Source organism: Aurantimonas marianensis (genome assembly GCF_024195285.1).
GTDB lineage: Bacteria > Pseudomonadota > Alphaproteobacteria > Rhizobiales > Rhizobiaceae > Aurantimonas > Aurantimonas marianensis.
Window position 1 is genome coordinate 1 of the sequence record NZ_JALHBS010000058.1, and the last position, 41,208, is coordinate 41,208.

General features: G+C 63.8%; 40 protein-coding genes and 1 pseudogene. 15 read left to right on the forward strand and 26 right to left on the reverse strand.

Features of this window, described 5'->3' with window-relative positions; genetic code table 11:
* The 4 genes and pseudogenes from MJ956_RS10375 to dusB all read right to left on the reverse strand — a co-directional run.
* Window positions 1-725: pseudogene (locus MJ956_RS10375) on the reverse strand (PAS domain-containing sensor histidine kinase); the annotation flags it as partial.
* A 143-nt stretch (window positions 726-868) separates the two neighbouring features.
* Window positions 869-2,317 carry a nitrogen regulation protein NR(I) gene (gene ntrC / locus MJ956_RS10380; protein ID WP_253964394.1) on the reverse strand — a complete coding sequence of 483 codons (1,449 nt, stop codon included), beginning with the start codon at window positions 2,315-2,317 and terminating at the stop codon, window positions 869-871.
* Between the two features lie 10 nt (window positions 2,318-2,327).
* Window positions 2,328-3,470 (reverse strand): two-component system sensor histidine kinase NtrB, encoded by a 1,143-nt coding sequence (locus MJ956_RS10385; protein WP_253964395.1) that lies wholly within the window; start codon window positions 3,468-3,470, stop codon window positions 2,328-2,330.
* A 3-nt stretch (window positions 3,471-3,473) separates the two neighbouring features.
* Window positions 3,474-4,742, reverse strand: coding sequence for a tRNA dihydrouridine synthase DusB (dusB, locus tag MJ956_RS10390; protein ID WP_341482716.1), 1,269 nt, complete (start codon window positions 4,740-4,742; stop codon window positions 3,474-3,476).
* Here dusB and MJ956_RS10395 point away from each other — a divergent pair.
* On the forward strand, window positions 4,683-5,876 hold the full coding sequence (locus MJ956_RS10395) for a bifunctional 2-C-methyl-D-erythritol 4-phosphate cytidylyltransferase/2-C-methyl-D-erythritol 2,4-cyclodiphosphate synthase (RefSeq protein ID WP_253964396.1): 1,194 nt from the start codon (window positions 4,683-4,685) through the stop codon (window positions 5,874-5,876). The two genes, dusB and MJ956_RS10395, sit on opposite strands and share 60 nt — an antisense overlap.
* Complete coding sequence (locus MJ956_RS10400; protein WP_253964397.1) at window positions 5,873-6,382, forward strand: CinA family protein; 510 nt, start codon at window positions 5,873-5,875, stop codon at window positions 6,380-6,382. The genes MJ956_RS10395 and MJ956_RS10400 overlap by 4 nt, the downstream gene beginning before the upstream one ends.
* Here MJ956_RS10400 and MJ956_RS10405 read toward each other — a convergent pair.
* The 10 genes from MJ956_RS10405 to MJ956_RS10450 form a co-directional block, all read right to left on the reverse strand.
* Window positions 6,367-6,849, reverse strand: coding sequence for a type II toxin-antitoxin system RatA family toxin (locus tag MJ956_RS10405; RefSeq protein WP_253964398.1), 483 nt, complete (start codon window positions 6,847-6,849; stop codon window positions 6,367-6,369). The two genes, MJ956_RS10400 and MJ956_RS10405, sit on opposite strands and share 16 nt — an antisense overlap.
* Window positions 6,850-6,861: 12 nt before the next feature.
* On the reverse strand, window positions 6,862-7,836 hold the full coding sequence (gene lipA / locus MJ956_RS10410; RefSeq protein WP_253964399.1) for a lipoyl synthase: 975 nt from the start codon (window positions 7,834-7,836) through the stop codon (window positions 6,862-6,864).
* Between the two features lie 42 nt (window positions 7,837-7,878).
* Window positions 7,879-8,139 (reverse strand): GlsB/YeaQ/YmgE family stress response membrane protein, encoded by a 261-nt coding sequence (locus MJ956_RS10415; RefSeq protein ID WP_253964400.1) that lies wholly within the window; start codon window positions 8,137-8,139, stop codon window positions 7,879-7,881.
* A 124-nt stretch (window positions 8,140-8,263) separates the two neighbouring features.
* Entirely contained in the window at window positions 8,264-9,718 is a 1,455-nt protein-coding gene (gene lpdA, locus MJ956_RS10420; RefSeq protein ID WP_253964401.1) for a dihydrolipoyl dehydrogenase, read from the reverse strand.
* The gene (locus MJ956_RS10425; protein WP_253964402.1) at window positions 9,711-10,406 is read right to left on the reverse strand and encodes an SGNH/GDSL hydrolase family protein; all 696 of its coding nucleotides are present in this window, start codon (window positions 10,404-10,406) and stop codon (window positions 9,711-9,713) included. The genes lpdA and MJ956_RS10425 overlap by 8 nt, the downstream gene beginning before the upstream one ends.
* 9 nt (window positions 10,407-10,415) lie before the next feature.
* A complete protein-coding gene (locus MJ956_RS10430) occupies window positions 10,416-11,819 on the reverse strand; it encodes a pyruvate dehydrogenase complex dihydrolipoamide acetyltransferase (protein WP_253964403.1) in 1,404 nt (467 codons plus the stop codon).
* A gap of 13 nt (window positions 11,820-11,832) precedes the next feature.
* Complete coding sequence (locus tag MJ956_RS10435) at window positions 11,833-12,315, reverse strand: SRPBCC family protein (protein ID WP_253964404.1); 483 nt, start codon at window positions 12,313-12,315, stop codon at window positions 11,833-11,835.
* A gap of 4 nt (window positions 12,316-12,319) precedes the next feature.
* Window positions 12,320-13,762, reverse strand: coding sequence for a pyruvate dehydrogenase complex E1 component subunit beta (locus MJ956_RS10440; RefSeq protein ID WP_253964405.1), 1,443 nt, complete (start codon window positions 13,760-13,762; stop codon window positions 12,320-12,322).
* A gap of 11 nt (window positions 13,763-13,773) precedes the next feature.
* Window positions 13,774-14,892, reverse strand: a complete 1,119-nt coding sequence (gene pdhA / locus MJ956_RS10445; RefSeq protein WP_253964406.1) for a pyruvate dehydrogenase (acetyl-transferring) E1 component subunit alpha — start codon at window positions 14,890-14,892, stop codon at window positions 13,774-13,776.
* Window positions 14,893-15,146: 254 nt separating this feature from the next.
* Window positions 15,147-15,455: an FtsB family cell division protein gene (locus tag MJ956_RS10450; protein ID WP_253964407.1), complete on the reverse strand. Its 309-nt coding sequence runs from the start codon at window positions 15,453-15,455 to the stop codon at window positions 15,147-15,149.
* Window positions 15,456-15,609: 154 nt separating this feature from the next.
* On the opposite strand from MJ956_RS10450, the gene MJ956_RS10455 reads away from it, so the two are divergent.
* Window positions 15,610-16,530 carry a formate/nitrite transporter family protein gene (locus MJ956_RS10455; protein ID WP_253964408.1) on the forward strand — a complete coding sequence of 307 codons (921 nt, stop codon included), beginning with the start codon at window positions 15,610-15,612 and terminating at the stop codon, window positions 16,528-16,530.
* A gap of 64 nt (window positions 16,531-16,594) precedes the next feature.
* Here MJ956_RS10455 and eno read toward each other — a convergent pair whose 3' ends face one another.
* The 6 genes from eno to tpiA form a co-directional block, all read right to left on the reverse strand.
* Window positions 16,595-17,875 (reverse strand): phosphopyruvate hydratase, encoded by a 1,281-nt coding sequence (gene eno / locus MJ956_RS10460; RefSeq protein WP_253964409.1) that lies wholly within the window; start codon window positions 17,873-17,875, stop codon window positions 16,595-16,597.
* 80 nt (window positions 17,876-17,955) lie between these two features.
* Window positions 17,956-18,792, reverse strand: a complete 837-nt coding sequence (gene kdsA, locus MJ956_RS10465; RefSeq protein WP_253964410.1) for a 3-deoxy-8-phosphooctulonate synthase — start codon at window positions 18,790-18,792, stop codon at window positions 17,956-17,958.
* Window positions 18,789-19,688 (reverse strand): VOC family protein, encoded by a 900-nt coding sequence (locus tag MJ956_RS10470; protein ID WP_253964411.1) that lies wholly within the window; start codon window positions 19,686-19,688, stop codon window positions 18,789-18,791. Before MJ956_RS10470 ends, kdsA begins: the two co-directional genes overlap by 4 nt.
* Complete coding sequence (locus tag MJ956_RS10475; protein WP_253964412.1) at window positions 19,688-21,316, reverse strand: CTP synthase; 1,629 nt, start codon at window positions 21,314-21,316, stop codon at window positions 19,688-19,690. Before MJ956_RS10475 ends, MJ956_RS10470 begins: the two co-directional genes overlap by 1 nt.
* Window positions 21,317-21,433: 117 nt before the next feature.
* Window positions 21,434-22,072, reverse strand: coding sequence for a preprotein translocase subunit SecG (secG, locus tag MJ956_RS10480; protein ID WP_253964413.1), 639 nt, complete (start codon window positions 22,070-22,072; stop codon window positions 21,434-21,436).
* A 96-nt stretch (window positions 22,073-22,168) separates the two neighbouring features.
* Window positions 22,169-22,927 carry a triose-phosphate isomerase gene (tpiA, locus tag MJ956_RS10485; protein ID WP_253964414.1) on the reverse strand — a complete coding sequence of 253 codons (759 nt, stop codon included), beginning with the start codon at window positions 22,925-22,927 and terminating at the stop codon, window positions 22,169-22,171.
* 214 nt (window positions 22,928-23,141) lie between these two features.
* Between tpiA and MJ956_RS10490 the strand changes: the two genes are divergently transcribed.
* The 9 genes from MJ956_RS10490 (at window position 23,142) to MJ956_RS10530 (ending at window position 34,415) form a co-directional block, all read left to right on the forward strand.
* The gene (locus tag MJ956_RS10490; protein WP_253964415.1) at window positions 23,142-25,031 is read left to right on the forward strand and encodes a peptidyl-prolyl cis-trans isomerase; all 1,890 of its coding nucleotides are present in this window, start codon (window positions 23,142-23,144) and stop codon (window positions 25,029-25,031) included.
* On the forward strand, window positions 25,028-26,059 hold the full coding sequence (trpD, locus tag MJ956_RS10495) for an anthranilate phosphoribosyltransferase (RefSeq protein ID WP_253964416.1): 1,032 nt from the start codon (window positions 25,028-25,030) through the stop codon (window positions 26,057-26,059). The genes MJ956_RS10490 and trpD overlap by 4 nt, the downstream gene beginning before the upstream one ends.
* Entirely contained in the window at window positions 26,056-26,871 is an 816-nt protein-coding gene (gene trpC / locus MJ956_RS10500; RefSeq protein ID WP_253964417.1) for an indole-3-glycerol phosphate synthase TrpC, read from the forward strand. The genes trpD and trpC overlap by 4 nt, the downstream gene beginning before the upstream one ends.
* Window positions 26,868-27,365: a cyclic pyranopterin monophosphate synthase MoaC gene (gene moaC, locus MJ956_RS10505; RefSeq protein ID WP_253964418.1), complete on the forward strand. Its 498-nt coding sequence runs from the start codon at window positions 26,868-26,870 to the stop codon at window positions 27,363-27,365. The genes trpC and moaC overlap by 4 nt, the downstream gene beginning before the upstream one ends.
* Entirely contained in the window at window positions 27,362-28,600 is a 1,239-nt protein-coding gene (locus MJ956_RS10510) for a molybdopterin molybdotransferase MoeA (RefSeq protein ID WP_253964419.1), read from the forward strand. Before moaC ends, MJ956_RS10510 begins: the two co-directional genes overlap by 4 nt.
* A 43-nt stretch (window positions 28,601-28,643) precedes the next feature.
* Entirely contained in the window at window positions 28,644-29,375 is a 732-nt protein-coding gene (lexA, locus tag MJ956_RS10515) for a transcriptional repressor LexA (RefSeq protein WP_253964420.1), read from the forward strand.
* Window positions 29,376-29,894: 519 nt separating this feature from the next.
* Complete coding sequence (locus tag MJ956_RS10520; protein WP_253964421.1) at window positions 29,895-32,651, forward strand: cation-transporting P-type ATPase; 2,757 nt, start codon at window positions 29,895-29,897, stop codon at window positions 32,649-32,651.
* 286 nt (window positions 32,652-32,937) lie between these two features.
* The gene (locus MJ956_RS10525; protein ID WP_253964422.1) at window positions 32,938-33,357 is read left to right on the forward strand and encodes a c-type cytochrome; all 420 of its coding nucleotides are present in this window, start codon (window positions 32,938-32,940) and stop codon (window positions 33,355-33,357) included.
* 494 nt (window positions 33,358-33,851) lie between these two features.
* Window positions 33,852-34,415 (forward strand): L,D-transpeptidase, encoded by a 564-nt coding sequence (locus tag MJ956_RS10530; protein WP_423724833.1) that lies wholly within the window; start codon window positions 33,852-33,854, stop codon window positions 34,413-34,415.
* Window positions 34,416-34,569: 154 nt separating this feature from the next.
* Here the strand turns inward: MJ956_RS10530 and MJ956_RS10535 are convergent, their stop codons facing one another.
* The 5 genes from MJ956_RS10535 to MJ956_RS10555 all read right to left on the reverse strand — a co-directional run bounded on the left by MJ956_RS10535 (window position 34,570) and on the right by MJ956_RS10555 (window position 38,936).
* Window positions 34,570-34,935 (reverse strand): hypothetical protein, encoded by a 366-nt coding sequence (locus tag MJ956_RS10535; protein ID WP_253964424.1) that lies wholly within the window; start codon window positions 34,933-34,935, stop codon window positions 34,570-34,572.
* Window positions 34,935-36,128, reverse strand: a complete 1,194-nt coding sequence (locus MJ956_RS10540; RefSeq protein ID WP_253964425.1) for a molybdopterin-dependent oxidoreductase — start codon at window positions 36,126-36,128, stop codon at window positions 34,935-34,937. Before MJ956_RS10540 ends, MJ956_RS10535 begins: the two co-directional genes overlap by 1 nt.
* A 317-nt stretch (window positions 36,129-36,445) precedes the next feature.
* Complete coding sequence (locus tag MJ956_RS10545) at window positions 36,446-36,943, reverse strand: hypothetical protein (protein WP_253964426.1); 498 nt, start codon at window positions 36,941-36,943, stop codon at window positions 36,446-36,448.
* Between the two features lie 57 nt (window positions 36,944-37,000).
* Entirely contained in the window at window positions 37,001-38,479 is a 1,479-nt protein-coding gene (locus MJ956_RS10550; protein WP_253964427.1) for a multicopper oxidase family protein, read from the reverse strand.
* Between the two features lie 121 nt (window positions 38,480-38,600).
* Complete coding sequence (locus MJ956_RS10555) at window positions 38,601-38,936, reverse strand: ArsR/SmtB family transcription factor (RefSeq protein ID WP_253964428.1); 336 nt, start codon at window positions 38,934-38,936, stop codon at window positions 38,601-38,603.
* A 62-nt stretch (window positions 38,937-38,998) separates the two neighbouring features.
* On the opposite strand from MJ956_RS10555, the gene MJ956_RS10560 reads away from it, so the two are divergent.
* Window positions 38,999-39,436 carry a YeeE/YedE family protein gene (locus MJ956_RS10560; RefSeq protein ID WP_253964429.1) on the forward strand — a complete coding sequence of 146 codons (438 nt, stop codon included), beginning with the start codon at window positions 38,999-39,001 and terminating at the stop codon, window positions 39,434-39,436.
* Between the two features lie 5 nt (window positions 39,437-39,441).
* Complete coding sequence (locus tag MJ956_RS10565) at window positions 39,442-39,879, forward strand: DUF6691 family protein (protein ID WP_253964430.1); 438 nt, start codon at window positions 39,442-39,444, stop codon at window positions 39,877-39,879.
* Window positions 39,880-39,994: 115 nt separating this feature from the next.
* On the opposite strand, the gene MJ956_RS10570 is transcribed toward MJ956_RS10565, so the two are convergent.
* On the reverse strand, window positions 39,995-40,555 hold the full coding sequence (locus MJ956_RS10570; protein WP_253964431.1) for a c-type cytochrome: 561 nt from the start codon (window positions 40,553-40,555) through the stop codon (window positions 39,995-39,997).
* 251 nt (window positions 40,556-40,806) lie between these two features.
* Between MJ956_RS10570 and MJ956_RS10575 the strand changes: the two genes are divergently transcribed.
* Window positions 40,807-41,208: ABC transporter substrate-binding protein (locus tag MJ956_RS10575; protein ID WP_253964432.1), on the forward strand; the 402-nt coding region annotated here is incomplete at its 3' end.

Consider the following 41,208-nt stretch of genomic DNA (forward strand, 5'->3'; position numbering starts at 1 on the left):
CGCACGGTATAGAGGTAAACGTTCGCAATCTGCCGCAGCTTGATGATCGCGCCGACAAGGTTGGTGACGCCGGGGGGAATGAAGACGAGATTGCCTTCCGCGGCCTGTTTCAGTGCATCGGCCGGGGGAACAGGAAGCGGCCGCTCGACCGGGATATCGGCCTCCAGAAAGGGTGTGCCGTCCGGCCGCAACAGCTGTGCTCCCAGCAGCGAACGTCCCCTGGCCTGATCCGTCATCAGATTCTGGAAGCCGGTCGGGTCGAGGCCGAACAACCGCCGCTGCTGATCCAGATCGTAGGCCATTGAAAGGGTCGAACCCTGAAGGTTGCGGGCATTCTCATTGACATAGGCACGCGCCACGCTGATCGAGGATTCGACGATCGTGCGGGTGCGGATCTCGAACCAGCGATCAAGGCCGAGATCGAGCGTGATACCAGCCACGATCGCCACCAGCAGGGCCGGCAGCGCGGCGACGATGGAAAACAGCAGGACGATGCGAACGTGCAGGCGCGACGCGGCCTTTCCCTGCCGCCGCGCCCGGACCATGCGCATGACTTCCCTGCCTATCAAAAGGCAGAGGATCAAAACGAAGGCGCCGTTCACCACCGTCGCAATCGTCACGATCGTGTCCGTCGGGGCGATCGGCGTCAGTCCCATGAGGACGACGAAGGAAATCCCGCCCGTCACCAACGCGCCAACAACCGCCAGAAGGCCGGGAACGAGCATAAATCGCCGCCGTTCCAACAGGAACGGAACCTCGCTTTCTGTTTGCACCGGGTGAGACGTCATGATTCGCCGCAAATGATGATCACGTTGCTCCGCCGCAACGGATTGTGTCTAATCTGCAACGAAACACAGCAGATATCCAGTTATCTGATCGAGCGGACGACCGAAATATCGAGATCGCGAATTTTCTTTCGCAGGGTATTTCGATTGACGCCCAGAAGTTCGGCCGCTCGCACCTGGTTTCCGCGCGTCGCCGCGAGAGCTGCCGCGATCAGCGGGTATTCCACATCGCGCAAGATCCGGTCATGCAGGCCCGGCGGGGGCAGCCCTTCTCCGAAAGAGGCGAAGTAGTCGGCGAGATAACGTTCCACCGCCGCGCTGAGATCAATTGGCCTGCCGCGATCGTTCTCCATTGCCGGGGAGCTGGCGGCATCATTGGATAATTCGTGCTCGACCAATTCGGCCGTTATCTCATCTTGCGGATAGAGCGCCGAAAGGCGCCGAACCAGGTTCTCGAGCTCACGGACGTTGCCTGGCCAAGAGTAGCGTCGCATGACGTCGAGCGCGCCTTGGTTCAGCGTTTTTCGCGGCAGCCCCTCCTTCTCCGCCCGGGCGAAGAAATGCCGCGCGAGATCGGCCAGATCCTCGACGCGCTCGCGCATCGGCGGCAGCCGCAGAGGCACGACATTGAGGCGATAAAAAAGGTCCTCGCGAAACAGCCCACGGCTGATCAACTGGCGCAGATCCTTGTTGGTGGCGGCGACGATGCGCACATCGGTGGCAATCGGTGTGCGCCCTCCCACGACAGTGTATTCGCCCTGTTGGAGCACCCGTAGAAGTCGGGTCTGCGCTTCCATCGGCATGTCGCCGATCTCGTCGAGAAACAGCGTCCCGCCCTCGGCTTGCTCGAAACGGCCGCTGGTGCGCGCCTGCGCACCCGTAAAAGCACCCTTCTCATGGCCGAAAAGCTCGGATTCGATCAGCTCGCGCGGGATGGCCGCCATGTTGATGGCGACGAACGGTCCTTTGCGCCGCCGTCCATAATCGTGCAGCGCACGGGCTACGAGTTCCTTGCCTGTGCCCGATTCGCCCGTGATCGTCACCGTGAGATCGGTCTGCATCATCCGGGCGAGCGCGCGGTAGATGTCCTGCATCGCCGGCGAACGCCCCACCAGCGGCATCGAATCCTGGAGTTCTTCCGGCGGCGCGCCCGCCTGGGCACCGGGCCTCGGCTCGGACAGCGCCCGGCGGACGATCGCGACGAGTTCAATCAGATCGAAGGGCTTGGGAATATAGTCATAGGCGCCTTTCTCCGATGCCTTGATCGCCGTCATGAAGGTATTCTGAGCGCTCATGACAATCACCGGAAGGTCAGGTCGTGAGTTCTTGATCCGCGGCAGCGTGTCGAAGGCGTTGCCGTCCGGCATGAGAACATCGGTGATGACGAGATCGCCCTCGCCCGCCGAAATCCATCGCCACAGCGTTGCGATGTTCGAAGTGACGCGCACCTCGAATCCGGCGCGCATCAGGGCCTGCGAGACCACCGTGCGGATCGCGGAGTCATCGTCGGCGACGAGGATCTGCATACTCATTCACGTGTCCTCAGATTTCCGTTCCGACAGGCAGATCGTGCTCGCCGGGCGTTCGCGCTTCCCGCCACGCGGGCATCAGAACGCGGAAGATCGTGTGCCCGGGCTGCGACTCGCATTCGATGACCCCGCCATGGTCGCCGACGATCTTCGCGACAAGGGCAAGTCCGAGACCGGAGCCACTCGGCTTGGTCGTCACGAAGGGATCGAAGATGTGTTGACGGATGTCGTCCGGAACTCCGGCGCCGTTGTCCTCGACAGCGAATTCCAACGGCAGGGTGACGCGGCTCTTGGTTCCGGGAACCGAAAGGCGAACGCCGGGCTTGAAGGCCGTCGAAAGGCGAATTTCGCCCCCGTCACGATCACCAACGGCTTCCGTCGCATTTTTCAGCAGATTGAGGAAGATCTGTACAAGTTGATCCCGATTGGCCAGGACCGCCGGCAGCGACGGGTCATAATGTTCGGCAATCTTGATATTGCGGGCAAAGCCGCTTTTGCCGAGTCTCTTTACATGCTCCAGGACAGAGTGAATGTTCACTGCCGATCGTTCGACCGGGCGCTGGTCGGAGAACACCTCCATTCGGTCAACAAGCTTGACGATGCGATCGCTCTCCTCCTGGATCAGCCGGGTCAGTCCCCGGTCATCGTCGCTGGCCGAGGTAGCCAGAAGTTGCGCCGCGCCCTTGATGCCGGACAGAGGATTGCGGATTTCATGCGCCAGCATGGCCGCGAGGCCGGTGACCGAACGGGCGGCGGATCGGTGCGTCAATTGGCGGTCCATCTTTTCCGCGATGGAACGCAATTGGATCATCACCACGACCAAGTCGGGTTCGTCCGGCAGGTTCGAGACGTAGAGGTCGACCAACCGTTCGCCGCCGAGGCGCGGCGACGAGTGGTCGACCCGATACTCGCTGATCCGCCCCTGCTGCTGCCGGACCTGCTCGATCAAGGCGAAGAGCGGGCTGTCCTCCGGCACGAAGTGCTGAATCCGCCGCTTGGCGAGATAGGTCATTCCGGCTGAAAAAAATTGTTCGGCATCGGAGTTGGCGAAGCGGAAATAGCCGTCGCGATCAAGCACGACGATGGGGTGCGGCAAGGCATTGAGGATGCGCGTGTGTTCCGGTGCCACGGCGGGGAAATCGAGTGGGGTCGTCACAGGTCACGCCGCATCGCTAAAGAGATCGTGCTGGAAGGTCGGCTCCACATCGCAGAGGCGTGCGTCGCCAAATAGGCGCCGCAGGCGCGCAACGATGACGGCCGGCTCACGACCCGCCATAACCGCCGCCCTATCCGCCGCCGTGATAGGCCCGACGCCAACGCCGAAACGGTCGAGGTACCAGCCCAGATGCTTGCGCGCATGGCGGATGCCGACATTCAAGCCGTAATGGGCCAGCATCATATCGTAATGCTCCTCGACGAGATCGGACAGTTGAATGGCGGACAACTCCCTCAAGCCGACACCGCCGGCGAGAAGCCCGGGCAACCATGGCCGTCCCTGCGCCCCGCGACCGACCATGACGGCATCGGCACGACTCGATGACAGCATCGGTTCCAACTGAGCGAAATGAGCGAGGTCGCCATTGGCGACCACCGGAACCCCGACGGCGTCCCGCACCGCCGCGATCGCGGGCCAGTCGGCGTTTCCCTCATAGAAATCGGCCCGGGTTCGGCCGTGTACGGTGATCATCCGGACGCCCGCCGCCTCGGCCCTCGCCGCCAATTCGGGAGCGTTCATCGAGGCGCGATCCCAACCGAGCCGCATCTTCAGCGTCACCGGAATGTCGCCGGCGCCGGCGACGGTCGCCTCGACGATCCGCAGGGCGAGATCAGGCTCCCGCATCAGGGCCGAGCCGGACAATCCGCCGACGACCTTTTTCGCCGGACAGCCCATGTTGATGTCGATGATGTCGGCGCCGAGCTCCGCCAGCCGTTCCGCCGCCAGGCGCATCCACCGCGGATCGCGGCCAGCGAGCTGGACGGCATGAAGGCCGGCCCCGTCCCGCATTGCACGCATCGCGCTCGCGTCGCATCCTTTGACGAATTCGCCGCTGGCCACCATTTCGGATACAACAAGCCCCGCGCCGAATCGGCGCGCGAGACGACGAAACGCCACGTCGGAAATGCCTGACAAAGGTGCGAGGAAGACGCGGTTGTCTAGGTGGTTCGACCCGATCGACAGCGGTTGATCGATGCCGAGCGGGGGAACCCACGAGGCGAGGATTTCCGAGCTCTTTCCAGGATGTGCCGATTTTCGCATCATTAAACTGCACTTTATAGAGGCGTGCTCAAATGACAAGCATTTTGCAGTTGCGAAGTCATCTGCACCTGTGATCAGGACTGGGACAACAACACAAGGGGGATTGCCGGAATGAGCTCCACAGTCGCGGCGATCGTCGTCGCCGCGGGACGCGGCGAGCGGGCCGGCCAATCTCACGAAGGGCCCAAACAATATCGCTGCATCGCGGGACGATCCATTCTCGCTCGCACCGTCGAGCGACTTCGTTCGCACCCAGCCATTGCCCGCCTCGTTCTGGTCATCCACCCCGACGATAGAGACCTGCTGCGCAAAGCTCTCGGAACCGAGGGCGACGACGACCTGCAAATCGTCACCGGCGGCCCCACGCGCCAGGAATCAGTCCGTCTTGGACTGGCTGCGCTGGCCGAAACGCCGCCGGATCGCGTCCTGATCCACGATGGCGTCAGGCCCTTTGCCAACGCGGCGCTGATCGACCGGACGCTCGCGGCTGTCTCCGATATGGCCGGCGCCATCCCGGCGCTGCCCGTCGCGGAAACACTGAAACGTGTCGCGGACACGGAATGGATCGTCGCGACGGTCGACCGGCGGCGGCTCTATGCCGCCCAGACGCCGCAGGGCTTCCCCTTTGGCCCGATCCGCGACGCGCACGACCAAGCCGCCCGGTCCGGCCGCACCGATTTCACCGATGACGCATCGATTGCCGAATGGGCCGGATTGGCCGTGCGGCTCGTCGACGGCTCGCCCGACAATGTAAAACTCACGACCGCGCGTGATATCGCCTTGGCGGACGAACGATTGAGGAGTGCCCCGGGCATGATCGATGTCAGAACCGGCAATGGCTACGACGTCCATCGGCTGGTCGAAGGCGACCATGTGACCCTGTGCGGCGTGCGGATAGCCCATGATCGCGCGCTGTCCGGACATTCCGATGCCGATGTCGGGCTGCACGCGCTGACCGACGCCTTGCTCGCCACTTGCGCGGCGGGCGACATCGGCGACCATTTCCCGCCCAGCGATCCGCAGTGGCGGGGCGCGCCCTCGCATATCTTCGTCGCGAAGGCTGTGGAGATCGTGCGCGGCAAAGGCGGACGAATCATGAATGCCGATGTGTCGTTAATCTGCGAGGCGCCGAAAATCGCGCCCTATCGCGAGACGATGCGAAGGGCGATCGCGGAGATGACAGGGATCGGCCTCGACCGCGTCTCGGTCAAGGCAACGACAAACGAAACGATCGGCTTCGTCGGACGGCAAGAAGGCATCGCGGCGATCGCGACGGCGAGCGTGGCTTACGGAGAAAGCGTGTGACGGAACACGCGGGCGAGATCGTCGGCAAGGCCCGTCGGGTCATCGAGGCCTACGCCGCGCTCGGTCTGAAGATCGCCACCGCCGAGTCCTGCACGGGCGGGATGATCGCGGCGGCGTTGACGGATATCGCGGGGTCGTCGGCCGTTTTCGAGCGCGGGTTCGTGACCTACTCGAACGAAGCCAAGATCGCGATGATCGGTGTCGATCCGGCAAGTCTGAGGGCTGACGGCGCCGTCTCGGAAGCCGTGGCGCGGCAGATGGCTGAAGGCGCCCTGCGGGCCGCGGACGCGGATGTCACCGTATCGGTCACCGGCATCGCCGGCCCGGCTGGCGGTTCCGCGGCAAAACCCGTGGGTCTCGTGCATTTCGCTTGCGCGCGTGGCGGTGTGACGCGACACCTTGAAAAACGCTTCGGCGACCTCGGCCGTTCGGCCATCCGGGGCGCCAGCGTCAGCGTCGCGCTCGATCTGTTGCTGGAAGCGGTGAGAGATCAGCCGGCCTGCTGAGAACCGGCCGCGCGAGTGTCGAGACCATAGATCGCATCGGCGCGCTCCTCGAACGCCTGGGCGAAGCGGCGAAAGGCATAATCGAACATCGACCCCATCAGCAGGCCAAGCGTCCGGCTCTTGAACTCGTAATCGATGAAGAAATTCACGTCGCAGCCACCGTCGCTGGCCGACTCGAAAGTCCAGCGGTTGTCGAGATAGCGGAACGGGCCGTCGATATATTTCACGTCGATCCGGCGTTCGGCGGGCTTGAGCAAGACCTGGGTCGAGAAGGTTTCCCGAACCATCTTGTAGGCGACGGTCATGTCCGCGACGAGCAACGTCCTGCCATCTTTTTCGCGCCGCGAGCGCACAACCAATTGCTGGCAAAGCGGCAGGAATTCGGGATATTTTTCGACATCCGCGACGAGCGCGAACATTTCGTCTGGGCTATGGCGCACATGGCGCGTCGTCTCGAACTTTGCCATGGTTCCGCAATATTAGGCTGCGGCTTCGCGGGCAAGGCGCGCCGCTTTGAGTCGGTCGAAATCTTCGCCGGCGTGATGCGACGAACGGGTCAGCGGGCTGGACGCAACGACAAGGAAGCCTTTCGCCAGCGCCACGGTCTCAAACGAAGCGAACTCTTCCGGTGTCACGTAGCGCATCACCGCGTGATGCTTCCTGGTCGGCTGCAGATATTGCCCGATGGTGAGGAAATCGACGTCGGCCGTCCTCAGATCGTCCATCAATTGCAACACTTCGTTCCGCTCCTCGCCGAGGCCGACCATGATGCCGGATTTGGTGAACATCGTCGGATCGAGTTCCTTCACCCGCTGCAAGAGCCGGATCGAATGGAAGTAGCGGGCACCGGGCCTGACCGTCAGATAGTTCGACGGCACCGTTTCCAGATTATGGTTGAAGACATCGGGCTTGGCGGCGACCACCGCTTCGAGCGCGCCCGGCTTGCGCAGAAAATCCGGTGTCAGGATCTCGATCGTCGTTCCGGGCGCGATGGCGCGGATCGCGCGAATCGTCTTGACGAAGTGTTCCGCGCCGCCGTCGGCCAGATCGTCGCGATCAACCGAGGTGATAACCACATGGGCAAGCCCCATCGCCGCAACGGCGCGGCCGACGCTCTCCGGTTCGCTTTCGTCGAGCGCCTTCGGCAGACCCGTGGCGACATTGCAAAAGGCGCAGGCACGGGTGCAAATCCCGCCCATGATCATGAAGCTCGCGTGCTTCTTTTCCCAGCACCCGCCGATATTGGGACAGCCAGCCTCCTCGCAGACCGTCACGAGATTATTGGAGCGGGTGATCTCGCGGGTTTCGTAATAACCCTTGGACACCGGCGCCTTGACGCGAATCCAGTCCGGTTTCGCCAAACCTGCCGCCTGGTCGGGACGATGGGCTTTTTCGGGATGCCGCGGCCGGGGAGCCCCCCCGGCCGACCGGCGATTATCGAGTACAGTTACCATAGGGCCAATCTAGGTCCCGCTGCCGTTGCGTGCAAACGGTTCCTAGGCCCTGCGACCGCGAAACATCCGGAAAATCGCGATCAACAAGCTGGCGCCAATGAAGCCAATAACAAGGTAGGCGAACCATCCGGTGAAGCCGAGATTGAATAACGCCAGAATGGCGTTCAGCACAACGGCGCCCACAATTCCGAGGATAATGTTCATGAGGAGCCCCATGTCGCTCTTCATGAATTTCTCGGCAAGCCACCCCGCCAAGCCACCGATAATGATCGCCGCGATCCAGCCAACACCATTTATTTCCATGTCACGCTCCTATCAATGAGACTACTGAACTGAGAAATTGGGCCGCGAATCCTTGCGGCAAGATACGATAGAAACAAAAATTTCGGCTGAAACTATCGCGCTGGAACGACGTTATAGAGAGTTGTCACATGTGGATCACGCGGCCATAAGCGTCGAGTACGCTTTCGTGCATCATCTCCGAAAGGGTCGGATGCGGGAAGACGGAGTGCATCAGCTCTTCCTCGGTGGTCTCGAGGCCCATGGCGATGACGAAGCCCTGGATGAGTTCGGTCACTTCCGCGCCAACCATATGCGCGCCGAGCAGCTCGCCGGTCTTGGCGTCGAACACGGTCTTCACCAGCCCCTCGGGCTCGCCCAGCGCGATCGCCTTGCCATTGCCCTTGAAATTGAAGCGACCGATCTTGACCTCGCGGCCGGCCTCCTTGGCCTTGGCCTCCGTCAGGCCCACCGAGGCGACCTGCGGCTGGCAATAGGTGCAGCCGGGGATCTGCGTCGTCTTCATGGGGTGGACGTCCATCCCCTTGATCTTTTCGACGCAGATCGTGCCCTCATGCTCTGCCTTGTGGGCCAGCATCGGCGGTCCGGCTACGTCGCCGATCGCATAGATCCTCTCGACATTGGTCCGGCCGAAACCGTCGATCCCGACGATGCCGCGCTCGATCGCCACGCCGGCTTCCTCAAGCCCCAGGCCCTCGATATTGCCCTGAACGCCAACGGCCGAGATCAGTCGCTCGGCCTTCAGTGTCTCGGTCTTGCCTCCCTTGGCCTCGACGGTCACCTCGACGCCCTGCCCGGATTTCGTCACCTTCGACACCTTGGCGTCGGTGAGGATCTTGAGGCCCTGCTTCTCCAGCTGCTTGCGGGCGACCCCGGCAATCTCGGCGTCCTCGACCGGCATGATCTGCGGCAGGAGCTCGACGACGGTCACCTCGGCCCCCATCGTGCGGTAGAAGGAGGCAAATTCGATGCCGATGGCGCCCGAGCCCATGACGATGAGCGATTTGGGCATCGCCGCAGGCTTCATCGCCTCGAAATAGGTCCAGATGCGATCGCCGTCCGGCTCGATGCCCGGCAGAACGCGCGGCCGCGCGCCGGTGGCGACAATGACGTGCTTGGCCTTGTAGGAGCCCTCCCCGAGCACGCCCTTGGGCACCGGGTTCTGCGGCTCCACAATAGGCTTCGTCATCTTGCCGACCGACACTTCGACCGGCCCGCCCTCCCCGGCCTTGGCGATCTTCGCCTCGCCCCAGATCACGTCGATCTTGTTCTTCTTCATCAGATAACCGACGCCACCGTTCAGCTGCGCCGAAACGCCGCGCGAGCGCTTGACCACGGCGGCGATGTCGAAACCGGGCTTGGCGATCGTCAACCCGTAGTCCTTGGCGTTCTCGGCATAGTGGAAGATCTCCGCCGAGCGCAGGAGCGCCTTGGTCGGGATGCAGCCCCAGTTAAGGCAGATGCCGCCGAGATGCTCACGTTCGACGACGGCCGTCTTGAACCCGAGTTGCGCTGCCCGGATCGCCGCGACATAGCCGCCGGGACCGCCGCCGATGATCAGGATGTCGTAGGTGTCAGCCATGTTTCGTCTCCTCACTCGGATGAGATTGGGCAGGCGAGCCGTCGGCGGCTCCGCGCAAAATCGCTGTCACCGGCTCGACCAAGGCCTCGCCCAGAGCGCGCGTGTGTGTCGCGTCCAAATGGACGCCGTCGAGTGAGACGGTTTCGCAGACCTCCGCCGCATCAAAGACCGCGCAGCCATATTCCTCGCCGACCTTGGTGATGGCCGACCGGAAATGCTGGGATTCCTCGACGCCGTCGCCGAACAGCAGTGCGAAATCCGGCTCCATGGTTTCCGAAAAGGTCGGGGGCGCGACAAGCAAGATCTTCGGTGCTTCATAGCCGCGCTGATAGGAAAAGGTCTGGATGATCTCGACGATGCGTTCCAAGCCCTGTCGCGATTCGAACACACGACCTCCGCCGGTGTGACGCTTGAGATCGTTGGTTCCCAGAAGCACAATGACGAGATCGAGCGGCTGATGCGCGCCGAGCGCCGTCGGCAGCGTCTTCACGCCGTTGCGCTCGACCGCGACGGTATGATCGTCGAAGGCCGTCGTACGGCCGTTCAGTGCGTCGGTGATGACGACAAAATCATCGCCGAGCGCCTTGGCGAGCACGTTCGGCCAGCGGTCGTCGAAGGCGTGGCGCAGGCCGGTTTCGGAGTCGTAGCCCCAGGTCAGCGAGTCGCCGTAGCAGAGGACGGTCTTCATCGCCCCCGCCTAGACCAGCATCGACATCGGGTTCTCGATCAGTTGCTTGAATGCCGCCATGAGCTCGGCGCCGAGAGCGCCGTCGACCGCCCGGTGATCGGTGGATAGCGTCGCGCTCATCACCGTCGCCACGGCGACCGCGCCGTTCTTCACCACCGCCCGTTGCTCACCGGCTCCCACGGCCAGGATCGTCGCATGCGGCGGATTGATCACGGCGGAAAAATCCTTGATGCCGAACATGCCGAGATTGGACACCGCCGTGGTGCCGCCTTGATACTCTTCCGGCTTCAGTTTGCGCGCACGGGCGCGCTTGGCCAGATCCTTCATCTCGTTGGAAATCGCCGAGAGGGTCTTTTCCTCCGCCCGCCTGATAATCGGTGTGATCAGCCCGCCCTCGATCGAAACCGCCACGCCGACATCGGCATGCTTGTGCTTGAGCATCGCCGCCTCGGTCCATGAAACGTTGGCGGTCGGCACCGCCTTCAGCGCCAACGCCATCGCCTTGATGATCATGTCGTTGACCGACAGCTTATAGGCGGGACGGTCGCCGGCCTCGCCCGTGGCCATCGGCGCGGCATCGTTGAGCTGTTTGCGCAACGCCAGCAGCGCGTCGAGTTCGCAGTCGATCGTCAGATAGAAATGCGGGATCGTCGTCTTCGCCTCGACGAGGCGCTTAGCGATGGTCTTGCGCATGCCGTCGTGCGGCACCTTGTCGTAGGAGCCTTCTTCGAAGAGCTTGAGGATGGACTCGTCGCTGGCGGCCTTGGCCATCGGCGCCGCCGCGGTTTCGACCGGCGCCGCTCCTTTTTCGGCCGGGGCTACTGTCCTGGCGCCCCCCTTTGCCACGGCTTCCACGTCGGCCTTCACCACCCTGCCGTGCGGACCGGAGCCTTTGACGGTGCCGATGTCGATCCCGGCGTCCTTTGCCAGCCGGCGCGCCAGCGGCGAGGCGAAGACGCGCTCGCCCTTCGCGCCATCCGCCGCCGCCTTGCCTCCACCTGAAGCCCGGCTGCCGGCACGCATTGCGGCGTCCTTCGCATCAGCCTCAGAACCTGTCTTCGCCGCGTCGGCTCGCGGATCGGCTTTGATCGCGCCGGCCTGCCCGTTGCCCTGCGGCGCCTTAGCCCCACCCGAGGCGCCCCCGCCAGCCGCGGCGTCCTCGGCGCTCTCGCCGTCGGCGGCGAGGATGGCGATGATCTCGTTGACCTTGACGCCCTCGGTACCGGCCGCGACGACGATCTTGGCGAGGGTGCCCTCGTCGACGGCTTCGACCTCCATTGTCGCCTTGTCGGTCTCGATCTCGGCGATGATGTCGCCGGAGGACACCTGATCGCCTTCCTTGACCAGCCATTTGGCGAGGTTGCCCTCCTCCATGGTCGGCGACAGCGCGGGCATCGTCACATTGATCGGCATCCGGAACGTCTCCTCAATGGCCCTTACGCCGGGCGTCGTGTTCTTTTGCGTAGGCCGCCAGCTTGGCGGCATGCGCCGACCAGCCGTCGCGATGGTCCAGCAGCAGCGAGGCCCGCACGGCGTCCGGCGCCGCGTGCCAGCCCTGATGCTCGATCGTAACGCGCGTGCCACTGCCCCGCTGTTCAAGCGTCACCGAAACCACCGTGTCGAAGTCCCAGTCCTCGTCCGCCCAGACCATGACGAAGCCACGCGGCGGATGATAGGCGGTGACCTCGGCGTACGTCGTCCGCTGTCGGCCTGACGGGTCCTTCCAGGGCTCAACGAAGCGACCGCCGAGCCTCGGCTCAAATTCTATCTCGTCACGCCACCAACTCTTGAAGCATTCGGGCTCGGTCAGGCACTCCCACACCGAGGCCGGCGAGACGTCGACATCCTGGACGATCACGAGGCTGTCGCCAGCCTCGTTCGATCCGATCGTCGCGGTCTCGCCGGGCATCGCGTCAATCCCGATAAGTCACGGACTTGACCGCGTCGATCACTTCCTTGACCGACGGCAGCGCCAGTTTTTCCAGGTTGGCCGCATAGGGCATCGGCACATCCTTGCCGCAAATCTTCAAGACCGGCGCGTCGAGGTGATCGAAGGCACGGACCATCAGTTCGGACGCGATGTGCGAGCCGATAGAGCCCTGCGGCCAGCCCTCTTCCACCGTGACGCAGCGATTGGTCTTCTTCACGGAGCGCACGATCGTATCGATATCCATCGGACGAATGGTGCGCAGATCGATGATCTCGGCGTCGATGTCCTCCTTGGCAAGTTCCTCGGCCGCCTTGATCGCATAGGTCATGCCGATGCCGAAAGACACGATGGTGACGTCGGCGCCCTTCCTGTGGATGCGCGCCTTGCCGATCGGCACGGTCCAGTCGTCGATCTTCGGAATGTCGAAGGACTGACCATAGAGGATTTCGTTCTCGAGGAAGATCACCGGGTTGGGGTCGCGGATCGCCGATTTCAGAAGTCCCTTGGCGTCCGCCGCCGTGTAGGGCTGCACCACCTTGAGGCCCGGTATATGGCCATACCAGGCGGCGTAATCCTGGCTATGCTGGGCGGCAACGCGGGCAGCCGCGCCGTTCGGACCGCGAAAAACGATGGGGCAGCCCATCTGACCGCCGGCCATGTAAAGCGTCTTGGCGGCCGAATTGATGATCTGGTCGATCGCCTGCATAGCGAAGTTGAAAGTCATGAACTCGACGATCGGCCGCAACCCCGCGAAGGCAGCACCGACGCCGAGACCGGCGAAACCGTGCTCGGTGATCGGCGTATCGACGACCCGCCGCGCGCCGAATTCGTCGAGCAACCCTTGCGTGATCTTGTAGGCGCCCTGATACTCCGCCACTTCCTCGCCCATAACGAAGACCGTCTCGTCGCGGCGCAGTTCCTCGGCCATGGCGTCGCGCAGCGCTTCGCGCACCGTCGTCGCCACCATTTCGGTGCCTTCGGGCATCTCCTGGCCGAACGCGCCGGTATCGTCTTCCGGCTCGGGATGGACCTTGCCCTCGGCCGGCACGCGCCGCCCCGCCGCGCCTTCGGCCTCGGATGTCGAGCCTGTCGCTTCGGTTTCGCCCGCTCCGGCGTCGGCGCCCTGCGCGGCGCTTTCGGCGGCACCGCCGGACGGCGCGCCTTCTAGCGCACTCGAATCCTCGCCGTCGACCAGCAACAGCGCGATCGGCGTATTGACCTTCACGCCCTCGGTCCCGGCTTCGATCAAAATCTTGCCGAGCTTGCCCTCATCGACAGCCTCCACCTCCATGGTCGCCTTGTCGGTTTCGATTTCGGCGATCACATCGCCCGGCGCGACGTCGTCACCCTCCTGCTTGATCCACTTGGCCAGATTGCCCTCTTCCATGGTCGGGGACAGGGCGGGCATCAAAATTTCGGTCGGCATCGTCGGTCCCCTTACTCGGCCGCCTGCGGAATCTCGTCCGCGTAAATGTCGGTCCAAAGCTCGGAAACATCCGGCTCCGGATCGTTCTGGGCAAAGTCAGCCGCATCGGCGACGATTTCGCGGACATCCTTGTCGATGGCCTTCACGTCGTCCTCGGACAAGGCGTGGTCTTCCATGAGCCGGCGCTTGACCTGCTCGATCGGGTCGGACTCCGACCGCATCTTCTGAACCTCGTCGCGGCTGCGATATTTCGCCGGATCGGACATGGAGTGACCGCGATAACGGTAAGTCATCATCTCCAGGATGATCGGCCCGTCGCCCTTGCGGCAATGTTCGGCGGCCAGATCGCCCGCCGCCTTGACGGCCCGCACGTCCATGCCGTCGACCTGAATTCCCGGGATCTTGAAGGACAGGCCGCGGTGGGAAAAATCCGTCTCCGCCGAGGCGCGGTTGACCGAGGTGCCCATCGCGTAGCGATTGTTCTCGATCACGTAGATTACCGGGAGCTTCCAGAGCGAGGCCATATTGAAGCTCTCATAGACCTGGCCCTGATTTGCCGCGCCATCTCCGAAATAGGTCACCGCGACCGAATCCGTGCCATTGTAGCGGTTCGCGAAGCCGAGCCCGGTGCCGATCGAGACCTGAGCGCCGACGATGCCGTGTCCGCCGAAGAATTTCTTCTCCTTCGAGAACATGTGCATCGAACCGCCCTTGCCCTTGGAATAGCCACTGCGGCGTCCGGTCAATTCTGCCATCACGCCGCGCGCTTCCATGCCGGTCGCCAGCATGTGGCCATGATCGCGGTAGCCGGTGACGACCTGATCGCCATCCTTCAGGGCCATCTGCATACCCACGACCACAGCCTCCTGGCCGATGTAGAGATGGCAGAAGCCCCCGATGAAGCCCATGCCGTAGAGCTGCCCGGCCTTTTCCTCGAAGCGACGAATGAGCAGCATGTCGCGATAAGCCTGCAGTTCGTCATCCTTGGAAAAGGAGGCCGGCTTGGGCGGGTCGAAATGCTCGAGCGTCTTGACGATTTCGGCGGACGAGTCCGCCAGCTTACCCTTTGGTTGTGCGCTCGCTCCGCCCGCATCCTTCGTCGCGGGGGTTTTCTTCTGCCTGGCCGCCATAGTGCCTCCCGGTCTTGACCTGCCGACGTGCGGCCACAAATCCTCCGGTGAGTATAGACGGCGCGCAGCTGTCATCAAGCAACCCAAAACCGTTTAACTCGTTTTACGTTTAATTGCCGCTATGCAGCAAATTAACGTATCAAAAGTTAAATCGCTTCACCGTCGCGCATGTGGACTTGTGCCGGCGCCGAACGGGCTGGAGAGCCCCTTGCCGCGCATCGGCGGCGGTCCTGTAGCGAACGCATTCGCCGATGTCACCGAAGAATGACGATCTCGTCGTCGGTCGTCACATTGAGTGCCCGACGCGCGCGCTCGTCGATCATGTCGCGCTCCAGCGTTCCGTCGTGCAGAAGTTGCACACGCTGCTCTAGCCTCTCGCGAAGTCGCGTCACCTCATCGAGCTTGGCACCGCGCTCGGCCAGTTCCCGGCTCAATGCGGCCTTGGCCTCGAGGCTATAGCGTCCACTTTGGGCATGGATCGCGAAATAGGCCAGAAAGCTGACGGTGATCGCCGGCACGATCAACCGGCCAATATGGCTCTGCCGCTTTTGAATGGTGCGCATCTTAGCTCCTCGCGACCGCACCATCGCAGCCCGCGCTTAAGAGAGCGTAAACCAAGCGCGAAGCATGTCTTTTCCGGGCATATATCGCAGCCGGTATTTCCGCCGTATCGACCGTGCCCTAGGTTCCACGGTCCGAGCAACAGGCGGCTGGACAATGGATCGAGCGGATCATGAAGGCGTCGAAGGCGAACACGCGGATTCCGGCAAGCCCAGGCATTCGAACGACGCGACCGAGGAGCGGTTGGAACAAGAGGGCTCGCCGCTGAGCCATAGTGAGCGGCATCAAATCGAAGACCGGCTGAAATTGCGGCCGGTCGCCGTCTACGAGGGTGTTCGCCAGGAAGGCGAGGACGAACTTTCGCGTCCGATGAACAGCCTGTGGTGGTCAGGGCTGGCGGCAGGCCTGTCGATCGGCTTTTCGGTCTTCGCCCAAGCGGCGATCCGATCGAACCTGCCGGATACCGATTGGCGGCCGCTGATCGATTCCTGGGGCTACTCGGTCGGCTTTCTCATCGTCATACTCGGACGCCAGCAACTGTTCACGGAGATCACGCTGACGGCGACGCTGCCGGTCCTGGCCCGGCCGAGCTGGCGCGGACATTTGGCGCTGCTGCGTCTGTGGGCGATTGTTTTCACCGCAAACATGATCGGAACAAGCGTCTTTGGCGCGGCGATCGCTTTCGATATTCTCGGTCTGCCCGAGATATCCGAGGCGGCGATCGAAATTTCGCAGGAAGCCATCATGGAACCCGGCTTCGCTCATACGCTGCTGCGGGGCATCGCCGCGGGCTGGCTGATGGCGACGGTCGTCTGGCTCTTGCCATCCGCCGGCCGCTCCGGATTCCTGGTGATCGCGCTCCTGACCTATCTCATCGCCCTGTTTCATCTGGCCCATGTCGTTGCCGGCTCGGTCGAGGCGATGGCCCTGGTCTTTTCCGGTCACCTGTCGTTCGTCGATGCGGTCGCCGGCTTTTATGTCCCGGCCCTCATCGGCAACATTCTCGGCGGCGCGACGCTCTTCGCCCTGATCAGCTACGGCCAGGTCGCCGACGAACTGGACGAGAAGAAGAAATGAATGACGCGCCGGCGGATTTCTCCCGCCGGCGCCGAGAGTTGCCGATGTCGATGCGGCAGGCGGTTCAGCCGCGCCGGCGCAGGATCGAGCGGCCGGCATAGACGCCCTGGTCGCCCAGCTCTTCCTCGATCCGCAGCAGCTGGTTGTACTTGGCAAGCCGATCCGAACGCGCCAGCGACCCGGTCTTGATCTGGCCGCAATTCGTCGCCACCGCGAGGTCGGCGATGGTCGAATCCTCGGTCTCGCCGGAGCGGTGCGACATCACCGCGCTGTACCCGGCGCGATGGGCGACGTCGACGGCGTCGAGCGTCTCCGACAGGGTGCCGATCTGGTTGACCTTGACGAGGATCGAATTGGCGACGCCCTTGTCGATGCCCTCGCGCAAGCGCTCGGAATTGGTGACGAAGAGATCGTCGCCGACGAGCTGGACCGTCCGGCCGATCTGGTCGGTCAACGCCTTCCAGCCGCTCCAGTCGTCCTCCCCCATGCCATCCTCGATCGAGATGATCGGATAGGCGCCCGCGAGTTCCGCGAGATAGGCCGCCATATCCGTGGGAGACAGCTTCCGCCCCTCGCCTTCCAGATCGTAGACATCGTCCTTGAAGAATTCGGTCGCGGCGCAATCGAGCGCCAGGAACATGTCCTCGCCCGGCTTGTAGCCGGCCTTCTCGATCGCCCGCATGACGAAGTCGAGTCCGTCCGTGGCCGAGGCCAGCCCCGGCGCGAAGCCGCCCTCGTCGCCGACATTGGTGTTGTGGCCAACGTCCTTGAGCATCTTCTTGAGCGTGTGGAAGACTTCCGCGCCCATCCGCAGCGCCTCGCCGAACCGCTCCGCGCCGACCGGCATGATCATGAATTCCTGGAAGTCGATCGGGTTGTCGGCATGGGCGCCGCCATTGATGATGTTCATCATCGGTACCGGCAGGACATGGGCTGAGGCGCCGCCGACATAACGATAGAGCGACAGCCCGGAGGCATCCGCCGCGGCCTTGGCGACGGCGAGCGAGACGCCGAGGATGGCGTTGGCGCCGAGGCGGCTCTTGTTTTTGGTCCCGTCGAGCGAGCGAAGGGTCGCGTCGATGCGCATCTGGTCCTCGGCCTCCAGGCCGCCGATCGCCTCCAGGATCTCGCCGTTCACGGCGGCGACGGCCTTCTCGACGCCCTTGCCGAGATAGCGCGAACCGCCGTCGCGCAGCTCCACCGCCTCATGCGCGCCGGTCGAGGCGCCCGAGGGGACGGCCGCCCGTCCCATCGACCCGTCTTCGAGAATCACGTCGACCTCGACAGTCGGGTTGCCGCGGCTGTCGAGAACTTCACGTCCGATGATGTCGATAATGGCGGTCACGGGCCCACTCCGGTTGCACGTTTGCTCAGGAGGGCTCTTAGACGATGGCAGCGCGGGCGTGAACCGTTTTCCCGCGCCGGTCAGTCGAAGGACTTCGCCACCGCGTCGAGCGCCTGCAACCGCTTCAGCAATTCCGGCATCCGGTCGAGCGGCACCATGTTCGGCCCGTCCGACGGCGCGTTGTCCGGGTCGTCATGGGTCTCGATGAACAGGCCGGCGACGCCGACGGCGACCGCGGCGCGCGCCAGTGTCTCGACAAAGCGGCGGTCGCCTCCCGACGAACCGCCCTGCCCGCCAGGCTGTTGCACGGAGTGAGTGGCGTCGAAGACGACCGGAGCGCCCATCTCGGCCATGATCGGCAGCGCCCGGAAATCGGACACCAATGTGTTGTAGCCGAAGGACGCGCCGCGCTCGGTCAGGAGCACATTGGGATTGCCGCTGTCGGTCACCTTGGCGAGAACGTTCTTCATGTCCCAGGGCGCCAGGAACTGCCCCTTCTTGATGTTGACGATGCGGCCGGTCTTCGCGGCGGCGATCAACAGATCGGTCTGGCGGCAGAGAAAGGCCGGTATCTGCAGGATGTCGCAGACCGCGCCGACTTCGCGACACTGCTCCTCGGTGTGGACGTCGGTCAGCACCGGCAGGTCAAAGGTTCGAGCGATCTCCTCGAACACCGGCAAGGCCTCGGCGAACCCGATACCGCGCTTCCCGGAAAGGCTGGTGCGGTTCGCCTTGTCGAAGCTCGCCTTGAACACGTAGCCGATGCCGAGATCGCCGGTGATTTTTTTCATCTTCTCCGCGATCATCATCGCGTGGTCGCGGCTTTCCATCTGACACGGGCCGGCAATCAACGCGAAGGGTGCCGTTTGAGAAAAGTCGACGCCCTTTGCGGAGACAGTGCTGTTGGGTGCGGTCATGCGGGCGATTCCTCGAATGCGATAAAGGTGCCATCGGCACCGAACGGGACGACGAGGCGTCCGCCGGTCATCTTGGCCGAACAGCCGCTGGCGGCAAGAAAGGCACGGCTCGCGGCCATGTCAGAGACGGTCAGCACGATGCCGCGAATACAGAGCCCGCCGGACGACTTCGACTCCGCCCCAAACTCTTCGAACAACGACGCCTCGGAAATGACATGGAGCGCGGTGCCGGCGAGCTCGAAACACAGCCGCCCGTCAATGCCCTTGTCCGCGCGGGCATCCGCCACGGTCGCCAGCAATTCGCGTGATTTGTCCGGCGGACAATCCGACAGGACGATGCGCGCGAGACCCGACACGCCATTGGCATGGCGCGTCAGCGCGGACCGATCGGGCGCTTTCGCGTGCAATGGCTGGCAAAAGAAGAAGGAAACGTGCGAGTCGGGTTCAGCGCGGGCGAAGGCCAAGCGGAACGACACCGACGCATCCTTGCCGTCAGGAGTTCTGAAATTCCGCGAGAACTCGACCAGTTCGGCTTCGCCTAACCCCTTTTGCGCCAACGATGCACGATCGCCCGTTGCGTCGGCCGAGCGAAAGGCGAGTGCCGAAATCGACGGCAAGCGGTGGCTGGACCGAAAGCCGGCGTACCGCACCACGAAAAGGTTTTCCCCGGTCTTCGCGGCGTCGTAGACTGCCGGATCCGCGATCGCCAGCGGTTCGAGATAGGTGCCATCGGCAAAGAACACGCAGGCGTTGCCGGTTCCGAAGGGATGGACGGCATCCGGCGCGACCGTGAAGCCGAGCCCGCTGAATAGCTCGCGGGCCTCGTCGAGCGAGGCGAAGGGCAGGACGACATGATCAAGCGACCGCTTCGCGCACCCGTCATGTTGGCCGCCCATCACACAAGCCGGCTCTGCTCGACCGCCGCGGCGATGAAGCTGGCGAACAGCGGATGTGGCTCGAACGGCCGGGATTTCAGTTCCGGGTGATACTGGACGCCGATGAACCAGGGATGGTCGGCGAGCTCCACCGTTTCCGGCAGGAGGCCGTCCGGCGACATGCCGGCGAAGCTCATGCCCGCCGTTTCCAGCGCTTCGCGATAGGCGCGATTGACCTCATAGCGGTGGCGGTGCCGCTCCTCGATCTCGGTGTCACCGTAGATCGCGGCGATCCGGGAGCCGCTCTTGAGGCTCGCCTTGTATGACCCGAGACGCATGGTGCCGCCAAGATCGCCCTGCGACGCGCGCTGTTCCAGTTCGTTTCCTTTCAGCCATTCGGTCATCAGGCCGACGACCGGCTCGCTGGTCTCGCCGAATTCGGTGGAATCCGCCTTCTCGATCCCGGCGAGCGCCCGTGCCGCCTCGATCACCGCCATCTGCATGCCGAAGCAGATGCCGAAATACGGCACGCCCCGTTCCCGCGCGAAGCGAGCGGCGGCAATCTTGCCCTCCGCGCCGCGCTCGCCGAACCCGCCCGGTACCAGGATGCCGTTGACCCATTCCAGATATGGCGCCGGATCTTCCTCTTCGAACACTTCCGCCTCGATCCAGTCGAGCTTGACGCGGACCCGGTTGGCGATGCCGCCGTGCTGCAGCGCCTCGATCAGCGATTTGTAGGCGTCCTTCAAGCCGGTGTATTTGCCCACGACGGCGATCGTCACCTCGCCTTCGGGATTGCGAATCCCGTCGACGACCTGATGCCAGCGCTGCAATTGCGGCTTCGGCGCCGGATCGATGCCGAAGGCGGCGAGAACCTCGGTGTCGAGGCCCTCGTGATGATAGGCGATCGGCACGTCGTAGATCGTGGCGACATCGAGCGCCTGGATGACCGCCGTTTCCCGAACGTTGCAGAAAAGGCTCATCTTGCGCCGTTCCTCGGCCGGGATGGGCCGGTCGGCGCGCACCAGCAGGATGTCGGGCTGGATGCCGATGGCGCGCAATTCGCGTACCGAATGCTGCGTCGGTTTGGTCTTCAGCTCCCCGGCGGTCGGGATGTACGGCATCAATGTCAGGTGGACATAGACCGCCCCGCCCCGCGGCAGATCGTTGCCAAGCTGTCGGATCGCCTCGAAGAAAGGCAGCGCCTCGATGTCGCCGACCGTGCCGCCAATCTCGCACAGAACGAAATCGAACTCCTCGTTGCCGTCGAGTACGAATTCCTTGATCGCGTCGGTCACGTGAGGAATGACCTGGACGGTGGCGCCGAGATAGTCGCCGCGCCGTTCCTTGGCGATGATCTCCTGATAGATCCGCCCGGTGGTGATGTTGTCCATCCGGTTGGCGGAACGCCCGGTGAAGCGCTCGTAATGGCCGAGATCGAGATCGGTCTCGGCGCCGTCGTCGGTGACGAACACCTCGCCGTGCTGGGTCGGGCTCATCGTGCCGGGATCGACGTTCAGATAGGGATCGAGCTTGCGCAGCCGCACCCGGTAGCCGCGTGCCTGCAACAGCGCGCCGAGCGCCGCCGATGCAATGCCTTTGCCAAGTGAAGAGACCACGCCGCCGGTGATGAAGATATATCGCGCCATGGGCTTTCCCGATATCTCGACCGGTCTGATTCTGCCAGTCACTTTTCGGCCATGCCGAAACCGGACGAGGCGCCCGAAGGCGCCCCGACGATGACGACCGCAAACGGTGCGTGAATGCTACTGGGCGGTTCCGGACCGCGACGTGGCGCCATCCACCGGCCGTTCGACGCCGGCCGGTGGCGCCTCCACCGGCGGGACTGTCGGAGTCTCGACGACATCCGGCGCGGTCGGCGCCGGATCGGCCGGAATCTGCGGTGCCGGAGTGACAACCGACGTTGAAGCATCTTCCGCCGGAACCGACTGCGGTACGCCCGTTCCGATGGCGTTCTCCGGCATCGACGGCGCGGCGCTCGGCGCGTTCGGATCCGACGGCGTCACATCGGTCGTGGCGGCGTCAGCCTGCGGCGCCTGTTCGGCATTGCCGGACGCCCCTTCCTGCTCCGGCAGAGCACCCAGCTGATCCAGGAGGCTGCCGCCTTGTTCGCCGCCGCCCTGGGTGGTCGGCAGACGATCGAGAATGTCGGTCGGCTGAGCGCCATAGCGGGCGAGAATCCCAAGCGACAGGGAGGTGACGAAGAAGGCCGCCGCCAGAATGCCGGTGGTGCGAGTCAGCGCGTTGGCCGCGCCGCGGGCCGACATCAGGCCACCGCCGCCGCCGCCAATGCCCAAGGCGCCGCCCTCGGAGCGTTGCAACAGCACCACGATGACGAGCGCGATGACGATCATCAAGTGGATGACGATAAGAATGGTTTCCATTGAACTTTCGCAGCGCGTCGATTTTAGGAATTGCGCGCCTTCTACAGAAGCGCGAGCGGCTTTCCAACCGGTTTCGGCGTTTCAACGCCATTTTGGTCAGGAAACGGCGACGGCCTCGCATATCGCGATGAAGTCCGATGCCTTCAAGCTCGCGCCGCCGACGAGCGCCCCATCGACATTGTCGACGGCCAGAAGCTCGGCCGCGTTCGCCGGCTTGACCGATCCCCCATAAAGGATTCGCACCGCCGAGGCGACAGCATCGCCAAAACGATCGGAAAGGGTTTCGCGAATGAAATCGTGAACCTGTTTCACGTCAGCGACCGTCGGCGTGCGTCCGGTTCCGATGGCCCAGACGGGCTCGTAGGCGACGACCGCCGTCTCGCCAGACAAGCCGTCCGGTAGCGAGCCGGCGAGTTGCACCCCGAGGACCTCCAGCGTCTCGCCGGCCTCGCGCGCCGCCTCGGTCTCGCCGACGCAGATCATCGCGACAAGCCCCGCTTTCATGGCCGCTTCCGCCTTCGCGCGAACCAGCGCGTCGGACTCGCCGTGATCGGCGCGGCGCTCCGAGTGGCCCACGATGACGTAGCGAGCGCCGACATCCTTCAGCATCGCGGCGGAGATATCCCCGGTGTGGGCGCCGCTTTCCGCCTGATGGCAATCCTGCCCCCCGACGGCGACGTGGTCGCCGAGAACGCCGCGACTGGCGGACAGGATCGTCGCCGGCGGACAGATCAGCAGATCGCGGCGATCGGCGAGCCCGCTGCCGGCAGCGGCGGCGATGTTCTTGAGTTCCGTCAGCGCCGACAACTGGCCGTTCATCTTCCAGTTGCCTGCGATCAGTGGTCTTGGCTTCATGTCGACATTGACTCCCTGGGGCGGTGTGCGAAAGGTGCGAACCCGATGGCGCATACCTATCACCGTCGCTCGGCAATATGCGAGAGAGGCCAGAAATCAATCACTCAGCCTGCTTGCGCCCGCCCCGCGCGGTTTCCTATTAAGGCCTGAGAACGACAGCCGCCCCTGCTTCGCCTCGCCGCCGCGAAGGTCGGGCGGGCGATGGGAGACGACGATGCTCAACACGCTCCGAGGCAGCATTTCAGGCTGGACCGCGAAGATCCTTTTAGGTCTTCTCGTGATAAGCTTCGCGGTTTGGGGCATCGGCGATGCGTTCCGCGGTGGATCGGCGACGACGGTGCTGACGGCCGGCAAGACCGAGGTGTCGCTGGAGGACTACGCCTTGGCCTACAACCGCGCCCAGGCCCGCCTCGCCCAACAGATCGGCCGCCGCCCCACCGCGGAAGAATCGGAATTGTTCGGTATCGACCAAGGCGTCCTCAGCCAGCTCGTCGCCGGCGCCATGCTCGACGAACAGGGTCGTCGCATCGGCCTTGGCCTCTCGGAAGATCGTCTGGCCCGTTTGATCGCGGACGATCCCTCGTTTCAGGACGCATCGGGAAATTTCTCGCGCAATGCGTTTCAGGCAGTCCTTTCCAACGCCCGCATCCAGGAGCGGGACTATATCCGCAGTCAGGAAGACGCCGCAATCCGCAGCCAGATCGTCGAAGCGATTTCGCAAGGCGGCAACACGCCGGTGACGTTTGAAACGGCGCTGGGTCTGTACAATGGCGAGCGCCGAACCGTCGATTACATCAGTCTGGCGCCGTCGACGGTGCCTCCGGTCGCCGATCCGGCCGACGATGTGCTGAGCGCCTATTTCGAGCAGAACAAGGACAGATATGCCGCGCCGGAGTATCGCTCGATCAGCTACGCTCTCCTGACCCCCGAAACGCTCAGCGATCCGTCGACGATCACCGACGAGCAGGTGAAGGCGGACTACGAGCAGAGCAAGGAACGCTATACCACACCGGAGCGGCGGCGGGTCCAGCAGATCGTCTTCGCGGACCAGGCGGCGGCCGATGCCGCCAAGGCGAAGCTCGAGGGCGGTGCCAGCTTTGAAGACGTCGCCAGGGAAGCCGGACGGACCGTGGCAGACACTGACCTCGGCCTCGTATCCAAGTCTGAAATTCCGGACGCGACGATTTCCGACGCGGCCTTCTCGCTTTCGGATGGTGCCATATCGGACGTCGTGGCGGGCGCCTTCGGTCCGGTCATCCTGCGCGTTACGGAAATCCAGCCGGTGGGGGTGAGTCCGCTCGCCGATGTCTCGGACGAGATTCGCAAGGATCTGGCGCTCGTCGCGGCGAACGACACCGCGGCAACCGCGTACAACGCTTTCGAGGATGCGCGCGCCGGTGGCGCCAGCTTCGCCGAGGCGGCCAAGGCCGCCGGCATTTCGGCCGAAACCGTGCCGGCGATCGATAGCCAGGGCAACGGTCCCGACGGCGCACCGGTGGCGGAACTTCCGGCGGCGGAGGAGCTTCTGGCCGGCGCTTTCGAAACCGAGCCAGGATTCGACAATGTGCCGATCAACTTCGAATCGAACAGCTATCTCTTCTACGACGTCGTCAGCATCGACCCCGCCCGCGAGCGCACATTCGACGAGGCACGCGACCGCGTGCTCGCCGACTGGAAAAACGATGAGACCCAGCGACTCCTGGGCGAAAAAGCCAACGCGTTGAAGGCCGAACTCGAGGCCGGCAAGAGCATGGACGAGCTGGCGGCGGAATCAGGCCTGCGCAAGCAGACGGCGGCGTCGATCACGCGCCAGTCCGGCGCGGCCGTTCTCGGTCAGGACGGCGTCGCGGCGGCGTTCTCCGGCGGAGATGGGACGATCGCCACCGCGCGTGGTCGCGAGCCGGGCTCCCAGATTGTCCTGAAGGTCACTGAAGTCGCTCCGCCCGCCGATCCGGCTGCGAATGTCGCGGCGGAGGAGCGTCAGCAGTTAAGAAGCATTTTCGAGAACGATCTCCTGCAGAGCTACGTGACGCTCCTGCAAAACGACACGCCGCTCAGCGTCAGTCCGGCCGCCATCGAGAACGCCAAGGCGATCGTGCGGTGAGCCAAAGTCTGAAACCCTTCATCGCCAAGGTCGCCGATGGTCAGTCGCTGACGCGATCCGAGGCGGAGGCCGCCTTCGCGGTGATGATGTCCGGCGAAGCGACCCCCTCGCAGATCGGCGGCTTCCTGATGGCGCTGCGGGTGCGCGGCGAGACCGTCGAAGAAATGGCTGGCGCCGTCTCGGTGATGCGCGCCAACATGTCGCGGGTCGCGGCGCCGCCGGACGCCATCGACATCGTCGGCACAGGCGGCGATCACGCCGGCACGCTGAACGTTTCGACCTGCTCGGCCTTCGTCCTTGCCGGGTGCGGCCTCGTCATCGCCAAGCACGGCAACCGGGCCCTGTCCTCGAAATCGGGTGCGGCGGACGTGCTGGCCGCGCTCGGGGTCGACGTCGATCTGAAGCCTGATGCGATCTCGCGGGTGCTCGCCGATGCCGGGCTGTGCTTCATGTTCGCGCCGACGCATCACGCCGCGATGCGCTTCGTCGGTCCCAGCCGGGTCGAACTCGGCACCCGCACGATCTTCAACCTGCTCGGGCCGATGTCGAACCCGGCCGGCGTGAAGAAGCTGTTGGTCGGCGTCTTCTCACCACAATGGTTGCGGCCGCTGGCCGAGACGCTGCGCGAATTGGGCGCCGAATCCGCCTGGGTCGTGCATGGTGACGGGCTCGACGAAATGACCGTTTCGGGGACGACCGCGGTCGCGGCGCTCGAGGGAAACGGAATTCGCGAGTTTACCGTCGAACCGGAAGATGTCGGGCTCCAGCGCTCTCCGCTGGCCGCGATCAAGGGCGGCGATGCGGCGGTCAACGCCGCGGCCCTCGAAGCCGTTCTCGGTGGCGCCAAGAATGCCTATCGCGACATCGTTCTTCTCAATAGCGCCGGGGCCTTGGTGATGGCGGGCAAGGCGGAGGATCTGCGTGGTGGCGTGGCGATGGCAGCCGACGCGATCGACAACGGCCGGGCGCGAGCCGCGCTCGACCGTCTCGCGGCGGCGACGAAGACAACCGGCGCGGTGTCCGCATGAGCGACATCCTCCAGCGAATCGAAGCTTACAAGCGCGACGAGATCGCCGCGGCCAAGCAGCGCCTGCCGCTTGCCGATCTGGAATCGGCGATCGATCCCTCGGATGCGCCGCGAGGATTTGCGGCGGCGATCCGCGGACACCACGCCAAGGGCGGTCTGGCGCTGATCGCGGAAATCAAGAAGGCCAGCCCTTCCAAGGGCGTGATCCGGGAGAATTTCGATCCGCCGGCTCTCGCCGCCGCGTATGAGCGCGGCGGCGCTACCTGTCTCAGCGTCCTTACCGACACCCCTTCGTTTCAGGGTGCCCCCGCCTATCTGACGGCAGCGCGCGCGGCGACGACGCTGCCTGCGCTGCGCAAGGATTTCCTGTTCGACGCGTACCAGGTCGCCGAAGCGCGTGCATGGGGTGCGGACGCGATCCTGATCATCATGGCGGCCGTCGACGACACGCTGGCGCGCGAGCTGGAATCCGCCGCCGAACATTACGGTCTCGACGTTCTGGTCGAGGTCCATGATGCGGAAGAGACCGAGCGGGCGCTGAAACTGCGCACGCCGCTGATCGGGATCAACAATCGCAATCTTCGGACCTTCGAGACCAGCCTTGCGACGGCCGAGAGGCTGGCGGCGCTGGTGCCGGACGACCGAATTCTCGTCGGCGAGAGCGGCATCTTCACCCACGCCGACTGCCTGCGCCTTGCCGATCGGGGCATCCGCACGGTTCTGGTCGGGGAGAGCCTGATGCGCCAGGCCGACGTGGAGGCGGCTACGCGTGTGTTGCTCGGCGCCACCCGCCAGTCGGGAACATCGTCATGACCGCCACGAAGCAATCCGGCCTAACCCATCTCGACGCGACCGGCGCAGCCTCGATGGTCGATGTCGGCGACAAGGACGACACCGTCAGGGTCGCGGAGGCCGAGGGCTTCGTCGCCATGCAACCGGCCACACTGGACCTGATCCTCGCCGGCGAAGCCAAAAAGGGCGACGTCATCGGCATTGCGCGGATCGCCGGCATCATGGCGGCCAAGCGCACGCACGAGCTGATTCCCCTTTGCCATCCGCTGATGCTCGAGAAGATCGGCGTCGAAATAACGCCGGTTTCCACCCTGCCCGGTCTGCGCGTCACGGCGCTGGCCAAGGTCAGCGGCAAGACCGGCGTGGAAATGGAGGCGCTCACGGCGGTCTCTGTGGCCTGCCTGACGATCTACGACATGGCCAAGGCCGTGGACCGCTCGATGCGCGTTTCCGGCATCCGGCTGCTGTCGAAGTCCGGCGGCCGTTCCGGCGACTTCACGGCGGACGCGTCGTGAGTCTGCTTCCCGTCGAGGAGGCCTATAGACGATTGGTGGAGAGCGCGTCGCCGCTTGCCTGCACCGAAACTCTGCCACTGCTGCGGCTGGCCAGACGCGTCCTCGCGCAGGATGTTCTGGCCCGCCGCACCCAACCTTCCTTCGATGCCTCGGCCATGGATGGCTACGCCGTCCGCTCGGCCGACGCGACAGCGCCGTTCCGAGCCCTGCGGGTCGTCGGCGAGTCCGCCGCTGGGTGCGCGTTCACGGGGACCGTGGAACCCGGCGAGGCGGTGCGTATTTTCACCGGAGCACCAGTGCCGAAAGGCGCCGACGCGGTTCTGATCCAGGAACAGGCCCAGGTGGAAACCGACGGCACGGTACGTCCCACCGCCTCCGTCGATTTCCGCCAATATATCAGGGACGCCGGCATCGATTTCATCGAAGGCGAGACCCTGCTGGCGAACGGGACCTGGCTGACGCCCGGCGCGATCGCACTGATCGCGAGCGCCGGTCATACGTCTCTGAAGGTTCTGGCAAGGCCGAAAGTGGCGATTCTCGCCACCGGCGACGAACTCGTGCAGCCGGGCGAGCCGGTGGGCGACTGGCAGATCGTCGCTTCCAATTCCTTCGGGGTCGCGGCAATGGTTGCGGAAGCCGGCGGTGAGATCATCGACTGCGGCATCGCACGCGACCGCGCGCCCGACATCGATGCGGGCCTCACGCGCGCCATCGACGAAAAGGCCGACATTTTCGTCACGATCGGCGGCGCATCCGTCGGCGATCACGACCTGGTTGGCAAGGTGTTCGCCGCCCGCGGCGTCGCGCTCGATTTCTGGAAGGTCGCGATGCGTCCCGGCAAGCCATTGATGGCCGGGCGGCTCGACGAACTGACCATTGTCGGGCTGCCCGGCAATCCGGCCTCTTCCATGGTCGCCGCGACGCTGTTCCTGGCGCCCCTGGTGCGCCGCTTGGCGGGACTCCCCGATCGCCCGCTCTACCGGCAGGGGTTGCTCGGCGCGCCGATGCCTGAAAACGGCATGCGGACCGACTTCGTCCGCACGCGGCTTCAGACCGGGGAGGATGGCGCCGTCCGGGTTATCCCGCTACCACGCCAGGATTCCTCCCTCCTGTCGACCTACGCGCGGGCCGACGCGCTTCTCGTGCGGCCGCCGTCGGCACCTCCTGCGCGCGCCGGCGAGGCTTGCCGCTTCGTTGTCCTCGACGAATGGAAGGGTCTTGCGGAACACAACTAGAACAGATAGGTTTGTTCAGGTTTTGTTTTAGGGAGTCATCTCCATGCTGACACGCAAGCAGCACGACCTTTTGTCGTTCATTCACGAACGGCTGAGGGATACGGGGGTGCCTCCCTCCTTCGACGAAATGAAGGACGCGCTCGAACTTCGCTCGAAATCCGGCATACACCGCCTGATCACCGCCCTCGAGGAGCGAGGCTTCATCCGGCGTCTGCCCAATCGCGCGCGGGCGCTGGAGATCCTCAAGCTGCCCGAAGCAATGCAGAGCGGGCGCCCCGCTCCGGTAGGCCGCGCCGGCTTCACGCCGAGCGTGATCGAAGGGAGTCGTGACGTCACGCGCAAATCGTCAGAGCCGGTCTCTCGGCGCGCGTCGACGAGAGCGTCGGAGTCGGCCTCGGTCGCGATCCCGGTGATGGGCCGGATCGCCGCCGGCGTTCCCATTTCGGCGATCCAGCACACCACCCATTCCCTCGCCGTGCCGCCGAACATGCTCGGTGGTGGTGAGCATTATGCGCTCGAGGTCAAGGGCGATTCGATGATCGAGGCCGGCATTCTCGACGGCGACACGGTGGTGATCCGCCGCGCCGATACGGCGACCCCCGGAGAGATCGTCGTCGCGCTGGTCGACGAGGAGGAGGCCACGCTGAAGCGGTTTCGCCGCCGCGGCAATACGATCGCACTGGAGGCCGCCAACCCGGCGTATGAAACGCGGATATTCGGCTCCGAGCGGGTCAAGGTTCAGGGCCGGCTGGTCGGGCTCATCCGCAAATACTGAGGGCCGGGCCGGCGTATCGGCAACCGCTGGCGTCGAGCCAGCGATCCCGACGTTAGGCATCCGCGATCTGGCGCGAGGGCACCCGGGCGAAACGCGGTTCAGGCGTCTCCCGATTCGATTGCCCGGCTTCGAGCTTCTCCTTCATTCAGGAGAGGCGGTCGACCTGCCAGAATTTCAGAATAATATTCGGCTGACTTCTCTGGACATATCTCGATATACGGGACATGGCGTCCTTCGCGCTCTGGTTCCGCCGATGGCGACTGTCGCGCTTCGGGCGCACGGTCGAAAGACGCTATCGTTTCCGCCGAACGATCAGAAGTGATAAATTCCCAACCCCGTTGCTGGAGCGGCGCTGCGATCTCCATTACGTCTGTTCTCGGGACGATGGCTGCCAGAGCCGCGGCGCCGATCGAAGGCCTTGCCAGATTCGGATTTGGGGAAAATCGGTATTCGCTGTGGTATCGCTTCGATCGCTAAGGTGGGCTCAGCCAAATCGGTAAATATCCGGAGCGACCGAGAATGGAGTATCGTGGGTTCCCCCACCGGCGAAAGCCGGATCACGTAGCCGGGCTGAACGACGCAGCGTCGGGCGAAGGGACGATCGTCTGGCATGCGCTCGACCCGGCGGCGGCGCTGGAGCGGGCTGCCGCACAACCCGAGGGTCTCACGGCCGCCGAGGCGGCGGCGCGGCTTGAGCGCTACGGTCCGAACGCCTTACCGGAAGCGCCGCGACGCGGGCCCCTGGCCCGCTTTTTAGCCCAGTTCAACAATCTCCTCATCTACGTTCTGATTGCTTCCGGGGTCGTGACGGCGTTGCTCGGCCATTGGACCGACACGCTGGTGATCTTCGCCGTCGTCATCCTCAACGCGGTCATCGGTTTCTGGCAGGAAGGGCGGGCGGAGGATTCACTCGCTGCCGTGCGTTCGATGCTCTCGGCGCAGGCCTCGGTGTTGCGCGACGGAGAGCGCGCGGCCCTTTCGGCCGCCGAGTTGGTCCCGGGCGACGTTGTCCTGATCGAAGCGGGTGACCGTGTGCCGGCCGATCTGCGGCTGCTCGAAACGCGGGGACTTCGCGCCCAGGAGGCGGCTCTGACCGGTGAATCGGTGCCGGTTGTTAAGGAGACGGCACCGGTGGCCGATCATGCGGCGCTGGGAGATCGCACCTCGATGGCGTTCTCCGGTACCCTCGTCACTTCAGGTCGTGGCAAAGGGCTCGTGGTCGCTACCGGCGTGCACGCCGAGATCGGGCGAATCGGCACGATGCTGGAGAGCATCGAGGAAATCACCACGCCGCTGCTGAAACAGATCGACCGGTTCGCGCGGTGGCTGACCGCGGTGATCCTCGCCGCTAGCGGCGCCGTCTTTGCCTTCGCGGTGCTCGCGCGCGGCTATGCGCCGGAGGATGCCTTCCTGGTCATGGTCGGAATGGCGGTGGCCGCGATTCCGGAGGGGCTGCCAGCCGTCTTGACCATCACGCTCGCGCTCGGCGTGCAGCGTATGGCGCGGCGGCAGGCCATCATCCGCAAGCTGCCGGCCGTCGAGACGCTGGGTGCCGTCTCCGTCATCTGCACCGACAAGACCGGCACCTTGACGCGGAACGAGATGGTCGTGCGGACGGTGGTCATCGAAGCGGCCGGCGAAGCGATCGCGGTCACCGGCGATGGCTATGCTCCCGACGGTGAATTGCGCGCCACGGGGGCGCGTTCGACCGTCGATCAGGCCGATACCCTTCGCCATTTCGCGCGCGCTGCCTTGTTATGCAACGACGCCCAGCTGCATCGCGGCGGCGATGGCGCGTGGAGCGTCGCCGGCGACCCGATGGAGGGGGCGCTGCTTGCTCTCGCCCACAAAACCGGCCTCGACCCTATCATCGAGCGCGCCCGCCATCGCCGGCTCGATGATATTCCCTTCGACGCCGCGCACCGTTTCATGGCCACGCTCAACCAGGATGGCGAGGGTGGTAACACGATCTACCTGAAAGGTGCGCCGGACCATGTCATCACCCGCTGCGCGGACCAGGTCGCCGTTGACGGGCTCGTGCGTCTGGATGCGGAAGCATGGTTGGAACGGATCGATGCATTGGCCCGGGAAGGCCAGCGCGTGCTTGCCTTTGCCGTGAAATCGGTGGGCGACCGGGCGACGCTAAGCATGAACGACGTGGCGGAGGGCTTCACGCTGCTCGGCATCGCCGGTTTCATCGATCCCCCGCGTGCGGAAGCCATCGAAGCGGTCGCCGATTGCGCCCGCGCCGGCATCGACGTCAAGATGATCACCGGCGATCATGCGGTCACCGCGCTCGCTATCGCCGGTCAACTCGGACTCAAAACGCGTAACGGCGTGCTGACCGGCAACGAGATCGAAGCGATGGACGACGGTGAGCTACGTGGCCGCGTCGCCGATGTGGACGTATTCGCCAGAGCCGCGCCGGAGCACAAGCTGCGGCTCGTCGAAGCGCTGCAGGCCGATGGCAAGGTTGTTGCCATGACCGGCGACGGTGTCAACGACGCCCCTGCCCTCAAACGCGCGGATGTGGGGGTGGCGATGGGCATAAAGGGCACCGAAGCCGCCAAGGAGGCTGCGCGCGTGGTGCTGGCCGACGATAATTTCGCCTCGATCGTCGCGGCCGTGCGCGAGGGGCGCACGATCTACGACAACATCCGCAAGGTCATCGCCTGGACGCTGCCGACCAATGGCGGCGAGTCGCTGGTGATCGTCGGGGCGATCCTTCTGGGCTTCGTGCTTCCGGTCTCTCCCGTACAGATCCTGTGGATCAACATGGTGACCGCCGTCGCGCTCGGTCTGACACTGTCCTTCGAGCCGGCCGAGCCGTCGGTGATGGAGCGACGACCGCGACCCGGCAACGTGTCGCTGCTCGACATGGAAATGGTCTGGCGGATCGTCCTCGTTTCCGTGCTGTTCGCGGTCGCCGTCTTTGTTCTCTTCTTCTGGTCGATCGAACGCGGAGATGAACTGGCCTACGCGCGAACCCTCGTCGTCAACCTGATCGTCGTCATGGAAATCTTCTATCTGTTTTCCGTTCGCTATCTGCACCTGACCTCGTTGACGCTCACTGGCGTCGTCGGCACCCGGGCGGTGCTCATCGGCGTCGGCCTCACGGTCATTCTGCAACTGGTCTTCACTTACGCACCCTTCATGCAGGTCGTGTTCGAGACACGACCGGTCGCCTTCGTCGATGGCGCGATCGTCGTCGGCATCGGCGTGGGACTGCTGGCCGTTCTGGAGGGCGAGAAATGGGTCCGGCGCATGGTGTTGTGACGGCCGTGCGGCCTATCGTAACCGCGCAACGCCCTGCAGTCTTTGCGATCAAAGCGGCGATGCCGGACACCATCCCGCCGAAGGTATTGGTCGGATCGTGATGGCATACTCGAGGTTGCGATCATGCCGCAGGTTCGCCCGTTCGAGCGTCATGCATGCACCAAGCCCGCAGCTTCAGAGCAAATCTCGAGTGGTCACGGGAGGCGGTAATGGTCGAAGCGATCTTGACCTAACCGGCCGGGGTCCCCTAACCGAGTGGGTATAGGCCCAGCGAAGGGAAGCCAGAATGAAAAATCGCGCGCTCATTCTCACGACCGTTCTCGTGGCTACGGCCCTTGCCATCTGGTGGCGTCTCGACGGTCGAGGCGGGGACGGTGCCGGCGCTGGAGTAGCCCTGGCGGAAGTGGTCGTTCCGGAACTGACCGCCGAGGAAAGTCGGGGTGAGACGCTTTTCAATGCCAATTGTGCGACCTGCCATGGCGCCAACGCCGCTGGACGAAGCGGCAAGGCGCCTCCTCTTGTGCACAATATTTATGAGCCGAACCACCACGCCGACGCGGCTTTCCAGCTGGCCGTGCAGAACGGCGTACGCGATCATCACTGGGGGTTCGGCAACATGCCGCCGATCGAAGGGGTTTCGCCGAAGAACGTCAGCCAGATCGCCGCATATGTTCGAGCGTTGCAGCGTGCCAATGGGATCCAATAATCCCGCGACGGCCGAATGGCATAATTCACGATTCATTGATTAGATGGGATAGGGAATACTTAAGCGGAGATTGTTACCGTACTGCCATGAGGTTGTTGTTCCTTATCCTGCTAGTGACGGTCTTGGCGATGACGCACAGCGGCGGCGCGGTCGCCGCATCAGCCAGTGTCGCGCATCGCGGCCCGCTCATTGCGGACGTCCCATCGGCAACGGCTGATGACGGCGACGGTCTCACCAGGGTCGTGGATTGCTGCGACGACAAAATCAATGCTTGGCACAGGATGTCCCAGTGTCCCGTGGACTGCGGGGTCACTCTGTCCGGATTCGCCGCGGCGCCCCCTGACGACGGGCGAGAGCGGCTTTTCACCGGCGCCTTGTCGGCAGCTTCAGGGTGCCGTACTGGCTTATTTCGTCCTCCGATCAGCTGACGTTCCGCTTCGGACATCGATCGCGGTGTCCCCTCCCTTTGACGTAAGATGATCAGGATGACGAAAATGATCTCAAGACGCTCTTTTCTGCTGGCTGCCTTTGGTGGCTTGCTGACGTCGGCGATGCCGGCTCTGGCGCACGGGCCCCGCCAGGCGTTCCAGCTCAATCCGAAATACCTGCCCCAGACGGTGAAATTCGGTGGCTACAAAGCGGGGACTATCGTGGTCGATCCGCGCAACCATTTTCTTTACTTGGTTCTCGGCGATGGTCTGGCGCGACGCTACGGTGTCGGTGTCGGCAAGGCAGGACGCGCCTTCAAGGGATCCGCGCGGATCGGACGAAAGGCGAAGTGGCCGAGCTGGACGCCGACGAAGAACATGATCCGTCGCGAGCCGGGCAAGTATGCACGCTATGCCAACGGCGTACCCGGTGGACCGGGCAATCCGCTCGGCGCGCGCGCGCTCTATCTCTATCGCGGCAAGCGGGACACCTATTACAGGATCCACGGTACGACGGAGCCCTGGTCGATCGGACGGTCCGTCTCCAATGGCTGCATCCGGATGATCAACGATCATGTGATCGATCTTTATAACCGTGTTCCGGTCGGCGCCCGGGTCGTCGTCATCTGACCGCCCTCACCTGCCGGCGATGTTCCATATAGAAATGTGGGCGTCCGCTATCGAGCGTATCTCGGTGCGGACGCCTACGTTGATCAAACGACCTGCGGACACGGCTCGTGTCGCAGGGGCGCGAGGACGCCGTGATCCGTCAGGGACCTCTAGTTTAGTCGGTCGCGATGTCGGTCGCGTTAGCGGGCCAGTGAGGGCTGGTCGCGGTGCCGTAGTTCGTCGTCAGATAAGATGACAAGGCATCGACGTCGGCTTCCTCGACATAGGCTCCGTATCGCTTCCGCATCTTCTCGATTTCGGCTTCCCAGCCCTCCCGACTGAAACCTGGATGCTGCACGATGGGCGCCACGGAATGGCAGGCCGTGCAATAGGTCTCGACGAGTTCGCCCCCCGTCCCCTCCGCGAGAGACCAGTCGGTCTCCGGCAGGTCGACATAGTTCGAATAGTCCTGTGCCAAGACGGTCATCGACACAGTCGTGGCCAGTCCGACAACGGCGGAAAATAGGCTGATACGGGCCATCAGGCGGTCTCCAGATAGGTGGCGTAGCCGGTGACCGCGTTAATCCGACGACCGTTGCTTTTGATGTCGGCCTCGGTCATCGCCATCGGTTGAGTTTCGCCATCGACGCCGGTTGCCCGCGTCAATATCCGCAGCGGTCCCTTTTTCTTCGGCGTCACCTGGTGGTGCCAGACGCGCCAGACATATTTGCCGTAGGGTTCCTCCATCGTGGCGGGCTCCCAGCTCGCGCCTTCATCGAGGCTCACCTCGACCTTGGCGAGGCCGATGCCCGAATCATAAGCGACGCCGGTCAACTCGGTTTCGCTGCCAACCTGCAGAAGCGTGCCATCGGCGGGTGTGCAGACGAAGGAAGTGATGCGCACGGGGTCGGGGCCACCGACTTTCGGACCAGCCCAGAGATTGTCGATCGGCTGCGAGCGGATTTCGATGCGCACCACCTGCTTCACCCATTCGGGTGAATATTCGCCCGGATTTACGAGTCGCAAGGGCGCGCCATTCCACAACGGAATGTCGCCGTCATTCATGCCATACGCCAGCAACGGTTCCGGCCGCATCATCTCATCGATGCCCTGGACCCGCCAATATTCGGGCGCGCTCGCGGCGATTGTTATGCCCGCTGCCTTGAAGGCCACTTGCGCTGCGTTGTCGCGAACGCCGACAGCCTCGAGCACATCCTTGACGGGAATACCGGTCCATTTCGCGGCGGAGACATCGCCCTTGCCCCAGGAGACGCCGCCAAGTACCGGCTTGTGTACCACTCCACGGGCTTGCCCCTTGCAGGCGCCAACAGCGGCGACGGATGTCTCGGGGAACGTCTCACGCAGCTCCGCCAGCGTGAAGCTACGCGGATTGACGGCCGCATCGCCACCAATTTCGAGCACCAACTCGTCTGGCTTGATCTCGGGGATGAGAGCTTCGCGCCACCGCACGTAGTAGGCCTCCCTGTCCGTCAAGGGGTAGTTCTGCTTGCCGATCAGGAGAGGCGTGGGAGTTTCATAGACAGGCGGGCGATCATAGACTTGGATCAACGGCACTTTGCCCGGCAAGGCGACGAGACGTTCGGCATCGCGAATCGCCGGGCCGACGAGAATGTCCTCGGCCATGGCGGGAAGGGTAAACCCGGAAACGCCGAGGGCGGCCGCACTTTGCAGGCCAGTTTGCAGAAGCTGACGACGATTGATGATACGAGACATCTGTCCCTCCGTGAAATCAATGGAAAATCTCGGCAGTTGAGGCTCGACAGTCCGGCAGTTGCCGAATCACTTTGTAAGCCTCAGGCATTCAGAGATCCGGGAAAAATCCCAACCGAAGTTTTGTGCATTGCGAAATCATACCGTCGGCATAGCGAGACGACATTAGTTGGAGCTTGGAACCAAGGGTTTGACCTGCGTCAATAACGCGGACTGAAACCCCGTTGGCGGCGGTTCGGTTCCGTCCTTGGCACGCCCCCATGAATTCGCGATCGAATATCGGCGATTCTCGGCCTTGGTCGCGGGGTGCGGCGGTCGGTTCAACGCTCCGTCACGATTTTTGACGTGCCCAGAAGATTGCGCCGGGTCAGCTCGACCACCAGCAGCGGCACGACGATCCATTGAAGCAGCGGCGAAAGGCCGGTTCCGAATGGCGGCACCAGAGGCATCAACTCGGAATAGGACCAGCGGTTGGATATCTCGACGTAATAGAATTCGAGCCCAATGGTAATGACGATGCCGACGATCAGAAAGACCAGCAGCTGCCATGCCTTCTTGTGGCATATCCAATGCCGCGTTCGCGCGGCGAGCGAAGTGATCCAGAAGGCGGCCAGGGCAATCCCCACATCGCCGACGGTGGCGTAGGTGCAGATCTTCACGCCCTCCCAGTGCCGAAGCTCCGCCATTCCCTCGAATGTCGGAATCTGCAGGAACTCCCAAATGAAATGGAAGGCGAAGGAGAACAGGGCGAGCGAGACTTCGGGAACCGCCCACAGCCCCTGTCCCGTGTCCCGCAGCTGCGGTTCTGACGTTGTCATTCGGTCCCCTTGATCGGGTCGCTCGCGGCGCGGCCCCGCGCCGGTTACCCTGATACGCTACACTTGTGTGGTAAACTGCCCCATCATCCCGGCGTCTTCGTGCTCCAGAATATGACAGTGGAAGACGAAGGGCAGACCCTCGCTGGTTTCGGCGTCGATGGAAACCGCGAGTTCGGCCTCTCCGTTCACCAGGACGGTGTCCTTCCATCCCCGTTCCTCGGGACGTGGTTCGCGGCCGCCATTCCGCAACACCTGGAACTTCGCGCCATGGACGTGAAACGGATGTGGCATCTGACTGGCAACGATCGTCCAGTGCTCCTGTGCGCCGACCGGCGTGGAGAAATCGACGCGGTCGATCTCGTAAGGTTTGCCGTTGATGGTCATCACCGGAGACGCGCCGACGGCGCCGCGCATCATGTTGATCGGTCCCATGCCTTCGTCGAGGACGAAACGACGCCGCGCGCCGGTTGCCGCGATAGCGACCGCCGAGCCCGGCAGGCGCTGCGGTATGGACGTCACGGCGGCTTCCCGACCCTCGTCGGGCGCGAGCGTCAAGAGGACCGCATTCGCCGCATCGCCGCCCATCATACCGCCCATCATACCGCCCATGCCCATCGATGACTGGGATGTCGCCATGAGGCGATCCTCGCCCTGCCTCAAATCAATCAGCAGCTCTAGGCGTTCGCCGGGGGCGAGCAAGACCCTGCCTGTTTCGGTAGGCGCATCAAGCAGGCCTTGATCGACACCGATCAGCAGTAGCGGCCGACTGCTTTCGAGCGACAGATCGAAGGGACTCGAAGTCGCAGCGTTGATCAAACGCAGCCGCACGAGACCGCGCGGTCCCCTGACGATCGGCCGAAGCTGGCCGTTGACGAGGACGGCGTCGCCACGAAAACCATGCATGATGTCCATCATGCTCGGCTCGTACACCGCCCGGCCGGAACCATCGAAACGCTTGTCCTGGAGGATGAGGACGAAATCGTCGACGCCATAGGTTCGGGGAAGTTCGATACCGGCCTCGTCGTCGTCCTGGAGAATCACGGCGCCGGCAAGCCCGGCATAGACATCAGGGGCGGTGCGGCCGTGAACATGGGTGTGATACCAGTGCGTCGCGGCCGGTTGTCGAACCGGCAGCTCGATATCGCGGTCGGCGCCGGGCGCAATTTCGGTTCCAGGACCGCCATCCGCCGAGCTGGGAACTGTCAGGCCGTGCCAATGGAGGGTGATCGGTACATCAACGCCGTTCTCGATTCGGACTGGCGTGTTAGTCCCGCGCCGCAGCAGAACGGTAGGCCCGAGATAGCCTTGATTGAACCCCATCGTAGACGACGGGGCGCCGCCCGCGAAAACCGTTCTCCCGGCTGTGGCCTGGAGACGGATCGGGCTGGTTCGCCCGTCCAATAGTGGCGGAAGTCGAATATCCTCCCGATCCATTTGTGCCGCGGCCCCCTGGGCATTGGCGGGCAAGGCCAGGCCGGACGTCGCCAGCCCGGCAAGAAGCGAGGAGCCGCTCATCAAGAGTTCGCGTCTGTTCATCTCAAATCTTTCCTCTCGCGGGACGACTTGCGGATTTGTTGGATCAATATCGCATCTGGAGGAACGGCCGCCGCCGCGCAACAGGTCCCTTGCGACAATTGGGTTCGAGAAATGGCCGGCGTCAAGATTCTGTGTCCCGCCGCCCGTGGCGGCAGAACACGTCGTAGAGGCTTGCCATGATCGCGCGGATCTCCTGGCTAGCGAGCGAGTAGAAGATCGTCTGGGCGTCGCGCCGGGTGGCCACCAATCCCCCCGCCCGAAGCTTGGCCAGATGTTGCGACAAGGCGGACTGACTGAGCCCGACTTCGCACACCAAGGCTCCGACCGAGGCTTCGTCTTCGGCGAGCCTGCAGAGAATGCGCAGCCGATGGGCGTTGCCCATAAGCGCGAGAATGGCCGCGACACTGGCCGCGCGAGCATCCAATTCCAACATATTAGATTTGACTACTTTAGACATGCTTCATATATGGCCCTCCCGCGGCGGTCGGTAAAGGGCCGTTCGTCAAAGGGAATCAAACGATGCCGCTTTCCACCCTTACCGAATTCACGCCTTGGGCCTCGCTTTTCGGGGGAGTCCTGATCGGTTTGGCAGCCATCATGGTCATGGCGTTTTTCGGCCGGGTCGCGGGTATTTCCGGGATCACCGTCGGTGCCTTGCCAACCGTTCGATCCGATTGGAGCTGGCGTTTGTCCTTCCTGGTCGGCCTGGGCCTAGCGCCACTGCTGCTCACCTTCATCACAGGTGAGCCGGTTGAGCAGACCGTATCCGCCGATCTGGCCGTGATGATCCTGGCCGGCCTCCTGGTCGGTTTCGGGACGATCTGGGGTTCCGGTTGTACCAGCGGTCATGGCGTCTGCGGTCTGGCGCGACTGTCGATGCGATCGCTGGTTGCAGTCGGAACTTTCATGACAGCCGCCTTTCTTACGGTCCTCTTCCTCCGACACATCATCGGATAACGAACATGCGATTTATATTGGGACTGACGTCGGGCCTCGTCTTCGGCCTTGGTCTGGTGATCTCCGGCATGTCAAATCCAGCGAAGGTCCTGAACTTCCTGGATGTTTTCGGTACATGGGATCCCAGCCTCGCCCTTGTCATGGGCGGCGCATCCTTCACGACGTTCGTTGGCTACCGGCTGATCTGGCGGCGGGATCGGCCCCTGTTGATGCCGCGCTTCGAAATCCCGACGCGAGCGGATATCGATGCGCCGCTTCTGACAGGCGCGGCGATATTCGGGATCGGCTGGGGAATCGGCGGCTTTTGCCCCGGCCCCGCCTGGACAGCGTTGCCGCTGGCGGCCCCCGGCACCCTCGCCTTCCTGCCCGCCATGGTAGCCGGCATGCTCGCCGGCTTGTGGGTCGCGTTGCGGTTGAAGGACAGAAGCCAAAATGCGGCCTGATTTCGCTCGGCAGCCTCCCGGACTCAACGCAAGTTCTGAACGAGGGTCGCAGCCTGGCGATCTCTGGGAGGGATGGCACGACGGCAACAAGGCTGGCTGATCGCCGTTCGCTCGCTCATTCCAAGCCGCCGACAGGCGTCTTCAGATAGGCGATCAAATCCGTCATATCCTCGGCCCCAATCGACCACCGGGGCATCGCTGGGTCGAGGCGCTCGCCGCCGGGATCGACGCCGTCGGTGATGGCCCGTCGCAATGTGTCGTCGGTGTAGTCGTCGTGATCGCCGTGACCGTCGTCCTCGACCGCGCCTTCCGCCTCGGCGGCCTCATCGTGCTCGCCGAACAAAGCGGCGGCCGTCAGCGGTGGCACAGACTGCCAAAAACGTGGCATCAGGCGCCCGCCGCCCCGATCCGCGCCATGACAGGCGACGCATCCGCCGCCGGACATCATCATATGCATGTTTCCGCCCTGAGGCGTGATCTGCTGGCCCGAAGCACTGGTCGCGGTGAAATAAATTCGCTCGCCATTGCTGCGAAATTCGGACGGCCATGCGCTGCGATCGGTCAAGGGGCCGGAACCGAACAGCAGCTGCCCTCCCGCGAGCACGACAAGCAGAACCATTGCGATGGCGCCTATCCGGACGATCCGCCACAATAGGAGCCGATGTGGTCGGGTCATTCTGCGTCGTCCTCCTTGCATCAAAACCGGGTGGCTCGCGCCGCCGCTATCCCACCGCCAAACAATCAGCGAGCGAAAATCGGGTCAATGTCTGTTGCCAGTCGATATTTTATGCGTAAACTAATTTTCGTGTTGGGGCGGAAGTTCCGATGTCCACTGATTTCCGGCGCGGATCGTCGACGCTTGCGCCGGCCCGATCTCCGGCTGGGGACGGACCATTGTTAGCGACCTTTTAGAATGGAGATCAAGAGATGAGTTCGATCCGGACCGCCACCATCGCTCTTTTGACCGCGACGGCCTTGTCTGGCGCGGCGATGGCACAGACCGCCGACAACGAAAAACTGAAGATAGGCCTGATGTTCACCTTGAGCGGCCCGGCCGCGGTGCTCGGCGAGCAGGGTCGCGACGGTTTCCTGCTGGCGGTCGAGAAGATGGGCGGCAAGCTCGGTGGCCTGGAGACGGAGATCACCACCGTCGACGACGAACTGAAGCCTGACATCGCCGCCAACAAGGCCCGCGAACTCGTCGAGCGCGACGATGTCGATTTCGTCGTCGGTCCGATCTTTTCCAACATCCTGATGGCGATTACCAAGCCGGTGACGGACGGCGGTGCCTTCCTGATCAGCCCAAATGCCGGCACCTCGAATTTCGCC

Bases quoted from the DNA above. Each gene is read 5' to 3' on its own strand.
- MJ956_RS10535 (WP_253964424.1), bottom strand. From the start codon at position 34,935: ATGGCCCGTATCAGCCTATTTTCCGCCGTTGTCGGACTGGCCACGACT.
- MJ956_RS10475 (WP_253964412.1), bottom strand. From the start codon at position 21,316: ATGGCGCGATATATCTTCATCACCGGCGGCGTGGTCTCTTCACTTGGC.
- MJ956_RS10415 (WP_253964400.1), bottom strand. From the start codon at position 8,139: ATGGAAATAAATGGTGTTGGCTGGATCGCGGCGATCATTATCGGTGGC.
- MJ956_RS10565 (WP_253964430.1), top strand. From the start codon at position 39,442: ATGCGATTTATATTGGGACTGACGTCGGGCCTCGTCTTCGGCCTTGGT.
- MJ956_RS10455 (WP_253964408.1), top strand. From the start codon at position 15,610: ATGGATCGAGCGGATCATGAAGGCGTCGAAGGCGAACACGCGGATTCC.
- MJ956_RS10440 (WP_253964405.1), bottom strand. From the start codon at position 13,762: ATGCCGACCGAAATTTTGATGCCCGCCCTGTCCCCGACCATGGAAGAG.
- MJ956_RS10570 (WP_253964431.1), bottom strand. From the start codon at position 40,555: ATGACCCGACCACATCGGCTCCTATTGTGGCGGATCGTCCGGATAGGC.
- pdhA (WP_253964406.1), bottom strand. From the start codon at position 14,892: ATGGCGGCCAGGCAGAAGAAAACCCCCGCGACGAAGGATGCGGGCGGA.
- MJ956_RS10450 (WP_253964407.1), bottom strand. From the start codon at position 15,455: ATGCGCACCATTCAAAAGCGGCAGAGCCATATTGGCCGGTTGATCGTG.
- kdsA (WP_253964410.1), bottom strand. From the start codon at position 18,792: ATGACCGCACCCAACAGCACTGTCTCCGCAAAGGGCGTCGACTTTTCT.
- MJ956_RS10530 (WP_423724833.1), top strand. From the start codon at position 33,852: ATGATCTCAAGACGCTCTTTTCTGCTGGCTGCCTTTGGTGGCTTGCTG.
- tpiA (WP_253964414.1), bottom strand. From the start codon at position 22,927: ATGAAGCCAAGACCACTGATCGCAGGCAACTGGAAGATGAACGGCCAG.
- MJ956_RS10560 (WP_253964429.1), top strand. From the start codon at position 38,999: ATGCCGCTTTCCACCCTTACCGAATTCACGCCTTGGGCCTCGCTTTTC.
- MJ956_RS10555 (WP_253964428.1), bottom strand. From the start codon at position 38,936: ATGTCTAAAGTAGTCAAATCTAATATGTTGGAATTGGATGCTCGCGCG.
- lexA (WP_253964420.1), top strand. From the start codon at position 28,644: ATGCTGACACGCAAGCAGCACGACCTTTTGTCGTTCATTCACGAACGG.
- MJ956_RS10470 (WP_253964411.1), bottom strand. From the start codon at position 19,688: ATGGGCGGCCAACATGACGGGTGCGCGAAGCGGTCGCTTGATCATGTC.
- moaC (WP_253964418.1), top strand. From the start codon at position 26,868: ATGACCGCCACGAAGCAATCCGGCCTAACCCATCTCGACGCGACCGGC.
- MJ956_RS10525 (WP_253964422.1), top strand. From the start codon at position 32,938: ATGAAAAATCGCGCGCTCATTCTCACGACCGTTCTCGTGGCTACGGCC.
- MJ956_RS10395 (WP_253964396.1), top strand. From the start codon at position 4,683: ATGAGCTCCACAGTCGCGGCGATCGTCGTCGCCGCGGGACGCGGCGAG.
- MJ956_RS10435 (WP_253964404.1), bottom strand. From the start codon at position 12,315: ATGCCCGGCGAGACCGCGACGATCGGATCGAACGAGGCTGGCGACAGC.
- MJ956_RS10425 (WP_253964402.1), bottom strand. From the start codon at position 10,406: ATGAAGACCGTCCTCTGCTACGGCGACTCGCTGACCTGGGGCTACGAC.
- MJ956_RS10540 (WP_253964425.1), bottom strand. From the start codon at position 36,128: ATGTCTCGTATCATCAATCGTCGTCAGCTTCTGCAAACTGGCCTGCAA.
- MJ956_RS10520 (WP_253964421.1), top strand. From the start codon at position 29,895: ATGGAGTATCGTGGGTTCCCCCACCGGCGAAAGCCGGATCACGTAGCC.
- lipA (WP_253964399.1), bottom strand. From the start codon at position 7,836: ATGGTAACTGTACTCGATAATCGCCGGTCGGCCGGGGGGGCTCCCCGG.
- lpdA (WP_253964401.1), bottom strand. From the start codon at position 9,718: ATGGCTGACACCTACGACATCCTGATCATCGGCGGCGGTCCCGGCGGC.
- MJ956_RS10550 (WP_253964427.1), bottom strand. From the start codon at position 38,479: ATGAACAGACGCGAACTCTTGATGAGCGGCTCCTCGCTTCTTGCCGGG.
- MJ956_RS10430 (WP_253964403.1), bottom strand. From the start codon at position 11,819: ATGCCGATCAATGTGACGATGCCCGCGCTGTCGCCGACCATGGAGGAG.
- secG (WP_253964413.1), bottom strand. From the start codon at position 22,072: ATGGAAACCATTCTTATCGTCATCCACTTGATGATCGTCATCGCGCTC.
- MJ956_RS10405 (WP_253964398.1), bottom strand. From the start codon at position 6,849: ATGGCAAAGTTCGAGACGACGCGCCATGTGCGCCATAGCCCAGACGAA.
- MJ956_RS10545 (WP_253964426.1), bottom strand. From the start codon at position 36,943: ATGACAACGTCAGAACCGCAGCTGCGGGACACGGGACAGGGGCTGTGG.
- MJ956_RS10490 (WP_253964415.1), top strand. From the start codon at position 23,142: ATGCTCAACACGCTCCGAGGCAGCATTTCAGGCTGGACCGCGAAGATC.
- ntrC (WP_253964394.1), bottom strand. From the start codon at position 2,317: ATGAGTATGCAGATCCTCGTCGCCGACGATGACTCCGCGATCCGCACG.
- trpC (WP_253964417.1), top strand. From the start codon at position 26,056: ATGAGCGACATCCTCCAGCGAATCGAAGCTTACAAGCGCGACGAGATC.